This is a genomic window from Paraniabella aurantiaca, assembly GCF_050309965.1.
GTDB lineage: Bacteria > Bacteroidota > Bacteroidia > Chitinophagales > Chitinophagaceae > Niabella.
Genome location: NZ_JBLOSY010000001.1, coordinates 1,960,431 through 2,018,101, shown reverse-complemented (window position 1 = coordinate 2,018,101; position 57,671 = coordinate 1,960,431). Strand labels below are relative to the sequence as shown.

Sequence of the window (57,671 nt, the reverse complement as noted above, 5' to 3'; positions counted from 1 at the left end):
CATCAAAAGTGTACAACTCATTCACGCGTACATCTACCACATATTTACAGATAGCGGGCACTACGTTATGTGCTTTATTTTCTGTTTCAATTACAGTAACCGACATTTTATTAGGACCTAAGAGTGGCGATACTTTATCGAACTGGTACGTATGAAACCATTCAATATCCTTTATAGCTTTGCCAATGGCGTTTTCACCCTCGTTGCGGGCGGCATGCCCGGCTTTGCCATGAGCAACGGCATCTAACACCATCAGGCCCCGTTCCGCAACTGCCATCTGCATTAAAGTGGGTTCGCCTACTATGGCAAAATCAATGGGTGGCAATTCTTTTACTACAGCCTCAATACCATTGTAACCAGATATCTCTTCTTCAGCGCTTGCTACCAACATCACGTTATAAGGCAGCGAAGGCTTGTCATAGAAATGAATAAAAGTAGCAATTAAGGATACCAGACAACCACCTGCATCATTACTTCCCAGTCCAAATAATTTCCCTTCTTTTTCAATGGGATCAAAAGGATCTAAAGTATAATTGGGGTTGGGCTTTACTGTATCATGATGCGAGTTGAGCAGTACAGTAGGTTTAGCAGGATCGAAAAATTTATTTTTAGCAATGATATTATTTCCCCGCTGTTCGGCTGTAATACCAAATTGCAATAAGTGCTGTTTAATATGTTCCGCTGTCTCCTGTTCTTCTTTACTAAAGCTGGAAGTTTGTATTAATTGCTTTAATAGTGCTACCGCACTCGTGTATAATGTTTGCTCATTCATTAGCGGGTAATTAATGTTCCTTCAGTTGCTTCAGTAGTATTTTTAACCAAATCGGCTGCATGACCAATCAATACCTCTTTTACACCGGCATTGATAGCGTCAAACGCATTATCTATTTTAGGCAGAATGCCTTCAAATAATTTGTTCTCTGCCAGTAGTTGCTCGTACTTTTCTTTGTTGATATTTCTTATTACAGAGTCTTCGTTATTCACGTCTTCCAATACGCCCTTCTTTTCAAAGCAGTAAATCAATCGTACGTCATACAACGATGACAAACCCACTGCCAGCGTTGAAGCGATAGTGTCTGCATTCGTATTTAAAATATGCCCCTGTCCATCGTGTGTAAGTGGTGCAAATACGGGAGTAAGTCCAGCCTCTATTAGTAATTTTAAGTTTTGACCCTCAAACTTTGAATGGTCTACATCACCAACCCAGCCAAAGTCAACGCTTTCGCCATTTATGATCTTTAATGGTCTTTTTGTGGCAGGTATCGTATTAGCATCAGCACCGGTCAAGCCAATGGCATTGGTTTGCAAGGCCTGTAATTGCGCTACTATTTTTTTATTGACCATTCCGCCATACACCATCGTTACAATATCAATAGTATTATCATCTGTAATGCGTCGACCATTAATGTATTTAGATGGCACTCCTAACTGGTCTCCTATTTTGGTAGCAATCTTGCCGCCTCCATGGATTAGTATCTTATGGCCTTTCACCATTGCAAAGTCTTTAAGGAAAGCCTGCAGCGCTTCAGGGCTGTCAATAACGTTGCCACCTATTTTTACTACAAAGAGAGTTTCTGACATATTTCTTTCTATATAAAATTACTTCAGTTGAGTTCCTGGGTCAGTGTCCCAGGAATTGAAAGATGATCCATAAACACTATTTTTTTAACAGCTCACTCAACACCGCCTGTGCTGCCCAAACCCTGTTACCGGCTTCCTGTGTAACGATGCTGTTAGAGCTGTCCAATATTTCATCGCTCAATTCTACATTTCTGCGCACGGGCAGGCAATGCATTACTTTAGCATTATTGGTAAGCTTTAGTTTTTCCTGCGTCAGCATCCACTCGGGTTCGTTACTGTAAATTTTCCCGTAATCATTATAAGTGCTCCAGTTTTTTACATATACGTAATCGGCATCTTTCAATGCTTCATCCTGATCGTAAATAATGGGTGCATTGCCGGTGAATTTTGTATCCAGTTCGTAGTCTTCCGGGTGCGTTACAACAAAATCTACTTCACCCCATTCCGTCATCCATTGTGCAAAGCTGTTAGCCACACATTGTGGCAACGGTTTTACATGTGGAGCCCAGGTTAATACCACTTTAGGTTTACGTTGCTCCTTAAATGTTTCTTTTATCGTAATTACATCGGTAAGACTTTGTAAAGGATGGAGCGTAGCGCTTTCCAGGCTTACTACCGGTAAGCCGGCATATTTAATAAACTGGTTGATGTATAATTCGCTGTAATCATCTTCTTTATTAACTAATGAAGGAAATGTACGAATAGCAAGTATATCAAAATACTTTCCGAAAATAGGCGCGGCATCTTTCACATGTTCCACTGTCGTTCCGCTCATGATGGCCTCCTCTTCAAATTCCAGTTGCCAGCCCTCATTTCCTACATTAAATACAATTGCCTCCATGCCCAGGTTCTGCGCCGCAATCTGGGTACTTAAGCGGGTACGCATACTTGGGTTCAGGAACAGGCAGCCAATGCGTTTACCTTCTCCCAGTTTTTTATCAGTTAAAGGATCTGCTTTATAAGCAAGTGCTTTCGCTGCCAATGCGTTGATGTCGGTAACATCTAATGCACTGATAAATGTGTTGCCTTTTAAAAGTGACATGATTGTATGGATAAAGTTTTATATACTAATTACTGATAAAAAATAATGGTTCGTGTGTGTGCACGAACCATTGTAATATTCTCCGATGTATGCACAAAAGTACAAGAGTGCGCCGCCCGCCTGTACCGAACGGGCTGGCAAGACCATTGATAGCAGCACCAGCGATCGCTACATAAGTCTTAATCTGCTGCTACAGCAAATGCCTCAATCTCTTCTTTTATAGCATCAATAAACTGTTCGGCATCTTTCTTTTTCAAAGCGAGAGAAGGAAGCAGCCTGATTACATTGGGTTTTGCTTCACCTGTGAAAATCTTTTGATTCGTCAGCAGGTTTTTCTTCAGAGCTGCAATTTCCTGCGGCACATCAAAACCGATCATTAATCCGCGTCCGCGCACATTTTGTACCTCAGGGATAGCGTTTAATTCATCACGCAGGTATTTCCCGGTCATTACAGCATTGCCCATCAGTTTTTCTTCCTTCATTACTTCCAACACCGCCATGGCAGCGGCACAAGCCAGGTGGTTGCCGCCAAAGGTGGTTCCTAATTGAAAATGTTTAGGCTTGATATGAGGTGCAATGATGATACCGCCAATAGGAAACCCGTTACCCATGCCCTTAGCCATTGAATAAATATCAGCATTTACACCGGCGAAGTCGTGGCTAAAGAACTTACCGGTACGGCCATAACCGCATTGCACTGCATCAGCAATATATACTGCGCCGTATTTGTCGCACAATGACCTGATCAATTGCAAAAAAGATTCACTGGCAACATTGATGCCACCAACACCCTGAATACCTTCAATGATGACAGCAGCTATCTCCTTACCATGTTTTGCAAAATGAGCTGCCAGCGCTTCTTCGTCGTTAAACGGAAGAAAATCTACATTTTCAGTTTCATTTACCGGCGCTACGTAGTTTTTATTATCTGTTACAGCTACAGCCAGCGAAGTGCGTCCGTGAAAGGCTTTGCTGAAAGCAACTATTTTTTTCCGGCCGGTATGAAAGGATGCCATCTTCAATGCGTTCTCATTTGCTTCCGCACCAGAGTTGCATAAAAAGAGGTTATAATCTCCTTTTCCCGATACCTCGCCCAGCTTTTTAGCCAGGTCTGCTTGCAGGGGATTTTGAATAGAGTTGGAATAGAATGCTATTTTCTCCAGCTGCTCTTCAATGCGTCGCACCCAGTGAGGATGTGTATGGCCAATGCTGATCACAGCGTGCCCGCCATAAAGGTCTAAATACTGGTTGCCTTCACTATCCCAAACATAAGAGCCTTTAGCTTTGGTGATAGTTACGTCGTTGAGGGGATAAACATCAAATAAGTTCATTCTTTCCTGTAAATTGAAATAAAAAAATTGCCCCCGGCACTGGCGGGGGCAACGAAATTACTTAAAATATTAATGGGTATGCCATAAAATTATTGTGAAACCTGGCAGTTTTGCCTAGTTCAACATTCCCGGTTCTTTTACAATCTTGGCCTTTTTCTCCGATTGAATGGCTTCCCAGCCGCCCAGCACCACCCGCAGATTATGAATGTCCTGCTTTTTTAAGATAGTTGCAGCTAAAAAAGCTTCATCGTCATTTTCGCCTACAATGTATAAATTGTCATTTTCCTCGATTGCAGAAATTCTGAGCGGATCATTTATTTGAGCCAAGGGCAGGCTTACAGCATCTTTTAAATGGCCATTGCCAAAATTAACGGCGGGTCGGATATCCATGATTACCAGGTTTTCATCAAATGGAATATCCATAATCAATTCATCTACCTCTACATCAATGATCAGATCTACAGCACCGCCGGCTTTTTCCCAGGCCTCAAATCCACCTTCCAGATAACCTTTGACGCGGTTACCTGGGCCGTCAGGTAGTTGTTTTAGAAACGGCTCAAAGTCCTGAATTGCATCGCCCACTAATAAAACAGGGTTAAAGCCCGAGCTAAGTGAAAAACCGGCCAGACCACCGATATAAGCACCGAAAACTGACGGCGAACAGAGGGAAATACTACCTTTTACAAAGCCCTGCTTCAACAATTCTACATTTCTGATATCAATGACCGTAAGTCCCTGTTCTGCCAATTGGCTAAATGCTTCAACGCCGAGTGCTGTCATGCCGCGAAAATATGGTGAAAAATTAGGATAAAAGTTCCCCAACAAATTTGTTAAGGTCTTTCATACGTTGGGTATTTACCGTATAGTAGATAAATTTCCCGTCACGCTCCGTTTTTACAAAGTCTGCTTTACGCAGAATTGCCAGGTGCTGAGAGGCTACAGATTGTTCAATTCTTAATTTTACGTAAATTTCGGTAACTGTTACTTTTTCCTGATTATCAATCAGTTTAAGTATCTGTTGCCTTAATTTGTGATTAAAAGCCCGCAGAATTAGTGCCGCTTTTTTTATGGCCAGCGTATCTAGAGTTAATTCTTCTCCGGGGCTTTCCTTTACCCCAAATGAAATGTGATAATTGCTCATTTAAATGATCGTGTTTAGAGGGTTTAAAAATACCAGCTTAAAAATGATTTAATGCAATGCTATTTATATTTCTTTTTTAGATATATATACATCTTTAACGTAATATGGTTCACAATATGCAACATCTGAGAAATTTTTTTCCTGATAATTTTTAAGCGATAGTGCTATCATGTTCCGCGCATCAATGTTCCGCTCCACTATTTCAGCGTTAATATGATCTTTTATCAGCGATCTGAACTTCTCGCTACCGTTGCCGGTGAATATAATATGATCTTCTTTTAAGATATCTGAAAAACTGTCCTCGTTGAGTATTGTGGCAAAGGGCTCTTTTACCTGAGTTAAGTTTTTATCAAATAGCGCTGTAAACACTTCCATACGGCGCGCGTCAATCATGGGGCAAATATAACGTTTGGCTTCTAACTCTACTGCAGCTGCAATAATTTGTAGTGTATTGATGCAGATTAAAGGCTTGTTTAATGCATAACAAAGACCTTTTGCGGTTGAAAGACCTATTCTTAAACCGGTGTAGGAGCCGGGACCATTGCTTACCGCTACTGCATCCAGCTCACCGAAATCCAGGTCATTTTGTTGAAAAGCATGGTGAATGGCTTCGTGCAGCCAACCCGCTTGTTCGTTTCTGCTTTCGGTCATTTCAAAAGCGATCACCTCGTTATCCCTGCTGATGCAGAAGGACCCTTTGTCAATTGCCGTATCTATATTTAAAAAAAGCATTCCTGCAAAAAAAATGAATATTGTTTAAAATATGTCGTAAATACATTTAAAGTTTTAAAAACCGGGTTAAAGCTATAGAAATTGTTTATTTAATGGTTCTTTTGTACACTTGCAAAGCATCTTTCAATTAATATTTATGGAAAAAATAATAATAACTACTGCTAATGCCCCCGCACCCATTGGCCCTTATAATCAGGCTGTTTTCGCCGGCGATACCTTATACGTATCCGGGCAAATCCCTATTGATCCGTCGACTGGAGAACTCAATAATGCTACTTTGCAGGACGAGACGCACCAGTGTATGAAAAACCTGCAGGCTATCTTAACTGAAGCAGGACTTCATTTCTCTAACGTGATCAAAACCACGATTTTTATCACCGATATGAAGCGGTTTGCCGAGATCAACGAGGTTTACGGGCAGTACTTTACCGACAATTTTCCTGCCAGAGAAACGGTACAGGTGTCGGCCTTACCAAAGTTTGTGAATGTAGAAATCAGCATGATAGCGGTGCGGTAGCTGTAAGTTGACAGAGGACGCTTGTTGGTTATAAGTACCTGTCAGCTGTCAACTGCGAACTGTCACCTTTCGTCCCCTTTGTCAGCCCTTCGTAAAATTAAAGAGTCCAAGCATGGAACTTTCGTACCTTTGTGCCCCAATTTTTGAGGCATGAACAGAACACAGGAAGTTTTAAAGGATGTAGTTATCAAATTTGCGGGTGATAGTGGCGACGGAATGCAGTTGACGGGCACCCAATTTACTACCAATACCGCTTTACTAGGCGCCGATCTTTCCACTTTTCCCGATTTCCCGGCAGAAATAAGAGCCCCGCAGGGTACTATTCCGGGAGTGAGCGGTTTCCAGTTACGTTTTTCGTCAGATCATATATATACGCCCGGCGATGAGTGCGATGTGCTGGTAGCAATGAATGCTGCAGCATTGAAAGCTAACCTGAAAAGCCTTAAAAAAGGCGGAAGGATCATTGCCAATACGGATGGTTTCGACTCCAAAAACCTACGCCTGGCAAATTATCCGGATGGTGTAAATCCAATTGAGAATAACAGCCTGGATGGTTATGAGCTCATCAAAATAGACGTAACCAAACTTACACGGGAGGCTTTAAAGGAGTTTACCCTTGGTACCAAAGAAAAAGATCGTGCAAAAAATATGTTCATCCTGGGATTTTTATACTGGATGTACAATCGCGATATGGAGAACACGATCAGCTTTTTAACTGAGAAGTTTTCCAAAAAGCAGGATATTTTAGATAGTAATATTAAGGCCTTAAAAGCCGGTTATAACTATGGAGACACTACTGAAACATTCACCACTACTTATAAGGTTGAAAAAGCAAGGATTGAGCCCGGAACCTACCGTTCTATTATGGGTAATCAATCGCTGGCACTGGGTTTAATTGCCGCGTCTACCAAGAGCGGATTACCGATGTTCCTGGGTACTTACCCTATTACGCCTGCCAGCGATATCCTGCATGAGCTGAGCCGCCATAAAAATTTCGGCATTCGTACTTTCCAGGCGGAAGATGAGATTGCTGCTATTACCGCAGCTATAGGCGCTTCTTACGGCGGCGCCCTCGGTGTTACCACCACTTCCGGACCAGGTATGGCATTGAAAGCAGAGGCTATGGGCCTGGCTGTTATGCTCGAAATTCCTTTGGTGATTATAAATGTGCAGCGTGGTGGACCCTCAACTGGTTTACCTACCAAAACCGAGCAATCGGACCTGTTACAGGCCTATTATGGCAGAAATGGCGAATGCCCGATGCCGGTAATTGCAGCAAGTAGCCCTGCCGATTGTTTCGATGCAGTTTATGAAGCGGTTAAAATAAGCGTGCAGCATATGACCCCGGTTATAATGTTAAGCGATGGATATATCGCCAATGGTGCAGAGCCCTGGCGTTTTCCAACAGAAGAAACGCTGGCCCCCATTCATGTGAAGTTCAAAACAGAACTATGGGATCATGAAGACAAATTTCAACCTTACCTGAGAGATGAAAACCTGGTGCGCCCTTGGGCTGTGCCTGGTACACCCGGACTGGAACACAGAATCGGGGGTCTCGAAAAGCAAAACATCACCGGTAATATCAGCTATGACCCGGATAATCACCAAACCATGGTAAGAATCCGCCAGGAAAAGGTGGATAAAATAGCAGAGCATATACCAGATCAAAAAATAGATAGCGGTGATCACAAAGGCAAAGTACTGGTGCTGGGCTGGGGATCTACTTATGGTACGATCAAATCTGCCGTAGCAGAATTGCAGGCACAGGGTAAGAGTGTAAGCCATGCGCACATACGCCATTTACGCCCCTTCCCCAAAAACCTGGGCGAGATTATACGCAATTTCGAGCATGTTATTATTCCTGAGATCAATAACGGACAGCTGATTAAAATTATACGCGACCAATATTTGGTAGACGCTAAAGGTTACCACAAGATCATGGGCATACCTATTACCAAGCATGAACTGGTAGAAGAGCTGGATAAATATTTTGTGGTAGAACAGGTGGTATAAAAAATATAATCCCTATCAATATATTAGCAGGCCAGGTTTAAACCTTGGCCTGTTTTTATTTTACCGACAGGCTATATATTTCGCCCCTGTTGATAACAAGGAGTGAACGATCCCCGGTTTTGAAATCCATAAGCGCATCGCCCCCATTTAATATTTTAAATTTCCCTGGAATACTGTTAAAATCTATTTCATAATAATAATACCCTACTTCCCCGTACACGGGTATCGAAGGAATAAAATGATTACCGCCGCCGGTGGTATGCCAGGCTTTACGCATCATGGCGTAACCTGTTTCTTTGATATGAGGATGCCTTTCTTTTAGCTCTTCGGCTCTTTGCAGGGAGTTTTTCACCGGCGCCAATTCCCGCTCCTCTTTTACTATAGCCGGACTTATCTTTCTTTCCAATACATAAGGTATCTGGGTAAGGATGAAGTCGGTGTCTTTGGTTTTTATATAGTAATCATCGCTTGCCACCTGCTGATTAAAGGGAATACGCCCCTTATCCAGCTTATATTTGGTGTAAAAATACCCGATGAACAGGGAGTCGATAATCGCTTCGTTTCCTGATGCTGTATCTGTATAAATTTTATACACACTGTCTTCAATTTCCCTCAGCCTTGCTGATTCATCAATCATTTTAATGGGATGGCGTTCAAATAAGCGGTCGTCAACCGTAAAGTAGTGTTCTCCTTCTTTTAGAATAAAGAGCCCGTTTGCATAAATAAACTCCGTTGTGGGGAAATGTTTGGTTTGCTGATCATGGAAACGATAAACGATCATAGCAGCGCTATCTCTGCAAACCAGTACGGAATCATTATAGTAGTAGTCAGAAACCCTTTCCAACAGTTTTTTAACCACCAGCTGATCATTGGTGGTTGCCGGGAATTCAGGGATTTCAGGATGGAGGTCTTTGCCCGTTTTATTCAGGCAGGAGCCCAACAATACTATAACCAGGCACAGGCATGCCGCACAACTACGAAAATTCAAGCTTCTACCTATTTATTGAGTGATTCCTTCCAGTTTTAGTAAAAATGAGTATCGCAGTGCATCCTCTTTCAGATAGTCAAACCTACCCGAAGCGCCACCATGGCCAAAATCCATATTGGTGCGCAGGAAGATCATGCTATTATTGGTTTTCAGATCACGGAGTTTGGGCACCCATTTGGCCGGCTCAAAGTATTGCACCTGGCTGTCATGCAGGCCGGTAGTGGCCAGTATATTGGGGTACGCCTTTTTTTCTATATTCTCATAAGGCGAATAGGATTTCATATACAAGTAAGCCTCTTTACTGGTTTCGGGATTCCCCCACTGGTCGTACTCATTGGTAGTAAGCGGAATGGTAGCATCAAGCATGGTATTCACTACATCCACAAAAGGCACATCTGCAATAATGCCATTAAACAGCTCGCCGCCCATATTGGCTACAGCGCCCATTAACAGGCCTCCCGCGCTGCCTCCGTTGGCATATAAATGCTTAGGCGATGTATAATTTTCTTTTATGAGCCAGGAAGCACAATCGATAAAATCGGTGAAAGTGTTTTTCTTCTGCATCAATCGGCCATCTTCATACCATTGGCGGCCCATTTCCTGTCCGCCCCTGATATGTGCAATGCCATAGGCAAAACCCCTGTTCATCAGGCTTACCAGGTTGGCATTGAAATAGGTTGGATAGGAAAAACCGTAGCTACCGTAGCCAATCAGCAAAAACGGTTGTATACCATCTTTTTTAAACCCTTTTTTATAGGCAATAGATAAAGGAACTTTAGATCCATCTTTCGCCGTTACATAAACCCTTTCGGTAGTGTACTCCTCTTTATTATACCCGCTCGGTATTTCCTGCTGTTTCAATAATGTCTTTTGCCCGGTTGTTAAATCGTAATCATAAACGCTATTGGGCGTTACCGGAGAACTATAGCTATACCTGAGCTGAGTGGCATTGTAGTCTGCATTGGAAGAAAAAGAAGCGGAATAAACGGCATCTTCAAAAGGTATTAATTTATTTTCTTTACCATCTTTGGATAATAGCTGAAACTGGTCCAGGCCGTTCTTCTTCGACTTCACAATCACAAAGTCTTTAGTTAATGCTATCTCCTCCACCAATACATCAGGCCTATGCGGTACATAGTCCTTCCAATGCGATATATCTGTTGCATTGAATGGTGCAGTAGACACTTTAAAGTTCAGTGCTTTGTTATTATTAACGATATAAAACTGTTCAGTATCAGCATCCACTTCATACAATACGCTATCCATTCTTTCCTGGAAAACATTGAATTTGCCCGAAGGGGTATCTGCTGCCAGGTAGCGGATCTCAGCATTGGTAAAATTGCCGGAGCTGATCAAAATGAAATTATCCGCCTTGGTTTTATGAAGGCTCAGGTAATTATTATTGCTTTTCTCTTCATATACCAATACATCTGCTGATGCAGGCTGGTTAACGGTATGACGCCATACTTTTTCAGATAACAGTGTAAGCGGGTTGTTGGAAATATAGAAGATCGTTTTATTATCGGCTGCCCATACATAATCGGAGCTGGTATTAGTAATCCCTTGCGGCGTTATAGTTCCTGTGGCAAGATTTTTAACCATTACCGTATATTGCCGGCGGCTTACAGTGTCTTCTCCAAAAACCAGCCAGCTATTATCTGGACTTACCGCAGCGCCTGCTACCGAATAATAAGCATGCTTTTCAGCCATAGCATCTACATCCAGCAGTATTTCTTCAGGTGCAGATAAACTGCCTTTTTTCCGGCACAGCTTGTAGTATTGCTTCCCGGTTTCCGTGCGGCGATAATAAAAATAACCGTTCTTAAAATAAGGCACCATTTGATCCTGCTCTTTAATGCGTCCGCGCATTTCTTTAAAAAGCGTTTCCTGCAATACCCTGGTATCAGCCATCATATCATCCAGGTACTTGTTTTCTGCCTCCAGGTATTGTACCACTTCGTTGCTATCAGCCCCTTTTTTAAAGTAGTCGATCATCCAGTAATAATCATCATTCACCTGCTCTCCATGTATATCTCTTGTATGCGCTTTTTTAGCGGGAACAGGATGTTGTATATCCGGCCATTTTACAGTGGTCATTTGTGCACTTGCTTTTTGTAAATAAAATGAAGCTATAAAAATAGCTAATATAAAATGAGCCCGTTTCATATATTATTTTTTGTTGAGAAGAATAGCAGCTCTGGTCCTTTAAATATACTTTATTTTATAGATGCCGGTAATTGATAGCTAGAATTGGCGATGTGCATTTCAGGCAGATATTTTTATCTTCAACAGGTAAAGCGCACAATACCATTTAGATGAAAAGGTCAGAACACAAAAATTAAGCCTCCCGCAATGTCGACACGTAAAATAACCGTACAGGACTTCACGAATAGTCCTAAAGTACAGAATAATTTAAAAAAACTGAGGGAGGCTTTTGGCCCAAATGGAAAGCCTTTTGTGGTATCTGATGTGCTGGACGCAGAAGGCCATCAATATGTAAACCTGGTGCAAAAGGGAGGTGGAGTGCTGGGTGTAGCACTGGTAGGATACACTTATGTTTTGGAACAAATGGGCATCCGGTTTTTGAGAATGGCCGGCACTAGCGCAGGAGCTATTAATACGGCTATGCTAACGGTGATTGGCAAAAAGCAGGAAGAGAAATCGGGTCGTGTGCTGGATGCGATCACCAATCTCAATTTCTTCGACCTGGTCGACGGACACCCCGCTGCCCGTTGGGTCATTAAAAAGTTTATCACCCATAAAAAATATTTTCAGCGGGTTCGTAATGTAGCTATTGGCATTATTGCCTTGTTTACCTTACTGCTTACCGGCAGCATTGTTTCGTTAATTATGGCGCAAAAAAATGAGGGGTTGATTACCTTGAGCCGCTCTTTATTGTTTGCGCTCGTGGTAGTAATGATATTAATTGGAGAACTGGTACATTATATTTTAAAGTTGATCAGGAAATTTAAAACGTCGGGCTATGGTATTAACCCGGGTCATTTTTTTTATAACTGGATTGAAAAGCAAATGCGTGATAATGGGGTATTGAACACTGCCGACCTGGTGAATAAAGCCGGTCAGGATATTCCCGGCCTGCATTTACGGCATGATCACCCGCAGGGTGTAACCGATTTGAAAGGTGACATTACATTGATCACTTCCGAACTGGTAACCCAGAATAAAATCGAGTTCCCGGCAATGGCTGGGCTATTTCGCAGCAAAGGGAAAGACGACCTGCACCCTGCTGGCTTTGTTCGGGCATCGATGTCGATCCCGATGTTTTTTGATTCCTACTTTATTAGAGATATCCCTTGCGATTTGCCCGAAATAAGAAAACATTGGAAAGAAATTTTTGATGAGGATGATCCGCCTTCTGTAGCGCGTTTTGTTGATGGCGGTATTCTTTCCAACTTCCCGATCAATATTTTTACAATCCTAAAGTTACGGTGCCAAGATTGCCGTCTTTTGGTATTGACCTGGATGATGCTGCGCCGGAGGATAAAACCAAACAAGCTGGCAGCTGGACCATCATGGGGTATTTCGGGCGTATCTTTAATACCATCCGCAATTACTATGATAAAGACTTTCAACTCAAAAACAAAGTGTATTCCAGAGGCGTAGGCACTATTCCGCTGGCTGAGTATAACTGGCTGAACTTTTTTATAACTGATGCTGAGAAGCTGGCTATGTTTGAAAGGGGCGCAGAAGCCGCTACCAATTTCCTTTTACAATTTAGCTGGGAAGAATACAAGAACGACCGGGCTTTTATGAGGGCCACTATTGAGGGAAATAAAGGGTAAAAAGGTACATCACATTTTTAAAATTAACACTGCCGGCAGTTGCCGTGTCGCAAGGGGCTTTGCTTTTTTTAAAAGCAATATCATCGTTATTCTCTTGCTTCATAGGCCCTCGCAGTAAAATAAGATGTATCTTGTAAATACAAAGTTGAACATGCCTGCCTGGGGAATAACCATATTGATCGTACTGGCTGTCTATGTTGGCATCAGCATAGCTATTTATTACCTGCAGGAGTATTTTTTGTTCAAACCCGAAAAGTTACCCAGGGATTTCCGGTTTTCTTATGAGAACCAGCAGGTAGATGAGTACAATTTAGAAACCCATGACGGCGCGATAGTAAACGGTCTTCATTTTAAAACACAAAGGCCCAAAGGCGTTGTGCTTTATCTCAAAGGCAACTCCAAAAGCATTAAAGGATGGGGGAAGTTTGCCGTTGATTTTACCCGGCATGGGTATGATGTGATTATGTTCGACTACCGGGGATTTGGTAAAAGCACCGGCAGGCGTTCGCAAAAAGGCATACAGCAGGATCTGCAAATGATCTATAATGAGATGAAGAAAAAGGTGGATGAAAGGCATATCATCTTATACGGAAGATCACTAGGCTCCGGCTTTGCCACCAAGCTGGCATCTGTCAATAACCCGCTCATGCTGATACTGGAGTCTCCCTACTACAGCCTTAAACAGGTGGCCGCGCAATTTGTTCCCTTTATGCCTTTATCGTTGGCTATGCGCTTTCCCTTGCCCTCCTATAAATGGATCAAATACGTAAAGTGCCCTATTTTTATTATTCATGGAACCAACGATAAACTGATTCCCCTGGAGTCGTCGGTGAAATTATCGCGCATTAACCCGGATAGAACGCGCCTGTATACAGTAATTGGCGGAGGACATAAAAACCTGAGTAATTTTCCACCTTACCATAAAATGCTTGAAGAAATTATTCATTATAAAGAAACACCTGTTAACCTCGAAGGCAGCAGTTACCGGAAGGACCATCAGAAATGAAAAAGCGCATCATAAAAATAGCAGTCTGGTTTTTGGGGATATATATTACAGCAATAATTGGTGTAGCAATGCTTCAACAAAAGTTAATATTCAGGCCGGAGAAGCTGGATGCGGCTTATCGCTTCTCTTTTGATCAGCCTTTTAAAGAGCTTAACTTTAAAAGAGAGGATGGTGCATTGTTGAATGCACTTTATTTTACAGTGCCTGACCCCAAAGGTGCCATCCTTTATTTTCATGGGAACAAGGGTAGTTTAAAACGATGGGGGGCTATTGCTTCTTCATTAACGAAATATGATTATAATGTGTTGGTAATGGATTACCGGGGGTATGGCAAAAGCACCGGGACGGTGTCGGAGCTAAACCTGCAAAACGATGCCCGTTTCTTCTACAAGGAATTGTTGCAACAATTTACTGAAAGCCAGGTAATTGTTTATGGCAGATCTTTAGGAACCCATTTTGCCACCCTGGTTGCATCTGAAAACCACCCACAGCGATTGATATTAGAATCGCCGTTTACCAAGATGATGGATGTGGCCCAGACCCGTTTTCCCATTCTCCCGATAAAGTACTTTTTAAAATTTCCTTTTAACAGCAGTCAGTGTATCGGGAAGCTTAGCTGCGCTTTAACTGTTTTTCATGGTACTGATGACAAGGTAGTACCTTATGCATTAGGCCGTCAATTATTTGAACAGGCAGGTGGTACTAATAAAACACTGATCACGATACCTGGCGGTGCACATAATAATTTGGCTGAATTCAAGGAGTATACTACTGAGATGGAAAGGGTGCTGGGAAAAATTGCATTGAAGCAGGATGAATAATTAACATGTAGTCTTTTCTCCGCTCGGTAATATGAGATTCCTCGACTTTATCCCCAAGGGATTCCGCTGCCAATGACGATCCTTTTACCCTCGTGCTTTCACCAACATCAATCCTCTCCCATATCATTATCCTGCCCTAAATCCAATTTTGCCTGCTGAAAATCTTTCGGCTTGTTATAGTTCAACAGCGACTTCATTTTACCCGCCTGCGAAAAGAAATTATCCTTACCCATATGTAGCTGCTTCACGGCGTCATCGTATTTGCCACGTGCATTGTCCAGGTGCTTACCCACCGCATCCAGGCTTTCCACAAAGCTTACCAGCTTATCATACATTTTTATAGCACGATCCGCAATCTCCATACTATTGCGGTCATTGCGTTCGCGTTTCCATAAGTCGGCCAATAGCTTTAGTGCCGCGATCAGGTTGGTCGGGCTGATCAATAAAATACGCCGGTCATACGCGTATTCCCAAAGGTTGGCATCGCCCTTCAAAGCTGCAAAATAAGCCGCTTCGTTCGGTACAAACATCATGACAAAATCCATCGACTTATCGTAGTCGTCGTAAGCTTTTGTATGCAGTTGATCAATATGATTCTTCACCGCACGTGCGTGTGCCAGCAGCTCTGCTTCCTGTGTTGCTTCATCTTCTGCCTCGGCATATCGTATAAACGCATTCAGCGATACCTTGGCGTCTACAATTACATGCCGGTTATCGGGGTATACAATCAAAGCATCCGGCCTCATTTTTTTACCGCTAACAGCGCTTAGTAAGGCTTTACCGTCAGGTCCAAATAATTGATACTCCATAAAGAATTCTTCGTTCTTACGTAGTCCCGATTTATCCAGTATTTTTTCCAGTATCATTTCGCCCCAACGGCCCTGGGTTTTCGATTCACTTTTCAAAGCCCTGGTCAAATTTTGTGCCTCTTTGCTCAATTGCTGGTTTAGTAGCAACAGGTTCTTTACTTCGTTTTGTAAAGAAAAACGTTCGTTGCTTTCCTTGCCATAGGCATCCTGTACCTGCTGCTTAAACTCGCGGATGTTCTGACCCAGCGGTTCCAGCAGGTTTTTCATATTGTTTTTATTCAGCTCGGTAAAAGTGCTGGTTTTGGTTTCCAGTATACGGTTGGCAATGTTCTCAAATTCGGTATTGAACTTTTTGCTCATCGCCTCCATTTCTTCTTTCTGCGTTTGCAGCTTTTCAGCCTGTGCTTTATTGGTAGCCAGGGCCGTAGCTAATTGCTGGTGGAGGGTTCCCTGCTCACTCTGTAAATTTTCGTTGAGCGAACGGGCTCTTAAGTGCTCGTTATTCCTTTCAATTAAGGTTTGCCGGGTTGTATCGTAAGCCGCTTTAACGGTAGCGTATTGCTGGCGGCTGTTATCCAGCTCGGTGCTTAAGGCCAACAGATCCTCCTTAATAATATTATACTCTTGCTGACGATCAGCTAGTTGCTGCTGCGCAGCCGCCAGCTCAGAAGCTGAAGTAGCTTTCAGGGCAATCAGTTCCCTGTCCAGCTCGTTATATTTTATTTGTGCTTCATCTTTAACGGTCTGTATGCCAGATGTAGCGCGGCTTTTACCCAAAAGCCATCCAATCAGTAAGCCTGCAATAACGCCAATCGATGTGTAAATAATCAGTTCCATTCTAAATAATATATGCTGTCTACGAAAATAAGTATTGCGATAGCAAAACCGCTACGGTTTCCCGCTTTTGAATTTATTTAACAGAATACCCGGTGTATTTGTTTTTTCAGGTGTGGTTTTTGGACCACTTACGACGACAACAATACTCTATAACCTTAAAACTCTAAATAATGAGCAAGAAAATAGCCATTTTGGCCACCCACGGTTTTGAAGAAAGTGAATTAAGATCCCCCAAAGAGCATTTGGAGCAGCAGGGCTGGGTAACGCATATTGTAAGCCTGGAGCCCGGCACTATTAAAGCATGGACCGATAAAAATTGGGGGCAGGAATATATAGTAGATGTAACTATCGACCAGGTATCTGCCGATGATTATGATGCCTTAGTATTACCCGGCGGTGTGCTTAACCCCGATAAGCTAAGGGTAAATGATGCTGCTGTAAGTTTTGTACAGGCCTTTTTCGGGCAGGGCAAACCGGTAGCCGCCATTTGCCATGGCCCGCAGGTATTGATCAACGCAGGTGTGGTAGAAGGCCGCCGAATGACCTCTGTAAAAGCCATCAGCCTTGATTTAATCAATGCCGGCGCCGATTGGGTAGATGAAGAAGTGATTGTAGATGAGGGTTTGGTAACCAGCCGCACACCCGAGGATCTTCCTGCCTTTAATAAGAAAATGGTTGAAGAGATCAATGAAGGAGTACATGCCTGACAAAAGTCTCAATCAAACTATTTTAAGTATTCTTTCATAGCCATGTTTACGAGGGATAATATCCGGGATAAGCATGGCTTTATTTTTCTTCTAATTACACGCTCCTCACTCAGCAGCCCGGTTATATCTCTCACAAACACATGGATATCCGGCATCTCCATTTCATCCGCTACCGAGCTGATACCAAACACAGCATACGTAAACGGCTGTAGCCTTTGTCAGGTCCAGGCTAACAACCGTTGTATTTAAGACCTTACATCATTCGCGCGTTAGTGGCTTTTAAAAAAAATCTGCTTCGCTACGTTTCGCGTGGAATGATGATTCGTTATTCCTCCTTATTACGAAATCTTTCAACCACTTCATCGGTGGGTAACCCCAGGGCCTGGGTGGCATTATAGGCTACCAGGTAATCGGTATGGTTGCAATAGTTGTGGTGTAGTTCGGTAATACGTTTGTTGTTGAAGTCTGGCAAATGATACAAGATATCGATCAGCTCATACGGGTTAGTTATGATCGGCATAGTGCTTAAGACAATGTCGATCATTTGGGCATCCTGGCATATCTGAAAAATGGAATGTGCAATCGTTACTTTCATGGGTCCATTGCTGTTGTGAAGCAGCTCATACAATTTCGGCAGTGCTGCTTTGGATTGTATATGCCCTAACCCGATTACCGGCCAGTCGTCTCTAAGGCTTAGTGCATGTATTAATTCTGTTTCCGCTATTTTCAATTCTTCCTCTGTTAAATTGTTCAACAGGTCAATCGGAACACCGTCCTTTCTTTGTGCCCAGGTATTGGCTTCTAAAAAGTCCTTTCTAAACAGATCGATCGTTTTCATCGCTTTTTAATAATGCGGTCTGCGTTTTTATAGTTATTTCAAACTACCCGTATTTATTATCGCATACTGGTGGTTAAATTAGCTAAAGTATTTGCTTGGCTTAAGCTGGCAGCAGGCCTTTACAGATTTAATTTTTTGAAAATAGTTGGCATGGTTTCAGAATCTAAAGCGTTCATATCAACCAGGTTTAATGAGTTGACCATTTTTAATGTGGATGTTTTATAATGCTGGAAATGGGGTGTCTTCAAATGAGCTTCGTAAGCGTCCTTACTTGCATAGATCTCCAGAATTCTTATTTCGTTAGCTTGCTTTTTTTGAAACATAGGATAAATTGCAATAACGCCATTTTCTAACCTTAAAGATGCTTCGGCTTCTTCTTTAAGTATAGCAATATATTCTTTAAGATACTTCGGGTCTATCTGTATTTCCGATATTCTGATTATCATATTGTCGTAGTTCTGTTCTTCTTTTTTACTACAGGATGTAACGATAAAAACAATTATGGCAATCCCCCATGAATGTATTAATCTTTTCTTCATAATTTTTCTTTTATAAGATTTGCTCAACTGCCTAAGGATAGTAGTTGTTACTTTTACTGTTCAATTAAATCATCAATTTGATCAGCCACCTTTCTGGTATCTCCTGTTTCGTGATACCAGGCAAAAATGGTATCCCCTAATTGTTTGTCATGCGCGCTCACCGGCAATAGTACTAAATGGTCGCCACTGCCATTAGAAGCAATGGCTATTGCCTCAGCCGGAAAATTACGCCAGTTTCTGGCCTGCCTGGTTTCTAACCCAATATGATTACAGGTTCTGCTGATTCGTTTATGATCTGATTTATCGAAGAATGGGTATAGGTGCCAATAATCGTCTTTGGTGGCTAACGGCCCACCGTTTTCTTTTATCATTTTTGCTTTAAAATGTACCGGAAAAATAACTCCAAGCTCCTGCTCGGCTTCAGCAATATATTTGACGTCTAATGGAAACGGCATTTTTTCTTTTTCAAGATTAGTAATAGCATTTTCCGCTTATAATTCATAGCTTAGATTCTATGCCGAAGTTTGCGATAATGCAGCTTTTACATTATAACAATCAAAGCAAACAAAATTGTAGATTACCATACAGTCAGCAAGGTCAAATTTGTCACCAATTGAATCCACCTGAGCATAAAAGGTCATCGTCTTCTTACAGTTTTCACATACAGGGTATTCGCTCTCCGACAGTCCTTCGGGCTTTCCTCCAAGGAAATGCCTTGTCCCGGCAACTTCGTTCCATTTATATCCAATTATCTTCCTGGCTTCCGCGGTCTCTGGTTGTGCTATCAATTTAATTTTAGGTATTTCCATAACGTCTGCTGTCTTAATTTTTTAGGGTATAAAGCAATATCACTAATATACTAATTTTAATAGAAGTAAATTAGGGCTTCGATCATTTACGTATTTATAGCTATTGAAAGCATTGCTTCGCCGGTGTCGGAATAACGTTCGTATGGAACTGCCGTTTACGATAAGGACAATCTATAAATAAACTCTTCTATTTCCATTTGCCGGGCATTGGCAAAACCTCTGTCAGTGCCTACTTTAGTAAAGTCACATTTTTCTAATACTTTTTGCGAACCAAAATTGTCAAATGCTACCCGTCCATAAATGGGTCTTGTTAACTCTTCTTCCAAAAAAATTTTCAGCGCCCGGGTAGCAATGCCCTGCCCCCAAAATTGTTTGTCTAACCAATAGGTGATTTCTGCATGGCCTTCCATCATAAATTTAGCAACGCTGCCTGCAATAGAATTGTTAACCAATATGGTTTGATTTTTGGTAGTAGGGTCGCACAAGATGTTCGTGTATTTTTCCAGGTATGCTGTTTTATTGGTGGGATCTTTCGGTGTAAACGCGGCCAGGTGCTGGGCTTCGGGGTCTAATTGAAACGCAAACAGATGGCTCAGGTCCGCCACTGTTGTCGGTCTAAGTGTAATGTCAGGCTTATGTTGGTTCATCTTTTTGTGCTGATCGTTCTTTAACATCTAAGATACGGCTTTGGATTTAGTGGTCATCTGCCTATTTAAGGAAACACTTCATTCGTGTATTAGTGGCATCCAATAACCACCTTGATGGAATTCCTGACTGCGCTCCGCTACGCCCGGAATTTGCAGCAAGCGTATTATCTGTATATCAGTGGCATTAAATAATACGCTAAACGCGCCCGGCGCTGCCCTGTGCCAGGCGGGCGTTGTCATTCTTTAATTAGATCTACCCTTTATAATGGGCATCAAACTCCACCATCCATTCAATGCCATACTTATCTCTGAACATACCAAAATAAGTTCCCCAGGGGCTGTCTCCAATGGGAAATTCAACCTGTCCACCAGCGGAAAGGCCGCTAAATAATTGGTCCGCTTCGTCCTTGGTTTCCGCAGTGATAACAATTTTACTCCGGTTCTCATTTTCGTTGGTGGGACCCAGCATTTCCGGAACATCATTGCCCATCAGCATACCCGTTTTGCCGATAGGCAATGCAATGTGCATGATCTTATTTTTTTCATTTTCAGCTACCGGGAAGTTCTCATTTTCGAGATCTTTGAAACGAATAATTTTTGCAAACTCGCCGCCAAATACCGATTGGTAAAAGGTAAATGCTTCTTCTGCATTTCCGTTGAAGTTAACGTGTGGATTAATGAGTGCCATAAATAATCATTTAGTATTTTTTAATACTCAAACCTACTGCTTAAGCAGGGAATAAATAAGTAGGATTACGTCAAAAATGGGTCGGTTCGCGCCATAGTGGTATTTCATATTCAACGCGCCTTTCGCGATATCTTGTGAGCTGCCGGGTGTTCTTCTGGTAGTGTTCTTTTTACCAGAATTTCCACCAGGGCTTTGTTGGTTCTGGTTCGTTATTTTCGGCGGTCAAAGCCCGGCACTCTTTATTGCAGAATAGGTTTGTAAATTCTTTTGTAACCGTATAAACATAAGAATATATAGCGTCTTCACTTCCATTTTGATATCGCTTCATAACTTTTTGAACTGGCCAGATTTGCACCTCATTGGGGAGTTTTAATGATACATTAATTTCTCCTTGCGGGTCGTTGTCATCTCGTAGCCACCTATCCGGAAAACTTCCGGCGTGCAACAGCTACGTAACCTAGTTCCCCATAGCCGCTTCGTCCAGCATCCAGATGGCCGTACCTTTTTTAAGATCTACCTCCTGAACAGGGAATTTAGCTGTAGCATTCTTTGAAAAAATATGCTTCACTACGGGCGCCTTAGCGGCTCCTGCTACCAGGAACATGGCTTCTTTGCTGTTATCAATTAAACGGTAAGTAAAGCTTAAGCGAAAGGTTTGCTTGCTCTCTACCCACACTTCTTTAATATATTTTTTCTTCTCGTTCAAAATATCTGTACCTGGAAATAAAGACGCGGTATGACCATCATCGCCCATGCCCAGCAAGGTGAGATCTATCTGCATTTTTTTACCTAAAGTATCTGCTATCGCCTTTTCGTACTGCATCGCGCAGTCTTTGGCTTCACCTTTAGTAGGCATCGCTAATATATTCTTACGTGGCACTTTAACATGATCGAGCAATGCTTCTTTTACCATGCGGTAATTGCTGTCCTCATGCGTATGAGGTACAAACCGTTCATCACCCCAAAGCAGGTGTACATTTTTCCAATCGATATTTCTCGAAAATTTCGGGGTAGCTAATAGCTGGTATAAAGCTTTTGGTGTACTGCCTCCAGACAAGGCTACTGTAAAGCGACCTGTTTCTGCAATGCTTTTATTGCTGCGTTCTACAAAATAATGTGCCGCTGCTATGCTCAATGCTTCAGCATTTTCCCAAATCAATTTTATATATTTCATTTACTTCTTTTTTGTGGTTTTTGTTTTTGTTTCTTCCGGCAGCATCAGCCATTTAATTTTACCTTCTTTTATCAGCTCATCTGCTTCTTTGGGCCCCCAGCTACCGGCCCTGTATTTTTTCATATCGCCTTTTTCTTTGCTCCAGGCATTCAATATCGGCATTACAATACTCCATGCCGTTTCTACCTGGTCGGCACGTATAAACTGTGTAGCGTCCCCTTCCAGTGCATCCAATAATAAGGTCTCATAAGCTTCCGGCGCTTCTTCAATGAAAGAGTCGTGGTAACTGAAGTCCATTTCAAGCGGCTTTAATTTCATTTCAAGCCCGGGTACTTTGCCTTCAAAGAGCAGGCTTATCTTTTGCTCGGGCTGAATACTGATGACCAGGCGGTTGGGGACTACATCATCTTTAAATATTTTATGCGGACTGTCTTTAAACTGCACTACGATTACTGAAGATTGTTTCTCCAGGCTTTTACCGGTTCGCAGGTAAAACGGAACGCCTTTCCAGCGCGGATTATCAATCCATACTTTCATGGCTACATAAGTTTCCGTAGTCGAGCTACGGGCCACATTAGTTTCTTCCTTATAGCCTACCTGTTCCTTGCCTTTCACTTCCCCCCTGGTATATTGTGCTCTTACCACATCCTGTATGGCAGTAGCAGTTGTAAAAGGTCTTACTTTTTTCAGCACTTTTACTTTCTGCTTTCTGATGTCTTCTGCATCATAGTTGCCCGGGCACTCCATGGCTACTAAAGACAACAGCTGTAGCAAGTGGTTTTGTACCATATCTCTTAAAGCACCACTTTTGTCGTAGTAGCTGCCACGGGTGCCAACACTTACGCTTTCGGTAACGCTTATTTGTATCTGGTCGATAAACTTGTTATTCCACAGAGGTTCGAAAATATAATTAGCAAACCTGAACGCAGCAATGTTTTGTACTACTTCCTTACCCAGGTAATGATCGATGCGATAGATCTGGTTCTCGTAAAAGAGTGTATTAAGCAGGTCATTTAAACCCTTGGCCGAGGCAAGATCTGTTCCAAACGGCTTTTCTACTACAATACGGTCCTTGTCTCTTTGAGAAGCAATATTATGCCTGGATACACTGTTGGAAATAACCTCTATGAAGCTGGGTGCCACTGAATAGTATAATAGCCGGGTAGCACGGGTCCTCCATTTTTTATCATTCTCATCCAGCGTAGCTTTAAGCCTGCTGTAGGTTTCGTCTATCGTAAAATCTCCCTGGAAGAAGTATAGATTGTCTGTAAATTTTTTCCATTCTGCAGCTTTGGCTTTACCTCTTCTTGAAAAAAGATTCACCCCTTCCAGCATATGCTTTTCATAAGCACCTTCAGGCAGGCCCTGGTAGTGAACGCCATAAATAGCAAATTTGTCGGGCAGGTAGCCACTGATATACAAGTTATAAAATGCGGGGATCAGCTTGCGCCAGGCAAGATCTCCAAATCCGCCGAAAATAACGATGTTGGCAGGTGTATGTTTAAAAGTCATTTAGATAAAGTTGATAGTTAATAGTTAATGGTTGATAGTTAATGGTTCATAGTTGATAGGTAATAGGAGATAACCCATGATTTCTATCATCTACATTATAAAGGTTAATACTTCTTTGTGTAGTGATTTTTAACTGTACCTGAACATTCATCTCCGTCTTTTATTCCGGTCAGCCATACTTTAAGCTTTTTTGTTCGTTCCTGCGTCAATTGGGTTAGATATATATACCAACACATGGGCTGACTACTTCCATAATAACCTTTTTCTCTATCCGGATATTTGGCCTTCATCTCCGCATCGCGAAATTGGATCCATAATTTTTGGGCAACTTTAAGGTTTTTAATAAAAGCAGGATCTTTTTTATAGTCCGCCAGCACTTTTTGGTAAACGCCATTTAATTCCTTATCGGCTTTTTGATAAACTCTCGCTGCTTCAGTATTCATTTCACTTTGCGACTGTCCAAAAGAAAAACAACCCACCAAACAGAATAAGCCTGCTAATAAAAATCGAAACATACCTATGACATTAAAAATTTTAAATTCTACATTTTACGTCCCCGGAGTCCAATCAGTATGGAACGTGCCTTCCTTGTCAATACGTTCGTAGGTATGTGCTCCAAAATAGTCGCGCTGCGCTTGTATCAGGTTGGCTGGCAGCCTTTCCTGTACATACGCATCAAAGTAGCTCAATACCGCAGAGAAAGCCAGTGCCGGGATACCAGCATCCATAGCCGTTTTCAGGAAGTTAACCAGGCCGGGTCTTTTCTCTTTTAACAACGAAACAAATACCGGTGAGGCGATCACATTTTTTAATGTAGCATCTTCAGAAAAAGCTTTATACAAATCGTTCAGCATCAGCGAACGGATAATACATCCCGCACGCCAAACCTTGATAGCTGTGGGAATAGGGATATCATATTTGTAAATAGAGGAAGCTACTGAAAGTAATTCCAGACCCTGGGCATAAGCCATCATAAACCCAAAATGCAGCGCGTCGCGACAGTCTTTCTTTAATGCTTCTACATCTACACCGGTTTTTTTATTTTGATGGTTGTATAAACGCGCAAACTGCGTACGCTCTTCTTTCAGTGCAGACAGGTAACGCATGGATACAGACGTGTCGATAGTAGGAAGCGGTACATTTAATTCCAGTGCGCTTTGAGAGGTCCATAATCCCGTGCCTTTTTGTTTGGCCTTGTCCAGTATCATGTCAATCAGGTCGTTACCGGTTTCAGGATCTTTTTGTTTAAATATATCGGCAGTTATTTCAATCAGGAAAGATTGTAGTTCACCCTTGTTCCAGGTGTCGAATAACTGATGCAGTTCGGTGTTGGACACCCCTTCATTTCTCAACAAGCCATATACTTCACTGATCATCTGCATCACTGCATATTCAATACCATTATGTACCATTTTTACATAATGGCCCGCAGCGCTGTTCCCCATAAAAGCAACACAGGGTTCCCCGTCTGCCTTGGCAGCAATCGATTCAAATATATCCTGTACCAGTTTATAACTTTCTTCGTTACCCCCCGGCATCATGCTCGGGCCAAACCTTGCGCCATCTTCACCGCCCGATACGCCCATTCCTATAAAGTGGATACCAGAACTTTGTAAGGCAGCATACCTTCTGTCGGTATCAATAAAATGAGAGTTGCCGCCATCGATCAAGATGTCGCCTTTCTCCAGGTTGGGTAGTAATTCGTCAATTACAGCGTCTACAATTTTACCCGCCGGAACCAGGAACATGATAATGCGCGGCGTTCGCAGGTTTTTTATTAAATCGGCCGATGAAGAAACAGTTGTAACGGGCCGGTCTCCGGCTTCTTCGTTCATGCGCCTGGTCTGCTCTTCACTACGATCGTAACCACATACTTTAAACCCGTGATCTGCAATATTTAAAACAAGATTACGGCCCATAGTTCCCAGGCCGATCATTCCAAAATGTGCGTCCATAAAAAAATTTTTTTAAAGATAGGATTGCATTAATGAAATCTTAAAATATTATTCATTGTTCACACAATTTTAAAGCCTTGTTGGCGTTTTACGATGAATTTCGTTACTTTCACATTACGAACGGATATATTAATAAGGACCATTTTAGTTAAAGAAAAGATCAGTATATACGATGTTTATCAAAAAAGCATTACCGGCTTTGGCATTGTTGGCTTTATGTGCTTGTGGTAATAAGCCACCTCAAAAAACCAACGTTCTAAATAGAAACCCTCAAAAAAATACAGCTACCAGGCCGTCTTCATCCGGCAATCAGCCTAATCAGACCGTTTTTACAAAACCCGAACAGGTTACAAGAAATAACCAGCAGAATAATACTCCGGAGGTTACCAAAAGGCCGGAAAGAGAAAAGGAAACTTATACGCCCCCGCCGGCTAGCAACGATGCAGCAGCATATTCGTATCGCTCTCCGCAATATTATAAACGTATTACAGATAGTATACAGTTTTATGCAAAACCTTCCTACGAAAAGACGGTTGATGAAATTATTAACCAGATAGCAAAAAATCCTTCTCAAAAAAAGAATCCGGCAGTAAATGCACAGTGGTATGCTTCGGTTAACTTTAATATAAGAAAGCCCAATTTCGTAGTATTACATCATACTGCGCAAAATTCAGCAGAGCAAACTTTATTTACTTTTTCTATTACCCGAACACAAACCAGCGCTCACTATGTGGTGGGCCGTGATGGTGTGGTGTACCAAATGTTAAATGATTATGTACGTGCCTGGCACGCGGGTAATAGCAAATGGGGCAGCATTACAGACATGAATTCATGCAGCCTGGGTATTGAAATTGATAACAATGGAGAAGAACCGTTTTCGGATGCCCAGATCACTGCGCTTATTAAGTTGCTCGACTATTTAAAAGATCAACACGGCATTCCTCAATCCAACTTCATAGCACACTCTGATATTGCACCCAGCCGCAAAAGTGATCCCAGCAAGTACTTTCCCTGGAAACGTCTTGCCGACGCGGGTTTCGGCTATTGGTACGACACCTATAATATGCAAACACCTCCGGCTGATTTTAATGCTTTACTGGCCCTCCGGGTAATAGGTTATGATATCAGTAACCAGGCTTCAGCAATTAAAGCCTTTAAACTGCATTATATTCAAAACGACGTATCGGGTACCCTTAGCGAGTACGATAAAAAAGTGCTATATAGTGTATATCGAAAATTCTGATTTTCAATAGCCCAATCAACCAATAATGGCGTAACTACCTTCTTTTACGAGGTAGTGCCCAATGAATACTCCTTCTGAACATGATTCCCATGCACATAATGTGTATAGCGCACATATTACTTTAATTGTTATATTGCGGGGAGGCATAGCTTTACTGGATGAAGTGAATGAATTTGTAAACACCTGCAGGTTGTGTTGCAGGTTATTAAAAAGAGATTTTAAAAATGACAGAAGAACATAAAAGGTTACAGGAGAACGCTAAAAAAGCTGTACCGTTAGAAAAATGGGGACCCTATGTAAGTGAACGCCAATGGGGTACTGTGCGCGAAGATTATAGTGAATATGGGGATAGTTGGGGATATTTTCCTTTTGATCATGCTTATTGCCGGTCATATTTCTGGGGTGAAGATGGACTCGCCGGTATTTCAGACTATTTCCAAAACCTTTGCTTTGCAATAGCATTGTGGAATGGAAAAGATCCTATATTAAAAGAACGTTTGTTTGGTGTGGGTAACTACGAGGGTAATCATGGAGAAGATGTAAAGGAACTCTATTATTATTTGGATAATATACCCAGCCACTATTATATGGAGTACCTGTACAAATATCCCCAACAGGCTTTTCCTTATGATCAGCTAAGAACAGAAAGTAAGAACCGCTCGAAAAATGAGCCGGAGTACGAAATATTGGACACAGATGTATTTAAAGATAGCCGGTATTTTGACGTAAATATTACTTACGCCAAAACCAATAGCACCGATATTGGTATTAAAATAAGTATCACCAACCGGTATAAAAAAGCGGCTGCTATTACGGTGTTACCCACGCTTTGGTTTTATAACCGATGGACGAAGCACGGCAGCTTAAAAACAAAACCCAACTTTTCGCCTGCCGGAAAAAATACAGTTTTTGCTGAACACTCACGCCTGGGTAACTATTATTTTTACTACCAGGAACCGGATGATGCCTTATATACCGATAATGAAACCAATACGCAAATAGTAACGGGGCAGCCCAACGAAAGTATATTTACAAAAGATGCCTTTCACCAGGCTATCATTCATAAGACAAATGTGAATGAACTGAGGCAGCGTAAATCGGGCACAAAGTTTTCGCCCGTTTATAACTATACTGTGAAGGCCGGTGAAACGATAGACATCTATTGCCGTCTTTCCGAAAAGCAGCAAAAAGATCCTTTTGACAGTGATTTTGAAAAGTTATTTGAAAAAAGGAAGAAAGAGGCCGATGATTTTTACGCAGAGATATTTCCCAAAGGTGTAAAGAGCGATCTGGCTAAAGTGCAGCGACAGGCATTAGCCGGTTTATTGTGGAGTAAGCAATATTATCATTACGATATTGAAAAATGGTTGTCTAATTCTGATGGTATTGCACAGAACAACGACAGGCGTAAGAATGGCAGGAATAACGATTGGAAGCACCTGAAAAACCAGGATGTAATTTCGATGCCGGATAAATGGGAATACCCCTGGTATGCTGCCTGGGATCAAAGCTTCCAGTGTATTTCGATGGCCGTGGTAGACCCGGTGTTTGCCAAAAATCAGCTGCTGCTGCTAATGCGGGAGTGGTATATGAAACCCGATGGTCAACTACCTTCTTACGAATGGAATTTCAGTGATGTAAATCCCCCGGTACAAGCCTGGGCCGCAATGGAGATCTTCGAGATAGAACGAAAGACTACCGGGAAAGGCGATATCGATTTCCTGAAAAAAGTATTTCATAAACTGCTGATCAATTTCACCTGGTGGATCAATAGAAAAGACCGGAAAGGAGACAATATTTTTGAAGGTGGCTTTTTGGGACTGGATAATATAGGGGTATTTAATCGCAGTTATCACGACCAGGGCGATATACAGCTGGAACAGGCTGATGGAACTAGCTGGATGGGCGTATATGCGCTCAGCATGATGGATATGGCTCTTGAGATTGCAATGGTAGATAGCACTTTTGAAGATGCGGCTACTAAATTCTTCGAGCACTTTATTTTAATTGCTGAAGCATTAAACGAACATTTCTTATGGAATGAAGAGGACCAGTTTTTCTATGATGTTTTATGCATGCGCGACGCGCCTCCGCAGCCGCTAAGAATACAGTCGATTGTGGGATTGACATCCTTATATGCAGTAGCTACCATACGTAAAGAGGTATTTGAAAAACTGCCCGATTTTGCCAAGCGTTTTGACTGGTATAAAAAGTACCGGCTGAAGAATAATCGCTTCTGGCCAAAAGAAGAGCACAGTGATGGGCATGAGCTCCTGCTGTCAATGGTTCAAACAGACCGTTTGAAATCGATGCTTAAGCGTCTTTTTGATGAACAGGAGTTTTTATCCGGCGGCGGTATCAGGGCTTTATCCAAGTATCATGAAGCTCATCCTTATTCCGTTACGATTAACGGGGAAGTGCATACGATTCAATATGATCCGGGCGACTCGACTTCCGATATGTTTGGCGGTAATTCTAACTGGCGCGGACCGGTCTGGATACCGATCAATTTTATCATCATACAATCCATCAGGCGCTTAGGAAAATTTTATCATAACTCATTAATGGTGGAATATCCGACAGGGTCGGGCCACCAGATGAACCTTTTCAATACTTCAACAGAGCTGGCCAAGAGGGTGATCAGCATGTTTGAAAAAGATAAAGACGGTAACCGGCCTATTTACGGGCCGTATAACTGGTTTTACCAACAGCCGGAAAATAAAGAACTCATATTGTTTTTTGAGTATTTTCATGGGGATACCGGCCGTGGACTGGGCGCTAACCACCAAACCGGCTGGAGCGCTCTGGTGGCAGAACTGATAAGCGAACTGGCTGATAAGGAGTAGTAATTAAATAGATATTTGTAGCAAGCGGTTGTGCATTGTGCGCAACCGTTTGTCTTTTTGATACATTCTACAACAACTTCCCTTATTTTTATTACTTCATCATTATTAAAATAGTTGTTTATGAGTGTAGCCACACAACCTGGTTTTAAGAAAAATTATATGGTTCCGCTGATCACGATCTGCGCGCTGTTTTTCATTTTCGGGTTTATTACCTGGGCGAACGGAACGTTGATCCCTTTTTTCAAAATGTCTTTCAGTCTTAGCGACGGAGAGGCTTTTTTGGTGGCAACTGCATCCTATATGGCTTATTTTTTCCTGGCTATTCCCTCTTCATGGATATTAAAGCAAACAGGTTTTAAGAACGGTATTGTCCTGGGCCTTGTAGTACTTGCCCTTGGCGGATTAATATTTATTCCGGCCGCTAATTCGCATTCCTTCGGGTTGTTTCTTACCGGCATATTTGTGCAAGGAGCCTCCCTGGCATTGCTGCAAACAGCGGTAAATCCTTATTTGTCCATCATCGGTCCTATCGAAAGTGCTGCTAAACGCATCAGCATGGCCGGTATTTGTAACAAGTTTGCCGGGATGATTGTGCCATTTATTATGGGCACGTTGTTCCTTAAGAATGCAGGCGAGGTAGAGGCGAAGATACAAGCCGCAACAGGAGATGCGAAATTGCAATTACTGAACGATGTATTATCCAGAGTAAATACACCATATATCGTTTTAGCTGTTATCTTTATCCTGTTTGCTGTTTTTGTTAAGTTTCTGAACCTTCCTGAAATACAGCCCGAAGAAGATGTGGTTGATGAAGCCAGCGGGCAAGTCATTCAGCATAAAAGCATTTTCCAGTTCCCGCATTTGTTTTTGGGCGCACTTTGCATATTTGTATATGTTGCCGCTGAAGTGATGGCAGGAGATATCATTGGCGTATATGGAAAGGAGTTGGGTATTAGTCCTGATATCTCCAAATACTTTACTTCTCTTACGCTAACGGGTATGTTGATTGGTTATGTAATTGGTATTATAACTATCCCCAAATACCTGTCGCAACAAAAAGCACTTAGAATTTGCGCTCTTTTAGGAATATTATTTTCTGTCATTGCCTACCTGAGCAGTGGTTATACCGCAGTGGTATTTATTGCTTTACTGGGACTGGCTAACTCTTTAATGTGGCCGGCTATTTTCCCCCTGGGAATAAATCATTTAGGTAAATTTATCAAACTGGGTTCGGCTATTATGATCATGGGTATTGCCGGTGGTGCTATATGGCCATTGATATATGCCTGGTTAAAAGATACAGCAGGGCTTGATTTTCAGCTGGCATACTTTATAACAGTATTGCCTTGTTATCTATATATCTTATATTTTGCTATTGCAGGGCACAAAGTAGGCCTGAAAGGGAAATAACGAGCGAAACCAATATTATCTTAGTAATAACTCACAGGGCTTTAGCCCTGTTTGTTTTTTAAAGGCTGTGCTGAAATGAGAAATAGAAGAATAACCCAGCATCATCGATACGTCTGTAACATTCAGGCCTTTTTCATATAAAAGGTATTTGGCATGTTCCATGCGCTGGTTCTGATAGAAATCGAAAATGGTGGTGCCATACATTTCCTTAAATCCTTTCTTAAGGTAGCACTCGTTCATGGCTACTTTACGGCTAAGGTCTTTGATAGTTATAGGCTGGCCAATGCTCTGGATCAAAATATCCCGCGCAAGCGTTATTTTTTCACGATCAACATCGCTGTTCAGGAAACGGCAGGATAAAACCTCTGCTTTATCAGAAATCCAATCCATGCTGTACAATAAAAGCATCTGTAATTGGGCATTCACATAAATATTTTCCAGGCTACCGGTATATTTATGGTTCACCAATGCTTCAATTACTCCACGCGTTTTGCAGCAGAGCGGTATATTTTTCTGAAAAGAGTCTTTTTTACTAAAACGTAATAGTAAATCGGTTGCAGTAGAGTGGGCTTTACTGTTTGCAAACTGAGAAAGCTGGGGGGCAGAATAATCAACCGCCACCATATCGTAAGAGGGGATGCTTTGCGCACAGGCTTTTGTATTACCCGAGGTACATTTTTGACAGACATCAGCGCTGCAATACATATTACCGGCAACACAAAATCTTAATTTAACACCATTTTCATCGCTGCTTTTGCCCTTATAATCGTAATTAACAATACCAATATCCTCTGCACTATTATCTTCGTCACGTATAAAACGCCTGATGGAATAATTTACAGATCCTGGAATATGCTGCTCTTTACAAACAATAGGTTGTAACCCTTTTAATGTCTGTGTCCAGGGACCCGTGGCTGTTGTTATTTCGTCTTGCTTGCTCATTAATTAAGTGCAAAAATAATATTGTTTGTTAAAATATTCAACTAACGGCTATTAGTTATAAATTTGGAGGCTTTATCGAGCCAAAATAATAGCAGGATATTATCAAATCTTTAATTTTGCACGCCGCCATGCGGTGATTGTTCAAAATATTTAGCGTTCGAACGGCAGAAAGAAAATTTTACAGCTTTTAATGATACATTTCAACTCATACATACATCCGGACGCAAAAGTGGCGACCAATGTTAAAATAGACCCCTTTACAGTAATTCATCCAAATGTAGAGATCGGAGAGGGCACCTGGATTGGATCCAATGTTACCATACAGGAAGGAACCACGATCGGTAAAAACTGTAAGATATTCCCGGGTACTGTTATTGGCTCCGAACCACAGGATAAGAAGTATGCAGGTGAAAAGACAACAGTAGAGATTGGAGATGATTGTGTTATACGTGAATTTGTTACCATTCACCGGGGTACCAGTGATAAATGGAAAACAGTAGTGGGAAAGGGCTGCTGGATATTAGCTTACAGCCATATCGGACATGATTGTACGATTGGAGATTATTGTACCTTAAGTAATAGTACTCAAATAGCCGGTCACGTAGTATTAGGTGATTATGTGGGTTTTGGAGGAGTAGTAGCCGTACACCAGTTTGTAAAAATTGGTTCACACTCATTTATAAGTGGCGGATCGCTGGTAAGCAAAGATGTTCCTCCATTTATTAAAGCAGCCAGGCAGCCTTTAAGCTATGCCGGTGTAAACTCTGTGGGCTTAAAGCGCAGGGGCTACAGCATCGAGCAAATCAATCATATCCTGGATATTTACCGCGTTCTTTACAACAAGGGATTAAATGTTACCCAAGCTGTTCAGATACTCGAAGAAGAGTTTCCTGTAACAGAAGAAAGAGACGAAATACTCACTTTCATCCAGGAAAGTACACGCGGTATCATCAAGCGGTACAGCAAAGCCAATGGCGATGACGATTCAATTGCATAATGCCGGCAAACGTTATAACCGGGACTGGATCTTCCGTGGCCTAAATTATACTTTTCAGCTGGGGAAGCATTATGCGATCACCGGTTCTAACGGAAGTGGAAAAAGTACTTTATTGCAGATTTTGAGCGGTGCCGTCTCCATTAACGAAGGTTCCTGCAACCATTTCATTAATAATGTACCCCTTCCTGTCGAAAAAATATTTAATCATACCTCGCTTTGTGCTCCCTATCTTGAGTTGGTAGAGGAGTTTACACTCACCGAGTTTTTAACGTTCCATCAATCTTTTAAACCGTTTGTCAATGGGATGTCTGTTGGTGCGGTAATAGAAGCGGCTCATTTAACGCACGCCCGGCATAAAAAAATAAATGAATACAGCAGCGGTATGAAGCAAAGGGTGAAGCTTTCCCAATGTATTTTATCAGATACACCTCTTGTTTTACTCGACGAGCCCTGCACCAATCTTGATACTGCCGGCATAGAATTATACAATCATCTTATTAAAACCTATTGTTCAGAAAGACTGGCTGTAGTAAGCAGCAATGATATAGCTGAATACGGTTTTTGCGAAGAAGTACTGGATATTACCAGATTCAAGTAGTTTTTTTTATATCTCAGGCAAGGTTAGCCTTTTACGTTTTGAATAGATTCTGATCGCTACCACCAATATTACACAAATACTCAGGTCAACACTGCGATTGAAGTCAAAGTATTTATTAATAAGAATAAAAGCAAGACCCCCAGCGGCGCAGGCGGTAGCATATAACTCGCCTTTGCGCAGTAGCAAGGGCGGGTAACCACAAAATATATCGGCAATCAAACCGCCAAAAGTGGCCGTTATGATACCCATAATGAGCGAATAAAGGTTATTGGTACCTGTTTGGATGGCTACTTCTATACCTGCGGCCGTAAAAAGACCAATACCAATGGCATCGGTAAAAAAGATAGTTCTTCTGAAATTGTTGACCTTATCTTTTACTAAAAATGTAACAGCCGTACCGGCAAATACCAACCCGAAGGCCAGGTTATCATTGATCCATGTGAGCGGTCTCACGCCCAATAACAAATCCCGCAGCGTTCCTCCTCCATAAGCCGACACAAAAGCTACTACCAGCCCGCCAAAAATATCCAGTTTGGCGCCACGGGCTTTAAAGGCTCCGGCAAGCGCAAACATGAAAATACCCAGGTAGGTTATAACAGTTAAGAAAGTCACTTCGCAAAATTAATTGAGCTGTTCATACAATAGATGATACTTAAACTATTTTTATAGACAGATGTAATGTATTTAGGCAGTGGCTTTTTGAGCGGCTTTATCTAAATTTACCATCCGTTAATTACATTTTGTAAAAATATGCTTATGTCATCTGATATAATACTTTTCGATGTTCAGGACCACATAGCTGTTATCACTATTAACAGGCCTGACAAGCTCAATGCTTTAAATAAATCAGTATTTGACGAGTTAGACAGGTTAGTAGACACTATTATTGACAGGCCGGACATCAGGTCGGCCATTATAACCGGGGCAGGCGAGAAAGCCTTTGTTGCCGGTGCCGATATTAGTGAGTTTAGCAGCCTCGATGCTCCGTCTGGCGAAGCCCTGGCCCGGCGTGGACAATTGGTTTTCGACAAAATTGAGAACAGTCCCAAGATCATTGTTGCTGCGGTAAATGGCTATGCGTTGGGCGGTGGCTGCGAGCTGGCAATGGCCTGCCATTTCAGGGTGGCAAGTGATAATGCAAAATTTGGGCAGCCTGAAGTAAACCTGGGGCTGCTGCCGGGTTATGGAGGCACACAGCGGCTTACCCAATTGATAGGTAAAGGAAGGGCGATCGAATTGTTAGCTACCGGTAATATGATTGATGCATTAACCGCTTTTAATTACGGACTGGTGAATCATGTGGTTGACAGAAGTGAATTGATCTCCAAAGCCAGGTCAATACTGGCCGTTGTTAATGGGAAGGCGCCTCTGGCGATAGCAGCATCAATTAAAGCAGCTCAACAGGCATATGACGTGAATAAAACAGGTTATTTGACGGAGGCACAGCTATTTGGTGAATTATTGCAGAGCGAAGATTGCAAAGAAGGTGTTAATGCATTCCTCGAAAAGAGGCCGGCAGTATTTAAAGGATCATAAAATGAGACGCAGGAGCAAAAACTCTCTATTTTAAAAAACTGGAATAGGATTTGCATTGTATGGTAAAACGCAACAGCAAAATGATGCCTATTCGCGACAATGGATGCTATTGCTTCACCTTTGAGACTATCGATACCGTAGATATTTTCACAAAAACTATGTATAAGCAGATCATTGTACATAGCCTGAACCATTTTATTGATAGCAAGGGTTTGATAGTATATGGATGGTGTCTGATGTCAAACAAATTATATTTTATCGGCCAATCTTTGGAAAACATTTCTTTAAAAGAACTGAGAGATGATTTTGTTATGTTTACTTCCCGCAAGATCGTAGAAGCCATTCAAAGTGATCCCAGTGAGCGCAACACCTGGCTATTAAGCCACTTTCAGCAATCGGGGGTTGGAGAAGGCGATCTTGATCAGCAATCCTGCTGGGGTGATATTAATACAACTGCCCAGATAGATATGAAGCAGCCACAAAGCATGGCAGAACAACTGGAGTTTATACATAGTTTACCCGTAAAAGAAAGGGTGGTTCAATATTCTTCTGATTACATTTATAGTTCTTCCCGCGACTATGTCGGTATGCCCGGACTAGTAAAGATTACCAGGCCCGCAAGTGTGGAAAGCGAGCTCTATGAAATTGAAAGCCGTAAAAATGGCTTTCGTACCAATTATAATCAGCAGTAGATTCTTTTTACCTTGTTAAAATTATTGATAGCCAGGCATCTGCTACAAGGCATGTAATATATTTGTATTCACGTACCATGCCGCGTAAAAAGAAATACAACTACAATAATATCAAGCTAATTGTTTCAGCAGTTGTTGTAGTGGCATTAGTCGTAGGCCTGCTTCAATGGATCAATTCTCAAAAAGTAAAGTTTGTACACTATGAGGCATTCGGCATCGATATGCCTGTGGCATTTTCAATACACGGTATTGATGTTTCGCGCTACCAGAAGAAAATTGCCTGGCAGGGTGTAAAGGAGATGAATGTAGCTAACATCCAGCTCAATTTTGCTTTTATAAAAGCTACTGAGGGGGTAACGCTAACGGATAAGCAGTTTAAGTATAACTGGCGGCAATCTAAAAAACATCAGGTGCCGAGGGGTGCATACCATTTTTTTGTGCCGAGCCAGGACCCTGTTAAACAGGCTGAATATTTTATTTCACGTGTGAAACTAGAAACAGGGGACCTGCCGCCGGTGCTGGATGCAGAAGTAGCGGGTATACTGCCCGTAAATGTGTTTCGCACGCGCATACAGGCATGGCTGGATATAGTAGAAGCGCATTATAAGGTGAAACCTGTTATATATACCAACGCCGCGTTTTATGAAAAATATATGGGTCCGCAGTTTAACGAATATCCTTTATGGGTAGCCCACTACTACGAGCGTAAAAGCCCCCGGATCAGCCGCCCGTGGACCTTCTGGCAACATAACGATAAAGGAAATGTGAACGGTATTGATGCCAAAGTAGACTTTAATGTGTTTAATGGCGATATTATAGCCTTCAATATGCTACTCATCAAATAACTACCTTCGGCCGGGATAAACCGACAAACCTACTGATAACAGAAAGTTGCGGGACTGTACATTATAGGTCCTGGTTTCGGCAGGAACACCGTATTCATTATTGTCACTTTTTGAGGTGGTGAAGGGGTCTGTTGAAAAATTAAATCCAAAATCAAGCTTTAACCAGTCATTGTTTTTAAAGCCCGTTTGTAGTAGCAATGATGGTTCAAACACGCCAAAAGTATGTTTCCGGGCGTCCCTGTATCCCAAAATGATCTCCTCTGATTCGGTATAGTTGGTTTTTACGTTGTTAAGCCGTAACAATGAAAACCGTGGTGCTACCGACATGCGCATATACTCGTTGAAGAAAAAATTAAAAGAAGGGTGAAAGAAATACTTTAAGGTATTGGCCTCATAGCGCCTGAGCCGGGCGGCATCGGCAGGACTTACCATATCAGTGGAAGACATTTTGCCAAATCCCACTCCTACAACACCATTAAAATATACCTTTTCGCTTCTGCCCATCGGGGTGAAAAATCCCGCTCCAAAATCGAACATGTGACGATTATATCTCACATCTGTTTTGCGGTCAATGTTCGACAGGTCGTCATCTTTAAAACGATCTTTCTCATCGCGGTAATTACCACTGGCGGTCAGCATAAAATGATTGGTTACCGCTACCGCAACCTGGCCATCAAATCCTGCAGAGTGACCCAGGGATTCATCGTTATCATCATTATCAATGCTGGAAAATATTTTAGCCGGATTACCTGCTCCGGCTGCGGATATCTTAAAGTCTCCCTGTTGCCTCAGGAAGGCTGCATTATGTACGGAAGGTGAGTTAATATAACGTGGGTTAGAACAGGCTGCTAAAAGCAGAACGCTTAACACCAGCGCCAGGTGAGGGCTATTTTTTTTCATATACAAGTTGATATTATAATGTAAGAAGGCAATTGGTCAAATTCAATCAGGAACCGATTCCATCAACAATACTCTTAATAAAAAGTCAGATTACTATTCTTCCCATTCTCCTGCACCCATCCTGATTACTTCATAAGCATCGTCAACACAGTTAACGATCGTGGATGGCTCACTGCCGCCAATACCACCGTCTACTACAATATCTACCAGGTTTTTATATTTTTCGTAAATAATTTCAGGATCAGTGTAATCCTCTACAAAATCACCGGGAAGCGTGGTGCTTAAGATGGGATGGCCCAGTTCTTTAACCAGCTCGTGGACGATCTTATTATCGGGTACCCTCAGGCCGATAGTGTCTTTTTTGCTCTGCAGTATTTTGGGTACCTGCTTACTGGCGGGTAGAATAAAAGTGTAAGGGCCTGGAAGATGCTCTTTTAAAACCCTGTAAGTGGTATTGGATATCTGCCTCGCAAAGTCACTCAGGTGGCTGAGGTCACAACATACAAAAGACAACTGGGCTTTCTTGGGATCTATTTGTTTGATGCGACAGATCTGCTCAATGGCCTTGGTTTGATAAATATCGCAGCCCAAACCATAAATGGTATCAGTTGGATAAACGATGATACCGCCATTACGCAGGGTTTCCGCAACCTGCTTGATCAGGCGTTCCTGTGGATCTTTGGGGTGGATACGAAGTAACATATCTCAAAGTTAACCAAAGTTTACAGGTTTAAAAGTTGATAAGTGTAGTTTCTTATCTGAATACACCTGTTAACATCTCAACCTATTCAACTCTTACTGTACCGTCCAGGTTTCTTTACCTCTTAATAAAGCGTTCAAATCCGGAGCTTTACGTGCAATAGCATCTTCCAGCTGCAGGCTCATCATTTCTTCGTAGCAAGGGCGGTCTGTTTCGTAAAATACACCAAATGGTCTTGGTAAATGCCCTTCAATTGCAGGATCGTCAAAAATGCGGGTTAATATCTGTGCTTTGTAAATATCCTGTTCGTCATGTATCCAAAGGTCATCTAAACTATATCCTTCGCCGATGGTTACCACCTGCGGTTTAAATCCATCCAACCTTAAACCTTTATTGCCCTCTGCTCCAAATACCAAAGGCTTGCCTTGTTCCAGGAATAAAGTTTCCAGTGGTTTGGTGCTTTTTTCAGTGAAAATTTCAAAAGCGCCGTCATTAAAGATATTGCAGTTCTGATAGATCTCCAGGAATGAAGCTCCCTTATGCCCGTTAGCTCTTAAAAGCATGGCTTGCATATGTTTAGGATCGCGATCCATGGTTCTGGCCACAAAAGTAGCATCAGCACCTAAAGCCAGTGCGGCAGGATTGAATGGGTGGTCAATACTACCAAAAGGGGTTGACTTCGTTATTTTGTTTTCTTCTGAAGTAGGCGAATACTGCCCCTTAGTTAAACCATATATCTGGTTGTTGAAAACCAATAAATTAACGTCGAAATTGCGTCTTAAAAGATGAATGGTATGGTTGCCCCCGATACTCAGGCTGTCTCCATCACCACTCACAATCCAAACGCTCAGCTCAGGCCTTGATGCTTTTAAACCGCTGGCAATAGCCGTAGCGCGGCCGTGAATGGAGTGCATGCCATACGTATTCATATAATAAGGGAAACGGCTGCTACAGCCAATACCCGATATAAATACAATATTTTCTTTAGGGATACCGAGGCCCGGCATAATACGCTGAACCTGCGCTAATATGGAGTAATCGCCGCAACCGGGACACCACCTTACCTCCTGGTCTGTAGCGAAATCTTTTGCTGTTAATGTGGGCGCTAAAACTTCTGACATCTTATTTTTAAAATCGAGCGCAAAGGTACGATTAAACAGGGGATTGTTAGCAGGCTTGACAATTGCATGACCGTTTTTGTGTAAATTGCCGGATGCTTCGAAAAAAAATATCATTTGTGATGCTGGCAATCAGCTGTTTGCTGATGGTGGGATTTGTAAACACGCGGCCCTATAAAGAACGCAATCTGAAGGTATTGCCCAAGGATTTGAGCGATGAAAAATTAGATAGCCTGATGCTGACTTACAATAAGGGCCTGGGTGTAACCTGTGATTTCTGCCATGTACAGGAAATTAAAAACGGCGATACCACCCTGAATTTTGCATCAGATGATAACCCGGTAAAAGAAGAAGGCCGGCGCATGATGCGGTTAACAATCGATATCAATAAAAACTATTTTAACTACGATACCAAAGTGCATCCTGCTTTTTTGACCCGTATCAGCTGTAATACCTGCCATAAGGGAAATGCGTATCCCGAGGGAGATTAACCCCTTGTGTTGTCAGAGAATCAACTATTCTTCCTTTTTCACAAAAACCATTCTTGCCTGGTCTGCCTTGTAGATCTTATTATAGAAATCTACAAAACTGGTATAGTCTTTAGCAGGAAAAGTGCCCGCGTTGCGTTCGTAGCTGCGTATCAGTAAAATAGAACGGCCTTCAATTTTATAAGAAACATGGTAAGCGCCAAACTGATTGTTCAATTTTACCGGTGGCGGCATAGATTCTATCTGGTAACCTTCAGGAATGGTGATGTTTACAGTGTCCCTATCAACAAAAGCATAAGTACATACGATATCGTGCGTTCTTTTTTCGGTTTCCGCGAGTTTGGATGTATAGGTGGAAACAATATTCGGACGCAGGAATAAACGTTTGCCCGTGATGCTGGCATAATCGTTTGCAACCAACTCCAATGTCTCATTCACGGTTGGTACAGCGGCTTCCCTGTTTTCCAAATAAGAGAAAGCCGGCACTTCGTAATTAGACAAAGTGAAAATACGCTGTAATCTCTTCTTTTGTTCGTCGGGGGAACTGCTGTTGATCAGCGAATGCAGATCGTCCTGTTGCAGTCCTGTACTGGTTGTACTCACTTTTGCGGTGAGTTTGCCGTTAGCGTCAATGCTAGCTTTTACCTGGCGCACCTGCAAATTGTTTTCTTTTCTATAAGCCGGTGTACGAACAATAGCGCTGCCATTTTCACTTACCAGAAGCGCTTCCCTGTTCCCGGTAAAAGAGCCCATATAACCAGGTGCTACTGTTTGACTGGTGCATTCCAGCCAGGTGGTGTCTTTACCCGCGGGTACACAAACCACAACGTGATTAAACTGGTTGGAAGGAAAATCACTTAAAATAGCCGTTTCATCTTCGCCAGCTTTTATCAAAACATTGTTCGCTTTTATCCCTGCTTCTTTAAGTAAGGCCACCATGTAGTTAGACAGCGCCTTACAGTCGCCATATTTATTTTTGGCAACATAAGTAGCGTCCAATGGCTGCCAGCCTCCAATGCCCAGCTGAATACTTATGTAATGCGTATTATCCTGCATAAAACGGTACAGGGTTGCTATCTTTTCCTGGTTGGTTTTTAAATGATCTGTAAGCTGATGTACTTTGGCTTTAATATCAGCAGGTAGTACATCGCGACCACTGTAGAGCGATAGCATGAATTTGCCAAAGTTCTGCCAGTTGCTCATTTCACCATTGTAGCCCCCGAATTCAAATTGCGAAGGCGCTATAATAACACGGGTAGATATATTGTCCCACTCAGGAGCATAAGCTTCGGTTGGTTTTGCAGCCTCGTTGTTGAGTTGCCATTGGTAGATCTTATCCGATTTCTCTTCTTTGATAAGTACATTACCTGAATATAGAAGTTGCTTATAACGTAGCGTATAGTCTTTAGGCGTAATAACGGTTAGCGAAGATTTTTCCACTGCTATTTCCGGGGCGGACACAGGTTGCCATTCGGGTAAATTGAAAATACCTTTCATTTCACCTTCAACCTCGTACTCTACGGTGTAAGGATAGTTTTTGTGATAAAAATTATGCACCTTGTAACGGGCGTCATCGGCTAAATTATTTCCGCTGGTGCCGCTTTCATCAGCGATGTCTTTTTTCTTTACATTTTTTATTTTATTACCCGATGCATCGTACAACGTACCGGATATGCTGTTGATGTCCCTGAACTTATCATAGTAGTCAACAAAATAGGCATAGCGCTCCGCTGCTTCGTTCATGATCGTATAAACATAATGCCTGTAATAATAAGCCTTGCCAGGGTTTTTAATATCCACGCGTATATTGTCCAGTCTTTTTACCAGGTGGGCGTTTAAGGTTAGCGCCTCCGGTATGTCTTTAACCGCATATTGCGCCTGGCTGTTATACACCAGGCTGATTATAGTAAGCAGTGCCAATATTTTTTTCATAAGCAGTAAAAACTATTTTATTTTTTTCAAAACAATTTGTTCGCTTTGTTTTTTGGTAACGTAGCCAAAGAATTCGCGAAGTGATTGATAGTCTTCAGCAGGAAAATTAGTTTTTTTAATATCGATCCTGCAGTTCAACATTATTTTTTGATCGGTGGCCGATACCAGATATTCGAACATGCCATCGCTTTCGTTCAACCTTACTCTGGCTGATTTGGGTATTTCATCAATTTTGTATCCTTTAGGAATGTCCATATTGAGCACATAGTTTTCTGAAATTTTAAAAGGCATTTCTACCGGGTATTTTCTATCGGCAGCGCTAAAGGGATTCTTACTGGTTATTTCAGAAAACATCGGGTTCAGGTATACGATTTCCTGGTCTTCAAAATCAAAGCTCATGTCATAACCTATTGTTACGGGATAATCAAACTTGTTTAATGAATCCACAAATGGTTTTTTGATGGTTACAGGGAAGGAATAACTCTTTTTGATATCCTTTACAAGGTCGTCCATGCTTTGCGTCGCTAATTTATTTCTAAGATTGGTAGATCCATAGTAACCGGGGATAGATTTAAAAATTCCCTTAAGGCCATTCTTATCATCCTGTGTCAAAAAAATCATAGTAACCTTACGTTCAAGAACAGAGTCGGCCTCAAAAGAAATATTAACCGGCTGTTGCTTTACTACAAAGCCTGCTCCATTATAACAATCAGGCGATAGTTTTCCAAAGCCCATTTTCGGCCGGGAGGCGTCCAGGTAAACGGGCTGTCCATCTACAAATGTCTCACATACCAGGTAATTATACTTGGTCATCAAGGGGTAAACAGGATGAGCCCATCCATGCCCCCGGGTGCTGATCATAACCGGATTGGCCATTGCTCCGGCATTACGTAACATAGCTATCAGTAATAAATTGATCTCTGCTACGTTACCGCTTTTTTTCCGGAAGATATCTTTCAGGGTTGTATTGTCGCTGAGAAATAGCCCGGAGTTATAAGTAGCGGTAAAATTATCCCTGACAAAGTCATACAGTCGTCTTATTTTTTCGGCGTTAGAGTTAGCACCTTCCGTAATAGTTTTGATATCGTCATTCAACCAGAGGTTGGCCCTGGTAATTTCGTTACCAAAGTCCTCTCTTTTCAGCATGTTCTCAGCGGCCTTGGCCCAGCTTCCGATATATTCTGTAGGCGTTTGCCCCGGAAACTCCGTTTGTTTTAACTGGAAGTCGATTTTTGATAGGTGATTTTCAATGGTTGAGGTATAACTCTCTTCTTTTAACGCAGGTACATCCTGGGCGATCCAACGGTTAGTATTTTCGTAGCCGCTCAATGTAAATTGACTGGACGCTTGTGTACCATTTCGCTCAGATATATTAAAAGACTGCATTTTGCTGCTGTTCTCACTCTTTAGCGGAATGTATCCCTGGGCCAGGAACACATAGCTAAAAAACTGGGGAATTTTCACGGTATACTCAGAGTAAACCCGTGGCCAGCTGGTGCCCTGGAACTCCCATGATCTTAAATGCGAAAGAAAGTCTGATATGACGGTATAAGTGTATTCCACTATGGATCCTTCTTTTACATTGGGAAATGTAAACTTCCTTACCACCGTATTTTTGCTGAGTTTTTCCTTAAAAATACCGTTGCTTTCCAGTTTGGTTTGTTTTACCTCGCCGTTTTCGAGGTTGTAGGTTATAGCTTTACATTCATCCAGCTTTTCTTCGGCATCGCCGGATGTATATAATGAGATAGATACGTCGGCAGCATCCATTCCTTTTTTATTAATAATTTTTACACGTCTCAGGTGTGTGTATTTGAGCGAGAAAAATCCTTTGCTATTTCCTTCCAGTACGGAGCTGCCCACATCGGCAAGGATAACGGCATTGCTCGACGTATCGATTGCAGGTGATGTAGTATTGAAATCTGCTGCGGATACTTTTCCGAATTTAATAGTGTTTTTGCCCTGGGCCGAAATTTGTTGTATAGCAAGACAGCAGATGCCAAGCATCGCTACACGAATTATAGATATCATAAGTTATCAGTTAGTTATATTCTACTTTAATTAGCCTGGCAAAATTAAATAAAAACCGGCTGCTTCCGGTAATTATTTCAAACCTGCTTTCAAACCCTGTAATAAGCTGTCCTTTAATATATCCGAAGGTGTGAGCCAGCCACCCTCGCCATACTCATTCCAGGCATAGAGTATACCGAGTTTTTCTTTAGTAGTGCTAGCAGGGTTATCCAGTATCCATTTTTTGATGGCTTTAACTGAGTTTTCAACGGAGCTTTTGCCAAAACCGGTGAAGTATTTTTCTGTCAGTGGGGTGGTGCTCCAGGGGCGTACATCCCAGTTAAGTGTGGCCACCGGAATATAATATACGCCCGAGTTGATAAATCGGGGCCATATAACATTTGCTTCTGCATTGGTCATATTGGAGATAGGTGTTGCTATTTCTGAAGAGAAGCCGGAGCTATGGTAATTATATCCGCTCAGGGCATCGAAGCCTGCGGCCACAGCGCCCGATATACCATTAGCTGAGGTGGAGGGGCAACCGGCAATTACAGCGCCTGGAAGCCCCATAGCTTTTAATTCATCTCTGAAATTGTTGAGCATATTTTTCAGTGGTTCTGCTCCTCCAAAATTAACCACCAGGTTAGAGGGGTCAAAGAAAATGATCAATGGCTTACCATCCACTCTTAAGTAAGCCGAATCTTTAAATGCATTTTTCCAATGCTCTTTCAATGCAGGCCAGTTTTGCGGGTTGATCCGGTATCCATCATGATTAGCCACCAGGAAACAAAATTTTAGCCGTTTTTTATTCGGGGCATTTCTAAAAAGCGTGATGGCATTATTGGCGGGACGGTTTTCGGTCAGGTCCTGTGTATTAAAATACCAGCAAAAACTAAAAAAATAAAGGCCGGCATCTGCAGCCAAATCAATCTGTGCTTTCATTGCATCTGCTGTATTAGTAATCCAGCCCCAGACAGGTCTTCGTTCGGGAAAGTCGTTTACCAGTGCCGGCTTTATATGACTCGAACCTTCATACCAACCGCCAAAATAATAAGCGCCCAGTTTTACCAATGGCGTGTCTATTACCGGGGGGTCTGGTGGCGCCGGAGGAGGAATATCATTCTTTTTGGAATTGTTGTTACAGGATGCTGCAAATAACATCAATACAATAATAAGGCTGTTAGTAAGGGTTTTCATATTGTAAATAAATATACTTATAAGCAGCTAAAATCATGCTACAAAATTGCAGTGATACAGGATGTTTACACTGTGAGACCTGTTTATCTCGAGCTTATTGGGCGATAAAAAATGCCGGTTTAAAGTAAAACCGGCACCTGTTAGTTATATTAAACGCTTTCTAAAAATGATATTTACCCGAATTTAAAGCAGCATCCGCAATTCTTCTGCGGGCAGCCTTAGTGTTAAATGGCTCTGCTTTGGTAAAGCGTTTCAATCCCATTAATATCATGCGTTGTTCGTCGCCTTCGGCAAATGCATTGATGGCATCTTTCCCGCTTTTATTAATCGCGTCAGCTGCATCGTACAAAAAGGTTTGCATGATATCGATAGGTAGGGCAGCTTTCTCAGTTCCCTTCTCTTCAACAATTTTCATTACCCGCAATAATGTGCTTTCCGCATGAAAGGTCTTGATGGCCATATCAGCAATATTCATCAATACTTCCTGCTCGCTTTCAATCTGCATCATCAGTTTTTGAACTGCAGCTCCGGAAACCATTAGTATCGCTTTTTTAAAATTGGATACCAGTTTTCTTTCGCTGGCAAATGGTGTATCATCATCACTGCCAAAATCGGGTATGCTCATCAGCTCCTTTTGTACTTCCATAGCTGGTCCCATCAGGTTCAAACGCCCCTGCATCGCTCGTTTCAGCGTCATGTCCAGGGTAAGCAAACGATTGATTTCGTTGGTGCCCTCGTAAATGCGATTGATGCGGCTATCCCTGTAAGCCCGCGAAATATTGTACTCGGCACTAAAGCCATTCCCGCCATGGATTTGAACACCTTCATCTACTACAAAGTCTAGTAGCTCACTGCCATACACTTTCAATATAGCACATTCTATCGCATACTCTTCGGCAGCGCCCAGCAATGATTCATTAAATGGTTTACCGTCCTGCAATAATTGTTGCTCCCACTCATCAATCCATTTGGCAGTGCGATACAAGGCTGATTCAGCTGCAAAAATACGGATGGCCATTTCTGCTATCTTGTGTTTGATAGCACCGAAGTTGGCGATAGGCTGTTTAAATTGTTCTCTTGTTTTGGCATATTGAACCGATATTTCAAATGCCATTTTAGCACCACCCAATGCTGCCGCGCAAAGCTTTAAACGGCCTATGTTCAATATATTGAAAGCGATCTTATGCCCTTTGCCAATTTCGCCCAATACGTTTTCAACCGGTACTTTGGCATCCTGGAAATATAATTGTACGGTGGACGACCCTTTAATGCCCATCTTATGTTCTTCCGGGCCATTAGTGAAACCCTCTGTTCCGCGTTCAACAATAAAGCCGGTAAAACCCACCTGTCCGTCATCTCCAACCACCTTGGCAAACACCGTATATACCTGTGCAAATCCGCCATTGGTGATCCAGCATTTTTGCCCGTTCAGGATATAGTGCTTTCCATCCTCACTCAGCTTCGCGGTAGTTTTTGAGCTCAATGCGTCACTACCCGCGTTCGGCTCGGTTAAGCCATAGGCGCCCGCCCATTCGCCCGTGATCAGCTTAGGAATATATTTTTGTTTTTGTTCTTCTGTTCCAAAATATAAAATAGGTAAAGTGCCAATACCGGTATGAGCAGCAATAGCTACTGAAAAGGAATGACCGGCTCCCAGATATTCGTTAATGATCGTAGAAGTAATAAAGTCTTTGCCCAGCCCGCCATACTCTTCCGGAAACGCACCTGCAAGCAGACCCTGGTCTCCGGCTTTTTGTACCAGCGACTTCATTAAGCCCTCTTCGAGGCTGTCAATCCGGTCTAAAATAGGCATTACTTCTGCTGCAAGAAACTGCGTACACATGTCGCGGATCATCAGCTCCTCTTCATTAAACTGTTCGCTGGTAAAAGTGGAAGCGGGCGAAGATTCTTTAATCAGCCATTCGGCTCCTTTTATTAATTCTCTGGTATCATTGGCGGCACTCATAATATGTAGAATTTAATATGTTGGAATCAATTTATTTTAAATTTTCGTAAACCTGCTTTAGTACTACTCTGCAGGTTTCAATATCATCCAGGCTCACTCCCGTTAATGCTTCTTCCACGGTTTCTGCTGCAAATCCGTGACACTGATCCTGGATAGCTTTTGCCTTATCAGTTAAATACACAAGGTTTTTACGACGGTCGGTCTTCGATGCAATTCTCCTCACCAGGCCCGCCTTTTCCAGGTTATCCACCAGCCGTGTCATACTGGGCTTATCTCTGAAAGTAGCCTGACAAAGATCCTGCTGACTAATGCCATCTTCTTTCCACAAATGATAGAGTACGCTCCATTGCTCTATAGTCAGATTCAGATCCGCATTATTAAACTTCTTCTGTAGTCGTCGTGCTATGGCCGTGCTTGCAATACCCGTTATAAAGCTATACAGCTCACTTTTCTTAAAATGGTTGTTTGGCATATAGTTGTTTTAACAACTAATTAAAGTTAGGAAGATTTCTGAATTACAAAAACTTAAAATTATTTATTGATCTCGCTTAAGAATGCGCGGCAGCTTCGTTGAAAGCAACGATTTTTCGTTTATTAAATAAATCGGGTAAATAAAAGGTCAGACTTTAGTTTTGCGACATGGTTTTTTTATTCGTAGCAATATTAATGTTATGGGTTTTATATGCGGTAGTGATCTTTTATTATAATACCAGCTGGCGGGCTATGCCTGAATATTCACCCAAAAACATTATGATACCCGGTACTGGTTTTTCAATTATTATTCCTGCGAGAAATGAGGCAGATAATATAGGGCCATTGCTGGATAGCATACTGTCACAAACCTATTCGCGCGATTTATTTGAAGTGATTGTTGCTGATGATCATTCAACAGATGAAACTGCAGCGATAGTGAATCGGTACGAAGGGGTAAAACTGGTACAGTTAAAAGAAGACCGGATTAATTCTTATAAGAAGAAAGCCATTGAAACAGGGATTGCAGCTGCCCAAAACGAGTGGATCGTATGTACCGATGCGGACTGCGTTGTAACTCCTGACTGGCTGCAGGTATTAGCTTCTTTTATAATGGATAACAAACCGGTTTTTGTAGCAGCTCCGGTTAGCTTTATTCCTGCAGCTTCAAAGGGAAAAAAAGAATCGGTTCTATATATTTTCCAGGCGTTGGATTTTTTAACACTGCAGGGTATTACCGGGGCTTCCGTTGCCGGTAAAAAACACAATATGTGTAACGGGGCCAACCTGGCTTACAAACGGGAAGTGTTTTATGAGGTTGATGGATTTAAAGGAATTGATAATATCGCATCGGGTGATGATATGCTCCTGATGCATAAAATATGGAAAAAATACCCGGGGCAGGTAGGCTATCTCAAATCAAAAGCAGCCATTGTTGAAACAGAAGCCGCGCCTACCTGGAAGGCCTTCTTCAACCAGCGTATCCGGTGGGCCAGCAAAGCCACCAGTTATGATGATAAAAGAATCTTCGTTGTGCTGCTATTAGTTTATTTGTTTAATTGTTCTTTTCTGGCACTTTTGGTATTGTCATTTTTCAATATCATATACTTATATGCCTTTTTAGTTTTTATCGTACTGAAAACCCTGATCGAAATATCTTTTGTGGGGAGGGTGAGCCGGTTTTTTAATCGCAGGCATCTCTTAAAATATTTCTTCTTTTTTCAGCCACTACATATCGGGTACACCATTATTTCCGGCTTTCTGGGAACCTTCGGTAGTTACGAATGGAAGGGAAGAAAGGTGAAATAAATTCATTGATTGTCACCCGTAAGTTTTAGCTAAATCATTTTAGTGTTTTAATTACATTTGAGAATAATGAACAGCATATTTAAAAACCCCGCCTGGAAAAGGCTTAAAAAGAACAAAGGTGCTATGGCAGGGTTGGTGGTGATCATTTCTGCTGTTGTTACCGCGGTGTTTTGCTATTTTATTACACCAGACGGCTCGCCTTACGCTAACAGGATTATTCTTGAAATGGGTGGTGAAAAGCCGGGTACTAAACAGCAGTTCCTGCAGGTTAGGAAAGAAGCTTATGAGTCGCGTGGCTTTTGGGGTAAATTATTTTATGGTCAGCCCGATACTTATCATTTTATACCGATCAATACATACAGTGTAAAGGGCGATAGCATTATTGCGGAAAAATACATAGACGAAGACGTAAGTGAGCGGATCAGTTACGCAAAAGCTGCTCTTGCTGACAAGCCCGTGACCACGAAAACCTATTGGGTGGGGACGGATAGTTATGGACGTGACATATTAAGCAGGCTAATTGTAGGAACCAGGGTAAGCCTGAGTGTGGGACTGATCACGGTGATCATCTCTATCAGCATCGGGCTTATATTAGGATCGCTTGCCGGGTTCTATCGTGGAAAGACCGATGATTTGATTATGTGGTTCATCAATGTGATATGGAGTATACCCACATTATTACTGGTATTTGCCATAACACTGGCATTGGGTAAAGGTTTTTGGCAGGTATTTATTGCAGTAGGTCTTACCATGTGGGTGAATGTTGCACGTTTGGTACGCGGACAGGTATTAGCAGTGCGGGAACTAGAGTATGTGGAAGCCGCCAGGGCATTGGGTTTTAGAAATATCCGGATCATTGCCGTACATATATGGCCTAATATTGTAGGCCCTGTATTGGTGATTGCTGCAGCTAATTTTGCTTCAGCTATAGTTATTGAGGCCGGCCTGAGTTTCCTGGGTGTAGGTGTGCAGCCTCCCATGCCCAGCTGGGGGTTGATGATCAAAGAAAACTACAATTTCATTATCACACAAAACCCTATGCTGGCGCTCGCTCCCGGCTTCGCCATCATGATATTGGTACTGGCGTTTAACCTGTTGGGCAATGGGTTAAGAGATGCACTGAATGTAAAAGGAAAGTTGTAGGAGGTTGATAGCGGTTAGCTGATAGTGTGTAAATTCATCACCATGTAAAACGCATCAAAAATCTCATGCGTGAAACCCAATGATATGCCTGTTATTGAATTAGAAACATTTATTCATGCTGACATTAAAACCTGCTTTGATCTTTCGCGAAGTATCGATCTGCATACCCTGTCCACCGCAAAAACCAAAGAAAAGGCTATTGCAGGCAGAAAGAGTGGTTTGATCGGCATGAATGAAACGGTAACCTGGCAAGCCACCCATTTCTTTGTGCGTCAAAAATTCACGTCCAGGATAACAGCTTATAATCGCCCTTTTCATTTCAGGGATGAACAGCAGAAAGGTCCTTTCCGGTCATTTGCGCACGATCATCTTTTCACCGAAGCGGATGCCGGAACTCTAATGAAAGATATTTTGTGTTTTCAATCGCCAGCGGGTGTACTGGGAAAATTAGTGGACAGGCTTATAATGACCCGTTATCTCAAACAGTTTTTAATTGAGCGCAATGAGATGATCAGGCATTTTGCAGAAACCGGCAAAGGAGCAGCCTTATTACAATAAATGAATAACTAAGACGGAAACTATAGCACAGCCCTTTTCCTAACAGCGCTGCATTGTTTTGGAGGTTGCGTACCTACGGCACGCAAGGATTCATCAATCATTACAGCTACCAGGATTTTGTCCTTACAGGACAAAGAGCATCGTACCTCTCACACTGGTTTCATAGAGTTAGCCCCTGTTGAATCTTTGTTAATTAGCAAAATCTAAACGATCTCCTATTTAAGCCGGTAATATTTTCGGCGGAAATATTACCAGGATGAAAGCTTATCATTGCGTTGCTCTTTTATTTTTTACGTTGTGCTGGTTTGCCTGTAAAAAGAACGACACGTTGAAAGGAATTGACAAAGCGGCGCTGTTTGCCCCGCCCGCTACAGCAGAAATTGATGCCGTAGAGCGTAGCTGGATGCAAAGAAACCTGGTTCCGCAGGACATTACTATTGTGGAAACGCAATCCATCACCCCGAAATTATCAGCATATATTATTTCGTTCCATTTGGGAGTTATTAAAGAGTATGCAGCTGTATTAGTACCCCTAACCACTGAGCGGGTACCACTATTATTTTATGCAGGTGGATTCGGTATTGATGAAGAGCCGGTAAGCTCGGTAAAAGTAAAATTGCCGGCAGAAGACCTGACATTTATATACGTAGTACCTGCTATGAGAGGACAGTATGTAAGCCTGGAAGTGAACGGTAAACTATTAAAATCTCCTTTATCCGGGGGATCCAGGTTCGATGCTTTTGATGGCGCTACTGACGATGTGATCGCCTGCCTGAATGCTGTAGGTGCCCTGTTTCAACAGGCTGATACCGGCAAGGCCATGATCAGGGGTGGCAGTCGTGGAGGAACTGTGGCGCTTTTGGCCGGCATACACGATCAACGTTTTAAACGTGTGGCTCCTGTTGCATTTAATTCAGATTTTGTAGCGCTGACTGCCCAACTCTACAATGATCCTACTTATAAAGCGCAATTCCTTAGCGGTCTGCTTAGCGGAACTTCCACAATAGCACAAACCAGGCAGCTTATCATTGCATCCTCTCCCTTTTATTTCTCCAAACGGATTCCTAAAGCGCAGCTCCACGCGGCTCAAAATGACCGGATCACACCGGCGTCTCAGGCAGAGCTGTTGTTTAACGAGATGAAGAAACAAGGCATTGGCGATCGTGCCACCTTATTCATTTATCCTGATCGCGATCACAGTAACATCGCCACCGGCAACACCGAACTGGAAAGCCGCATCAATACTTTTTTTAGTGAGCCCTGGTAACCTAACCCCCGATATTCATAGCCTTATTATTTTGTCCTAAACATTATAGCCCTATGTGTAATTTTGGCCCGAAAATTTCATCGGGTTTATGCAATGAAAGCGATAATAATAGGCGCAACCGGCGCTACGGGAAAAGAGTTACTGCAATTATTATTGCAGGATGAAAGCATTACCGGAGTAGTTGCTTTGGTAAGAAAGTCTTTACCCGTGCAGCACGAAAAATTGCAGGTTCATGTCATTAACTTTGACCGGCCCGAACAGTGGCAGGGACTTGTTGCAGGCGACATGGCCTTCTCCTGCCTGGGTACCACTTTAAAAGCGGCAGGCAGCAAGGATGCCCAATACAAAGTAGACTATGGCTACCAGCTGGCTTTTGCACAGGCGGCTCGTCAAAACGAAGTCCCCCGCTTTATCTTAATATCAGCGGGTATGGCCAATCCAAAATCACTGGTATTTTATTCCCGTATGAAGGGAGAACTGGAGCAAGCGATCAGGGCTTTAAACTTTGAAAGCTTAACAATACTCAGACCCGGCCTGCTATCAAGACCAGGCACCGACAGAGCTGGTGAAAAGGTAAGTGAATCGGTATTACGATTCTTTAACAAGCTGGGCCTGTTTAAAAGGCTGGCGCCGCTTCCGGTACGTAAACTGGCGATGCTGATGCTGCGTTATGGTAAACAAAAAAACAAAGGTGTTCAGCTGCTTGAGTCAAAGCAGATCTCACGAGAGGTGAAACAACTTGTGTGAATACTATGCCAACACTTTCTCAAACGCTTTCCTCGGCGCCCCCAATAAAATAACTTCACCACAATAAATATAGTCCAGCTTTTCCAATACCCTTAACATAGCCGGATTGTCAAAATTAGTGTCTACTTTAATGCTGGGAATATGATGAGCAATCGCATGTTGCTCTATTGCTTTAAATAAGCGGGTGGCGATTCCTTTGCCGGCTACCCTGTCAGATACTGCCACGCGATGCACCACGAGGAAGTCTCCGAGGGTTAACCAGGCGCCATCTATCTGGTCATAGGCGGGTTCATCATTTAGGATCAGCGCGCTGTAAGCAATCACTCCCTCTTCATCCGCAAGTACAAAACCCCAGCCATTTTCAAGGTCGTTCTTAACCGTATCAGGATTGGGGTAACCCTCCTGCCATTGCCGGCTCCCATCGAGCCTGCGGCGTTCAATGGCCTGCTGTAATATCTCCCAGATACGATCTGCGTCAGCGGCCTCGGCTTTCCTGAAAATAAAGGTTTTGGCCCGTTCTTTATTAATCCCGTCCATAGCTGCAAATTAAGCCTATCAGCCCCACATCTCTTTTGTTTCTTTTAAAGACTGCCGGATCATTTTTTCGAGTATGTCCAGGTTCAGGTCATCAAGCTTCTTAAAATAAATACAGCCTACTGCTTTTTTTATTTTGCCCAGCTGATCGACCAGTTTGCTTTGAACCGGGCTATCGCAGCTCAATATATATAATGAAAACTGGGCTTTGCGTGGTGAAAAGCCTATCCGGCACATGTCACCCTCATGTCCGCTGGCGTATTTGTAATGATACCTGCCAAACCCGATAATGGATGGTCCCCACATGGTTGCTTTTTCCCCAGACAGGCGTTCCATTATTTCGATCAGCTTAAAACTATCTTCTACTTTTTTGGGATCGCTCTTTTCAATAAATGCGGCTACATTTTCCGAAGTAGCTTTCGTTTTAATTTCACTCATAACGCTTGATTTTAGATATGGTGCTCTCGCTTATTGAAGGTACATAAAACGATCTGTTTGTAAATAGTTGTATTTTGATGTATGAAAAATCGCATTTCCTCTATTGACATAGTAAGAGGCCTGGTGATGATAATCATGGTACTCGATCATACCCGCGATCTGTTTCATGAAACAGCGCTTACTCAGCAACCTACTGATCTGGCCACCACTACCCTCCCCTTATTTTTCACCCGGTGGATCACTCACTTGTGCGCACCCACTTTCGTGTTCTTATCTGGTGTATCTGCCTGGTTATCTCTGCAAAATAAAAGCAGTATAAAAGCACACCGGCGCTTTCTTCTAAGCAGGGGCATCTGGCTGATCATCCTGGAGCTAACCCTGGTCAATTTTGGTATCTGGTTCGATATTCATTTCAGCGTTATACTGATACAGGTGATCTTTGCTATTGGCTTCGGCTTTGTTATTTTATCTCTTTTATTAAGCCTGCGCGGCATTGCGATATTGATAACGGGTATTGTGATTATGGTATTATCAGGCCTGCTGCCCTTGTTAGCTTTGCCGCAACAAAATACAGTAACCACGATTCTGAACGTCTTTTTTCAGCCTGCATTTATACCACTTAGTGAAAAGCATAATGTTATTTACGGATACCCACCCCTGCCCTGGCTGGCCATCATGCTGGCAGGATTTGGCTCCGCCGCTATATTCGTGAAGGAAGTTGCTATCGTTCGAAAGATCTGCATACAGGCAGGTATTGCATTGATCATTCTTTTTATGGTACTCAGGACCATTAATATTTATGGCGATGCTACGCCCTGGTCCTGGCAGAAGAACAGTGCATTCTCATTTATTTCATTTTTGAATGTGACCAAGTATCCACCTTCTTTACAATACACGGTGCTGTTCTTAGGCTTTATGTTTTTATTGCTGGCTGTGTTTACCAATAAACAAAATCGATTTTCAGATATATTAGCAGTATATGGCAAAGTGCCTTTATTCTTCTACCTGGTTCATTGGTACCTGATACATGCGGCCTTGATAGCAGTTATACTGTCAAACGGCTTTTCTACCAGCGATCTTGTCTTTGGCTTTAACTTTGGCCGGCCACAGGCTTTTAAGGGCTTTTCCCTGCCCGTTGTTTATGGCGTATGGCTGCTGGCGATCCTTGTTTTGTACCCGCTATGCAAGTGGTACGGTCATTACAAGGCTGCCCACCGTACCAATAAATGGTTAAGCTATCTCTAAAGAAAAAAATAATTATTAATTCACTTGCTAAATCTTAATTTGGTATTCTAAAAAAATTGCAATGGGCTTATTCGACTTTATTAAGAACGAACTGATTGAAGTAATTGAATGGGTTGATACTTCAGATAACACCATCATCTGGAAATTCCAGGATAAGGGTAACAATATAAAGAACGGTGCTAAATTAACCGTGCGCGAAAGCCAGGTAGCTGTGCTAATGAATGAAGGTGAGTTTGGCGACGTGTACAACCCGGGCTTACATACTTTAACCACCAGCAACATGCCGGTGATCACTACGCTCAAATCGTGGAAATATGGCTTTAACAGCCCTTTTAAAGTAGATATTTATTTTATTAATACCCGCCAGTTTACCGATTTAAAATGGGGAACCTCAGGTCCGGTTTTAATGCGCGATCCGGAGTTCGGACAGGTACGCATCCGGTCTTTTGGCAATTTTGCCATCAGCATTGTAGATGCCAAATTATTTATTACAGAATTTGCAGGTACTAATCCTTTTGTGCGGGTAGACGCGGTAGAGGAAACATTGCAGGGCATTGTTTCCAGCAAGTTTGCAGAAGCACTGGCCCAGGCCAATGTAACGGCTTTAGATCTTGCAGCTAATTTCCACGCTATTGGCGAGAAAGTAAAACCGGCTTTTCAAAAAGAACTGGACAGCTATGGTATTGCACTCGAAAAATTCTTTATCGAAAATGTATCGCTGCCGGAAGAGGTAGAAAAGATGCTGGATAAGAAAACCCAGCTGAATATATTGAAAGGGAACCTGAATGATTTTAACCAGATGCAGGGAGGTATTGCGCTGGAAAAATTAGCAGAAAACGATGCTGCCGGTAATATGGGTGGAATAGGGGCCGGAGTGCTGTTAAACAACCTGATGGGACAGGCAACTCAGCCTCAACAACCCCAGGCTGCCAATACGGGTGAAAGCAAAACGGCCATCCTGGAAACGCTGAAACAATTAGGCGAACTAAAAACACAGGGCGTGCTTACCGAGGAAGAGTTTAACGCGAAAAAAGCAGAATTGCTGAGCAGGTTATAGTATGCAGGTTTTAAAAGAACACCCTTGTCCTAATTGCAACTCGGAACTGAATTTTGATGCAGACAAAAACGCGCTGAAGTGCTTGCATTGCGGTGCGCTATTTCCCATTGAAAAAAGCAGCGAAGTTGTAGAAGAAAACAATATCCAGATATTTAAGGATGCGGCTTCCATTCCGCTGGCCCCCGTTACCACCGTCATCTACAAGTGTAGTAAATGTGGCCAGGAAACACAATCAGGAGCCGATATCGCTTTCTTTGAATGCCGTAATTGTGGTAATAATGTATTGAACCCCGAGGCTTATAAAACCCGTACCATCACTCCCACGGGTATTTTACCTTTTCAATTATCGAAACAGGAAGCATTGGATGTTTTTAAACAGTGGATCGGCAAAGGTTTCTGGAATGATAGCAGTTTAAAAGAACTGTCGCTGACCGATAAACTGGAGGGGCATTATGTTCCTTTTTTTACCTTCGACTGCTACACTTACAATCAGTGGGAGGGGTATGCCGGCACCTATTACTATGAAACGATCCGAACTAAAGATGCCGATGGCAAGGAGGTTACACAAAGTGTACAGCGAACACGCTGGTACTGGCGCGAGGGTTCTTTTGAATGCTTTTTTGATGATATACTGATCTGCGGCAATAAAAGAATCACGCAGGAACAGATCAATAAGATCTATCCCTTTAACCTGCAACAGGTAGAATTATTTAACCCCGAGTATTTGTTAGGATGGCATGCCCAGGCATTTGATAAGGCATTGTCTGATACCTTTAATGCCGCCCGTAACGAAATTGATAACCGTGTTCACCAGGAAGCAGCGCAACACCTGGCAGACGATACTTACAAAGACCTTAGCGTTCAAACCCGTTATACCAGCGAAACCTTTAAGCAGGTGATACTGCCGGTTTGGTTATGCCAGTATCTCTTTAAAGGGAAAACCTATCACTTCATCATCAATGGGCAAACCGGCGCCATTAGTGGCAATAAACCGCTGTCGACTTCCAAAATCGTGATCGCCATCATTATTGCTATTATCGTAATAGCGGTGTTGTATGGCATGAGCCAATAAGAAATAGCAGCATATGCTCAGTTGTTGAAACAGTACGCTTTCCCCTATTAGGCTTATAAATTTGAATTTTAGTGTACATCTTTGAAGGTAATGTATACTAACTTGCAAAAGTGATCAAAGCATGGCGGAGATCTGCTCCAAAATAAAATCAGCCCGGCTGGTTACAGTGCCTTTAGGTATGTCTGCCAAATCGTATCCATAGCTCATGTAGACTTCTTTCATAGCTTCATAAGTTCTCACTGCTTCTGCCCAGGTTTGCTTGCGTTCTTTATCGGTTTGATATATTTCTCTCCATGGCGGTAATATAAATACGCGACGGTTATAAGAACATAATTTCACCCATTTGTTTACCTTTTTGGTAACAGGCAGATCTTCCATCATCATGTAGCACACTGCATCCACTATACCACGATCGAAGAAAACAGCTTTGGCAGAGGATGTGCTGGTTGTGGCCTCCTGATAAGAGCGCATGCTTTCTTCCAACATTAATTGTGCATATAGCTCTTTGTTATCCCAGGGCAACCCTTCCCCGTTGATGGCAACCTGTTCCTGTATGATACGCCTGGCGTCTTCTGGAATGATGGTAAATCCACGCTTTTCTAATTCATTTAATAAAGTTGTTTTGCCAACACCGGGTCCGCCGGTTATTACAAAATAGTTATGCTGCTGCATGTTACTGGTCATTAAAATGTTCTCTGATATACTGTCGTGCTTCCATCTGAGTTAGCGCCGAAAAATTTCTATAGCGATGATGTACATCAATGATCTCCTCTAAGGCATCGGCTACCAATTGCCGGTTATCCCATGTTTTTAGATGAGCAACCACAGTTGCCAGGCAACCCTTTTTATAAGCGATCTGGCCTATAACATGCACTAATGTATTTCTTACCCTGGCAGTTTCATCATGCTGCAGCTCTATCA

Annotated in this window: 58 protein-coding genes (2 of these 58 cut by a window edge); 24 read left to right on the top strand and 34 right to left on the bottom strand. The window is 42.3% G+C overall.

All coding sequences use genetic code 11. The annotated features are described in order from the left end of the window. The 7 genes from ACLOAU_RS08725 to tsaB form a co-directional block, all read right to left on the bottom strand. A protein-coding gene (locus tag ACLOAU_RS08725; protein ID WP_427861480.1) for a M20 family metallo-hydrolase crosses the window boundary here: on the bottom strand, window positions 1-772 show its 5' portion. It extends 293 nt beyond the left edge of the window; only the first 772 of its 1,065 coding nucleotides appear in the window; it begins with the start codon at window positions 770-772; the stop codon falls past the left edge of the window. Beyond that, window positions 772-1,581, bottom strand: coding sequence for an acetylglutamate kinase (gene argB / locus ACLOAU_RS08720; RefSeq protein ID WP_427861479.1), 810 nt, complete (start codon window positions 1,579-1,581; stop codon window positions 772-774). The genes ACLOAU_RS08725 and argB overlap by 1 nt, the downstream gene beginning before the upstream one ends. Window positions 1,582-1,657: 76 nt before the next feature. After that, window positions 1,658-2,623 carry a Rossmann-fold NAD(P)-binding domain-containing protein gene (locus ACLOAU_RS08715; RefSeq protein WP_427861478.1) on the bottom strand — a complete coding sequence of 322 codons (966 nt, stop codon included), beginning with the start codon at window positions 2,621-2,623 and terminating at the stop codon, window positions 1,658-1,660. 179 nt (window positions 2,624-2,802) lie between these two features. After that, on the bottom strand, window positions 2,803-3,954 hold the full coding sequence (locus ACLOAU_RS08710; protein ID WP_427861477.1) for an aspartate aminotransferase family protein: 1,152 nt from the start codon (window positions 3,952-3,954) through the stop codon (window positions 2,803-2,805). Between the two features lie 114 nt (window positions 3,955-4,068). Beyond that, window positions 4,069-4,734, bottom strand: a complete 666-nt coding sequence (locus ACLOAU_RS08705) for a rhodanese-like domain-containing protein (RefSeq protein WP_427861476.1) — start codon at window positions 4,732-4,734, stop codon at window positions 4,069-4,071. 22 nt (window positions 4,735-4,756) lie between these two features. Then, entirely contained in the window at window positions 4,757-5,095 is a 339-nt protein-coding gene (locus ACLOAU_RS08700; protein WP_114789970.1) for an ArsR/SmtB family transcription factor, read from the bottom strand. 63 nt (window positions 5,096-5,158) lie between these two features. Then, on the bottom strand, window positions 5,159-5,827 hold the full coding sequence (gene tsaB / locus ACLOAU_RS08695; protein ID WP_427861475.1) for a tRNA (adenosine(37)-N6)-threonylcarbamoyltransferase complex dimerization subunit type 1 TsaB: 669 nt from the start codon (window positions 5,825-5,827) through the stop codon (window positions 5,159-5,161). Window positions 5,828-5,963: 136 nt separating this feature from the next. On the opposite strand from tsaB, the gene ACLOAU_RS08690 reads away from it, so the two are divergent. Continuing rightward, a complete protein-coding gene (locus tag ACLOAU_RS08690) occupies window positions 5,964-6,344 on the top strand; it encodes a RidA family protein (RefSeq protein ID WP_427861474.1) in 381 nt (126 codons plus the stop codon). Between the two features lie 150 nt (window positions 6,345-6,494). After that, on the top strand, window positions 6,495-8,357 hold the full coding sequence (locus ACLOAU_RS08685; RefSeq protein WP_427861473.1) for a 2-oxoacid:acceptor oxidoreductase subunit alpha: 1,863 nt from the start codon (window positions 6,495-6,497) through the stop codon (window positions 8,355-8,357). Window positions 8,358-8,412: 55 nt separating this feature from the next. On the opposite strand, the gene ACLOAU_RS08680 is transcribed toward ACLOAU_RS08685, so the two are convergent. Together ACLOAU_RS08680 and ACLOAU_RS08675 are read right to left on the bottom strand one after the other, a co-directional pair. Further along, on the bottom strand, window positions 8,413-9,345 hold the full coding sequence (locus tag ACLOAU_RS08680; protein ID WP_427861472.1) for a hypothetical protein: 933 nt from the start codon (window positions 9,343-9,345) through the stop codon (window positions 8,413-8,415). A gap of 12 nt (window positions 9,346-9,357) precedes the next feature. Then, on the bottom strand, window positions 9,358-11,511 hold the full coding sequence (locus ACLOAU_RS08675; protein ID WP_427861471.1) for a S9 family peptidase: 2,154 nt from the start codon (window positions 11,509-11,511) through the stop codon (window positions 9,358-9,360). Window positions 11,512-11,697: 186 nt separating this feature from the next. On the opposite strand from ACLOAU_RS08675, the gene ACLOAU_RS08670 reads away from it, so the two are divergent. From ACLOAU_RS08670 to ACLOAU_RS08655, 4 genes are all read left to right on the top strand, one after another. Continuing rightward, window positions 11,698-12,969, top strand: a complete 1,272-nt coding sequence (locus ACLOAU_RS08670) for a patatin-like phospholipase family protein (protein ID WP_427861470.1) — start codon at window positions 11,698-11,700, stop codon at window positions 12,967-12,969. Next, window positions 12,951-13,148, top strand: coding sequence for a hypothetical protein (locus tag ACLOAU_RS08665; protein ID WP_427861469.1), 198 nt, complete (start codon window positions 12,951-12,953; stop codon window positions 13,146-13,148). The genes ACLOAU_RS08670 and ACLOAU_RS08665 overlap by 19 nt, the downstream gene beginning before the upstream one ends. A 124-nt stretch (window positions 13,149-13,272) precedes the next feature. Next, a complete protein-coding gene (locus ACLOAU_RS08660) occupies window positions 13,273-14,154 on the top strand; it encodes an alpha/beta hydrolase (protein WP_427861468.1) in 882 nt (293 codons plus the stop codon). Between the two features lie 68 nt (window positions 14,155-14,222). Next, window positions 14,223-14,975: an alpha/beta hydrolase gene (locus tag ACLOAU_RS08655; protein WP_427861467.1), complete on the top strand. Its 753-nt coding sequence runs from the start codon at window positions 14,223-14,225 to the stop codon at window positions 14,973-14,975. Window positions 14,976-15,082: 107 nt separating this feature from the next. Here the strand turns inward: ACLOAU_RS08655 and ACLOAU_RS08650 are convergent, their stop codons facing one another. Continuing rightward, entirely contained in the window at window positions 15,083-16,621 is a 1,539-nt protein-coding gene (locus tag ACLOAU_RS08650) for a DNA recombination protein RmuC (protein ID WP_427861466.1), read from the bottom strand. A gap of 170 nt (window positions 16,622-16,791) precedes the next feature. Here ACLOAU_RS08650 and ACLOAU_RS08645 point away from each other — a divergent pair, with 170 nt between their 5' ends. Then, on the top strand, window positions 16,792-17,328 hold the full coding sequence (locus tag ACLOAU_RS08645; RefSeq protein ID WP_427861465.1) for a type 1 glutamine amidotransferase domain-containing protein: 537 nt from the start codon (window positions 16,792-16,794) through the stop codon (window positions 17,326-17,328). 325 nt (window positions 17,329-17,653) lie between these two features. On the opposite strand, the gene ACLOAU_RS08640 is transcribed toward ACLOAU_RS08645, so the two are convergent. The 10 genes from ACLOAU_RS08640 to gnd form a co-directional block, all read right to left on the bottom strand. Continuing rightward, complete coding sequence (locus ACLOAU_RS08640) at window positions 17,654-18,166, bottom strand: hypothetical protein (protein ID WP_427861464.1); 513 nt, start codon at window positions 18,164-18,166, stop codon at window positions 17,654-17,656. A gap of 119 nt (window positions 18,167-18,285) precedes the next feature. After that, window positions 18,286-18,705, bottom strand: coding sequence for a putative quinol monooxygenase (locus ACLOAU_RS08635; protein ID WP_427861463.1), 420 nt, complete (start codon window positions 18,703-18,705; stop codon window positions 18,286-18,288). Window positions 18,706-18,758: 53 nt separating this feature from the next. After that, the gene (locus ACLOAU_RS08630) at window positions 18,759-19,160 is read right to left on the bottom strand and encodes an SMI1/KNR4 family protein (RefSeq protein ID WP_427861462.1); all 402 of its coding nucleotides are present in this window, start codon (window positions 19,158-19,160) and stop codon (window positions 18,759-18,761) included. A 57-nt stretch (window positions 19,161-19,217) separates the two neighbouring features. After that, window positions 19,218-19,514, bottom strand: a complete 297-nt coding sequence (locus ACLOAU_RS08625; protein WP_427861461.1) for a hypothetical protein — start codon at window positions 19,512-19,514, stop codon at window positions 19,218-19,220. Between the two features lie 155 nt (window positions 19,515-19,669). Beyond that, entirely contained in the window at window positions 19,670-20,161 is a 492-nt protein-coding gene (locus ACLOAU_RS08620; protein WP_427861460.1) for a GNAT family N-acetyltransferase, read from the bottom strand. Between the two features lie 253 nt (window positions 20,162-20,414). After that, the gene (locus ACLOAU_RS08615; RefSeq protein ID WP_427861459.1) at window positions 20,415-20,849 is read right to left on the bottom strand and encodes a VOC family protein; all 435 of its coding nucleotides are present in this window, start codon (window positions 20,847-20,849) and stop codon (window positions 20,415-20,417) included. A gap of 457 nt (window positions 20,850-21,306) precedes the next feature. Next, on the bottom strand, window positions 21,307-22,023 hold the full coding sequence (gene pgl, locus ACLOAU_RS08610; protein WP_427861458.1) for a 6-phosphogluconolactonase: 717 nt from the start codon (window positions 22,021-22,023) through the stop codon (window positions 21,307-21,309). Beyond that, window positions 22,024-23,535 carry a glucose-6-phosphate dehydrogenase gene (gene zwf, locus ACLOAU_RS08605; RefSeq protein ID WP_427861457.1) on the bottom strand — a complete coding sequence of 504 codons (1,512 nt, stop codon included), beginning with the start codon at window positions 23,533-23,535 and terminating at the stop codon, window positions 22,024-22,026. A 104-nt stretch (window positions 23,536-23,639) separates the two neighbouring features. Next, a complete protein-coding gene (locus ACLOAU_RS08600; RefSeq protein ID WP_427861456.1) occupies window positions 23,640-24,050 on the bottom strand; it encodes a lysozyme inhibitor LprI family protein in 411 nt (136 codons plus the stop codon). Window positions 24,051-24,083: 33 nt separating this feature from the next. Further along, window positions 24,084-25,490, bottom strand: coding sequence for an NADP-dependent phosphogluconate dehydrogenase (gnd, locus tag ACLOAU_RS08595; protein ID WP_427861455.1), 1,407 nt, complete (start codon window positions 25,488-25,490; stop codon window positions 24,084-24,086). Window positions 25,491-25,662: 172 nt separating this feature from the next. On the opposite strand from gnd, the gene ACLOAU_RS08590 reads away from it, so the two are divergent. The 3 genes from ACLOAU_RS08590 to ACLOAU_RS08580 all read left to right on the top strand — a co-directional run bounded on the left by ACLOAU_RS08590 (window position 25,663) and on the right by ACLOAU_RS08580 (window position 30,989). Continuing rightward, on the top strand, window positions 25,663-26,733 hold the full coding sequence (locus tag ACLOAU_RS08590) for an N-acetylmuramoyl-L-alanine amidase (protein ID WP_427861454.1): 1,071 nt from the start codon (window positions 25,663-25,665) through the stop codon (window positions 26,731-26,733). 224 nt (window positions 26,734-26,957) lie between these two features. Continuing rightward, a complete protein-coding gene (locus ACLOAU_RS08585; protein ID WP_427861453.1) occupies window positions 26,958-29,579 on the top strand; it encodes an MGH1-like glycoside hydrolase domain-containing protein in 2,622 nt (873 codons plus the stop codon). A gap of 120 nt (window positions 29,580-29,699) precedes the next feature. Next, window positions 29,700-30,989 (top strand): sugar MFS transporter, encoded by a 1,290-nt coding sequence (locus tag ACLOAU_RS08580; RefSeq protein ID WP_427861452.1) that lies wholly within the window; start codon window positions 29,700-29,702, stop codon window positions 30,987-30,989. 15 nt (window positions 30,990-31,004) lie between these two features. On the opposite strand, the gene ACLOAU_RS08575 is transcribed toward ACLOAU_RS08580, so the two are convergent. Beyond that, a complete protein-coding gene (locus tag ACLOAU_RS08575) occupies window positions 31,005-31,931 on the bottom strand; it encodes a helix-turn-helix domain-containing protein (protein WP_427861451.1) in 927 nt (308 codons plus the stop codon). Window positions 31,932-32,121: 190 nt separating this feature from the next. Here ACLOAU_RS08575 and lpxA point away from each other — a divergent pair, with 190 nt between their 5' ends. Then, window positions 32,122-32,928, top strand: coding sequence for an acyl-ACP--UDP-N-acetylglucosamine O-acyltransferase (gene lpxA, locus ACLOAU_RS08570; protein WP_427861450.1), 807 nt, complete (start codon window positions 32,122-32,124; stop codon window positions 32,926-32,928). Next, window positions 32,909-33,526 carry an ABC transporter ATP-binding protein gene (locus ACLOAU_RS08565; protein WP_427861449.1) on the top strand — a complete coding sequence of 206 codons (618 nt, stop codon included), beginning with the start codon at window positions 32,909-32,911 and terminating at the stop codon, window positions 33,524-33,526. Before lpxA ends, ACLOAU_RS08565 begins: the two co-directional genes overlap by 20 nt. 6 nt (window positions 33,527-33,532) lie before the next feature. Here the strand turns inward: ACLOAU_RS08565 and ACLOAU_RS08560 are convergent, their stop codons facing one another. Beyond that, window positions 33,533-34,138 carry a trimeric intracellular cation channel family protein gene (locus ACLOAU_RS08560; RefSeq protein ID WP_427861448.1) on the bottom strand — a complete coding sequence of 202 codons (606 nt, stop codon included), beginning with the start codon at window positions 34,136-34,138 and terminating at the stop codon, window positions 33,533-33,535. A gap of 144 nt (window positions 34,139-34,282) precedes the next feature. Between ACLOAU_RS08560 and ACLOAU_RS08555 the strand changes: the two genes are divergently transcribed. The 3 genes from ACLOAU_RS08555 to ACLOAU_RS08545 all read left to right on the top strand — a co-directional run bounded on the left by ACLOAU_RS08555 (window position 34,283) and on the right by ACLOAU_RS08545 (window position 36,599). Beyond that, on the top strand, window positions 34,283-35,062 hold the full coding sequence (locus ACLOAU_RS08555) for an enoyl-CoA hydratase/isomerase family protein (protein WP_427861447.1): 780 nt from the start codon (window positions 34,283-34,285) through the stop codon (window positions 35,060-35,062). Window positions 35,063-35,142: 80 nt separating this feature from the next. Then, window positions 35,143-35,754 (top strand): hypothetical protein, encoded by a 612-nt coding sequence (locus tag ACLOAU_RS08550; RefSeq protein WP_427861446.1) that lies wholly within the window; start codon window positions 35,143-35,145, stop codon window positions 35,752-35,754. Between the two features lie 77 nt (window positions 35,755-35,831). Then, window positions 35,832-36,599, top strand: coding sequence for a glycoside hydrolase family 25 protein (locus tag ACLOAU_RS08545; RefSeq protein ID WP_427861445.1), 768 nt, complete (start codon window positions 35,832-35,834; stop codon window positions 36,597-36,599). Here the strand turns inward: ACLOAU_RS08545 and ACLOAU_RS08540 are convergent, their stop codons facing one another. From ACLOAU_RS08540 to ACLOAU_RS08530, 3 genes are all read right to left on the bottom strand, one after another. After that, window positions 36,600-37,499 (bottom strand): hypothetical protein, encoded by a 900-nt coding sequence (locus ACLOAU_RS08540; protein WP_427861444.1) that lies wholly within the window; start codon window positions 37,497-37,499, stop codon window positions 36,600-36,602. Window positions 37,500-37,592: 93 nt separating this feature from the next. Next, window positions 37,593-38,201, bottom strand: coding sequence for an L-threonylcarbamoyladenylate synthase (locus tag ACLOAU_RS08535; RefSeq protein WP_427861443.1), 609 nt, complete (start codon window positions 38,199-38,201; stop codon window positions 37,593-37,595). Window positions 38,202-38,294: 93 nt separating this feature from the next. After that, complete coding sequence (locus ACLOAU_RS08530; RefSeq protein ID WP_427861442.1) at window positions 38,295-39,320, bottom strand: 2-oxoacid:ferredoxin oxidoreductase subunit beta; 1,026 nt, start codon at window positions 39,318-39,320, stop codon at window positions 38,295-38,297. A gap of 92 nt (window positions 39,321-39,412) precedes the next feature. Here ACLOAU_RS08530 and ACLOAU_RS08525 point away from each other — a divergent pair, with 92 nt between their 5' ends. Then, the gene (locus ACLOAU_RS08525) at window positions 39,413-39,808 is read left to right on the top strand and encodes a c-type cytochrome (protein WP_427861441.1); all 396 of its coding nucleotides are present in this window, start codon (window positions 39,413-39,415) and stop codon (window positions 39,806-39,808) included. 24 nt (window positions 39,809-39,832) lie between these two features. Here the strand turns inward: ACLOAU_RS08525 and ACLOAU_RS08520 are convergent, their stop codons facing one another. The 5 genes from ACLOAU_RS08520 to ACLOAU_RS08500 all read right to left on the bottom strand — a co-directional run bounded on the left by ACLOAU_RS08520 (window position 39,833) and on the right by ACLOAU_RS08500 (window position 47,382). Continuing rightward, complete coding sequence (locus ACLOAU_RS08520; RefSeq protein ID WP_427861440.1) at window positions 39,833-41,737, bottom strand: DUF3858 domain-containing protein; 1,905 nt, start codon at window positions 41,735-41,737, stop codon at window positions 39,833-39,835. Between the two features lie 12 nt (window positions 41,738-41,749). Beyond that, window positions 41,750-43,768 carry a DUF3858 domain-containing protein gene (locus ACLOAU_RS08515; RefSeq protein ID WP_427861439.1) on the bottom strand — a complete coding sequence of 673 codons (2,019 nt, stop codon included), beginning with the start codon at window positions 43,766-43,768 and terminating at the stop codon, window positions 41,750-41,752. Between the two features lie 72 nt (window positions 43,769-43,840). Then, window positions 43,841-44,944: a glycoside hydrolase family 99-like domain-containing protein gene (locus ACLOAU_RS08510; protein ID WP_427861438.1), complete on the bottom strand. Its 1,104-nt coding sequence runs from the start codon at window positions 44,942-44,944 to the stop codon at window positions 43,841-43,843. A 160-nt stretch (window positions 44,945-45,104) separates the two neighbouring features. Continuing rightward, window positions 45,105-46,910: an acyl-CoA dehydrogenase FadE gene (locus tag ACLOAU_RS08505; protein WP_427861437.1), complete on the bottom strand. Its 1,806-nt coding sequence runs from the start codon at window positions 46,908-46,910 to the stop codon at window positions 45,105-45,107. Between the two features lie 31 nt (window positions 46,911-46,941). Beyond that, window positions 46,942-47,382: a MarR family winged helix-turn-helix transcriptional regulator gene (locus ACLOAU_RS08500; protein ID WP_427861436.1), complete on the bottom strand. Its 441-nt coding sequence runs from the start codon at window positions 47,380-47,382 to the stop codon at window positions 46,942-46,944. 167 nt (window positions 47,383-47,549) lie between these two features. Between ACLOAU_RS08500 and ACLOAU_RS08495 the strand changes: the two genes are divergently transcribed. The 5 genes from ACLOAU_RS08495 (at window position 47,550) to ACLOAU_RS08475 (ending at window position 52,404) form a co-directional block, all read left to right on the top strand. Continuing rightward, window positions 47,550-48,689 (top strand): glycosyltransferase, encoded by a 1,140-nt coding sequence (locus tag ACLOAU_RS08495; protein WP_427861435.1) that lies wholly within the window; start codon window positions 47,550-47,552, stop codon window positions 48,687-48,689. Between the two features lie 66 nt (window positions 48,690-48,755). Continuing rightward, window positions 48,756-49,832, top strand: a complete 1,077-nt coding sequence (locus tag ACLOAU_RS08490; RefSeq protein ID WP_427861434.1) for an ABC transporter permease — start codon at window positions 48,756-48,758, stop codon at window positions 49,830-49,832. A gap of 69 nt (window positions 49,833-49,901) precedes the next feature. Beyond that, window positions 49,902-50,390: an SRPBCC family protein gene (locus tag ACLOAU_RS08485; protein ID WP_427861433.1), complete on the top strand. Its 489-nt coding sequence runs from the start codon at window positions 49,902-49,904 to the stop codon at window positions 50,388-50,390. A 256-nt stretch (window positions 50,391-50,646) separates the two neighbouring features. Next, window positions 50,647-51,657: an alpha/beta hydrolase family protein gene (locus ACLOAU_RS08480; RefSeq protein ID WP_427861432.1), complete on the top strand. Its 1,011-nt coding sequence runs from the start codon at window positions 50,647-50,649 to the stop codon at window positions 51,655-51,657. 93 nt (window positions 51,658-51,750) lie between these two features. After that, the gene (locus tag ACLOAU_RS08475; RefSeq protein WP_427861431.1) at window positions 51,751-52,404 is read left to right on the top strand and encodes an NAD(P)H-binding protein; all 654 of its coding nucleotides are present in this window, start codon (window positions 51,751-51,753) and stop codon (window positions 52,402-52,404) included. A 3-nt stretch (window positions 52,405-52,407) separates the two neighbouring features. Here ACLOAU_RS08475 and ACLOAU_RS08470 read toward each other — a convergent pair whose 3' ends face one another. Then, window positions 52,408-52,941: a GNAT family N-acetyltransferase gene (locus ACLOAU_RS08470; protein ID WP_427861430.1), complete on the bottom strand. Its 534-nt coding sequence runs from the start codon at window positions 52,939-52,941 to the stop codon at window positions 52,408-52,410. Window positions 52,942-52,959: 18 nt separating this feature from the next. After that, complete coding sequence (locus tag ACLOAU_RS08465) at window positions 52,960-53,376, bottom strand: DUF1801 domain-containing protein (protein WP_427861429.1); 417 nt, start codon at window positions 53,374-53,376, stop codon at window positions 52,960-52,962. 81 nt (window positions 53,377-53,457) lie between these two features. On the opposite strand from ACLOAU_RS08465, the gene ACLOAU_RS08460 reads away from it, so the two are divergent. The 3 genes from ACLOAU_RS08460 (at window position 53,458) to ACLOAU_RS08450 (ending at window position 56,750) form a co-directional block, all read left to right on the top strand. Further along, complete coding sequence (locus tag ACLOAU_RS08460) at window positions 53,458-54,621, top strand: acetyltransferase domain-containing protein (protein ID WP_427861428.1); 1,164 nt, start codon at window positions 53,458-53,460, stop codon at window positions 54,619-54,621. A gap of 61 nt (window positions 54,622-54,682) precedes the next feature. Continuing rightward, window positions 54,683-55,678 carry an SPFH domain-containing protein gene (locus ACLOAU_RS08455; protein ID WP_427861427.1) on the top strand — a complete coding sequence of 332 codons (996 nt, stop codon included), beginning with the start codon at window positions 54,683-54,685 and terminating at the stop codon, window positions 55,676-55,678. A 1-nt stretch (window position 55,679) separates the two neighbouring features. Then, entirely contained in the window at window positions 55,680-56,750 is a 1,071-nt protein-coding gene (locus ACLOAU_RS08450) for a hypothetical protein (protein WP_427861426.1), read from the top strand. A gap of 114 nt (window positions 56,751-56,864) precedes the next feature. Here ACLOAU_RS08450 and ACLOAU_RS08445 read toward each other — a convergent pair whose 3' ends face one another. Further along, complete coding sequence (locus tag ACLOAU_RS08445; protein WP_427861425.1) at window positions 56,865-57,422, bottom strand: AAA family ATPase; 558 nt, start codon at window positions 57,420-57,422, stop codon at window positions 56,865-56,867. Window position 57,423: 1 nt separating this feature from the next. Continuing rightward, window positions 57,424-57,671, bottom strand: partial view of a HEAT repeat domain-containing protein gene (locus ACLOAU_RS08440; RefSeq protein ID WP_427861424.1) — the 3' end only. The gene runs 517 nt beyond the window's last position; the window shows 248 of its 765 coding nt (coding positions 518-765); its start codon lies off the right edge, out of view; its stop codon occupies window positions 57,424-57,426.

Coding starts and splice junctions, on each gene's coding strand:
- argB (WP_427861479.1), bottom strand. CDS start 1,581: ATGTCAGAAACTCTCTTTGTAGTAAAAATAGGTGGCAACGTTATTGAC.
- ACLOAU_RS08715 (WP_427861478.1), bottom strand. CDS start 2,623: ATGTCACTTTTAAAAGGCAACACATTTATCAGTGCATTAGATGTTACC.
- ACLOAU_RS08710 (WP_427861477.1), bottom strand. CDS start 3,954: ATGAACTTATTTGATGTTTATCCCCTCAACGACGTAACTATCACCAAA.
- ACLOAU_RS08705 (WP_427861476.1), bottom strand. CDS start 4,734: ATGACAGCACTCGGCGTTGAAGCATTTAGCCAATTGGCAGAACAGGGA.
- ACLOAU_RS08700 (WP_114789970.1), bottom strand. CDS start 5,095: ATGAGCAATTATCACATTTCATTTGGGGTAAAGGAAAGCCCCGGAGAA.
- tsaB (WP_427861475.1), bottom strand. CDS start 5,827: ATGCTTTTTTTAAATATAGATACGGCAATTGACAAAGGGTCCTTCTGC.
- ACLOAU_RS08690 (WP_427861474.1), top strand. CDS start 5,964: ATGGAAAAAATAATAATAACTACTGCTAATGCCCCCGCACCCATTGGC.
- ACLOAU_RS08685 (WP_427861473.1), top strand. CDS start 6,495: ATGAACAGAACACAGGAAGTTTTAAAGGATGTAGTTATCAAATTTGCG.
- ACLOAU_RS08675 (WP_427861471.1), bottom strand. CDS start 11,511: ATGAAACGGGCTCATTTTATATTAGCTATTTTTATAGCTTCATTTTAT.
- ACLOAU_RS08670 (WP_427861470.1), top strand. CDS start 11,698: ATGTCGACACGTAAAATAACCGTACAGGACTTCACGAATAGTCCTAAA.
- ACLOAU_RS08660 (WP_427861468.1), top strand. CDS start 13,273: ATGTATCTTGTAAATACAAAGTTGAACATGCCTGCCTGGGGAATAACC.
- ACLOAU_RS08655 (WP_427861467.1), top strand. CDS start 14,223: ATGCTTCAACAAAAGTTAATATTCAGGCCGGAGAAGCTGGATGCGGCT.
- ACLOAU_RS08650 (WP_427861466.1), bottom strand. CDS start 16,621: ATGGAACTGATTATTTACACATCGATTGGCGTTATTGCAGGCTTACTG.
- ACLOAU_RS08645 (WP_427861465.1), top strand. CDS start 16,792: ATGAGCAAGAAAATAGCCATTTTGGCCACCCACGGTTTTGAAGAAAGT.
- ACLOAU_RS08640 (WP_427861464.1), bottom strand. CDS start 18,166: ATGAAAACGATCGATCTGTTTAGAAAGGACTTTTTAGAAGCCAATACC.
- ACLOAU_RS08635 (WP_427861463.1), bottom strand. CDS start 18,705: ATGAAGAAAAGATTAATACATTCATGGGGGATTGCCATAATTGTTTTT.
- ACLOAU_RS08630 (WP_427861462.1), bottom strand. CDS start 19,160: ATGCCGTTTCCATTAGACGTCAAATATATTGCTGAAGCCGAGCAGGAG.
- ACLOAU_RS08625 (WP_427861461.1), bottom strand. CDS start 19,514: ATGGAAATACCTAAAATTAAATTGATAGCACAACCAGAGACCGCGGAA.
- ACLOAU_RS08620 (WP_427861460.1), bottom strand. CDS start 20,161: ATGAACCAACATAAGCCTGACATTACACTTAGACCGACAACAGTGGCG.
- ACLOAU_RS08615 (WP_427861459.1), bottom strand. CDS start 20,849: ATGGCACTCATTAATCCACACGTTAACTTCAACGGAAATGCAGAAGAA.
- pgl (WP_427861458.1), bottom strand. CDS start 22,023: ATGAAATATATAAAATTGATTTGGGAAAATGCTGAAGCATTGAGCATA.
- zwf (WP_427861457.1), bottom strand. CDS start 23,535: ATGACTTTTAAACATACACCTGCCAACATCGTTATTTTCGGCGGATTT.
- ACLOAU_RS08600 (WP_427861456.1), bottom strand. CDS start 24,050: ATGTTTCGATTTTTATTAGCAGGCTTATTCTGTTTGGTGGGTTGTTTT.
- gnd (WP_427861455.1), bottom strand. CDS start 25,490: ATGGACGCACATTTTGGAATGATCGGCCTGGGAACTATGGGCCGTAAT.
- ACLOAU_RS08590 (WP_427861454.1), top strand. CDS start 25,663: ATGTTTATCAAAAAAGCATTACCGGCTTTGGCATTGTTGGCTTTATGT.
- ACLOAU_RS08585 (WP_427861453.1), top strand. CDS start 26,958: ATGACAGAAGAACATAAAAGGTTACAGGAGAACGCTAAAAAAGCTGTA.
- ACLOAU_RS08580 (WP_427861452.1), top strand. CDS start 29,700: ATGAGTGTAGCCACACAACCTGGTTTTAAGAAAAATTATATGGTTCCG.
- ACLOAU_RS08575 (WP_427861451.1), bottom strand. CDS start 31,931: ATGAGCAAGCAAGACGAAATAACAACAGCCACGGGTCCCTGGACACAG.
- lpxA (WP_427861450.1), top strand. CDS start 32,122: ATGATACATTTCAACTCATACATACATCCGGACGCAAAAGTGGCGACC.
- ACLOAU_RS08565 (WP_427861449.1), top strand. CDS start 32,909: ATGACGATTCAATTGCATAATGCCGGCAAACGTTATAACCGGGACTGG.
- ACLOAU_RS08555 (WP_427861447.1), top strand. CDS start 34,283: ATGTCATCTGATATAATACTTTTCGATGTTCAGGACCACATAGCTGTT.
- ACLOAU_RS08550 (WP_427861446.1), top strand. CDS start 35,143: ATGATGCCTATTCGCGACAATGGATGCTATTGCTTCACCTTTGAGACT.
- ACLOAU_RS08545 (WP_427861445.1), top strand. CDS start 35,832: ATGCCGCGTAAAAAGAAATACAACTACAATAATATCAAGCTAATTGTT.
- ACLOAU_RS08540 (WP_427861444.1), bottom strand. CDS start 37,499: ATGAAAAAAAATAGCCCTCACCTGGCGCTGGTGTTAAGCGTTCTGCTT.
- ACLOAU_RS08535 (WP_427861443.1), bottom strand. CDS start 38,201: ATGTTACTTCGTATCCACCCCAAAGATCCACAGGAACGCCTGATCAAG.
- ACLOAU_RS08530 (WP_427861442.1), bottom strand. CDS start 39,320: ATGTCAGAAGTTTTAGCGCCCACATTAACAGCAAAAGATTTCGCTACA.
- ACLOAU_RS08525 (WP_427861441.1), top strand. CDS start 39,413: ATGCTTCGAAAAAAAATATCATTTGTGATGCTGGCAATCAGCTGTTTG.
- ACLOAU_RS08520 (WP_427861440.1), bottom strand. CDS start 41,737: ATGAAAAAAATATTGGCACTGCTTACTATAATCAGCCTGGTGTATAAC.
- ACLOAU_RS08515 (WP_427861439.1), bottom strand. CDS start 43,768: ATGATATCTATAATTCGTGTAGCGATGCTTGGCATCTGCTGTCTTGCT.
- ACLOAU_RS08510 (WP_427861438.1), bottom strand. CDS start 44,944: ATGAAAACCCTTACTAACAGCCTTATTATTGTATTGATGTTATTTGCA.
- ACLOAU_RS08505 (WP_427861437.1), bottom strand. CDS start 46,910: ATGAGTGCCGCCAATGATACCAGAGAATTAATAAAAGGAGCCGAATGG.
- ACLOAU_RS08500 (WP_427861436.1), bottom strand. CDS start 47,382: ATGCCAAACAACCATTTTAAGAAAAGTGAGCTGTATAGCTTTATAACG.
- ACLOAU_RS08495 (WP_427861435.1), top strand. CDS start 47,550: ATGGTTTTTTTATTCGTAGCAATATTAATGTTATGGGTTTTATATGCG.
- ACLOAU_RS08490 (WP_427861434.1), top strand. CDS start 48,756: ATGAACAGCATATTTAAAAACCCCGCCTGGAAAAGGCTTAAAAAGAAC.
- ACLOAU_RS08480 (WP_427861432.1), top strand. CDS start 50,647: ATGAAAGCTTATCATTGCGTTGCTCTTTTATTTTTTACGTTGTGCTGG.
- ACLOAU_RS08475 (WP_427861431.1), top strand. CDS start 51,751: ATGAAAGCGATAATAATAGGCGCAACCGGCGCTACGGGAAAAGAGTTA.
- ACLOAU_RS08470 (WP_427861430.1), bottom strand. CDS start 52,941: ATGGACGGGATTAATAAAGAACGGGCCAAAACCTTTATTTTCAGGAAA.
- ACLOAU_RS08465 (WP_427861429.1), bottom strand. CDS start 53,376: ATGAGTGAAATTAAAACGAAAGCTACTTCGGAAAATGTAGCCGCATTT.
- ACLOAU_RS08460 (WP_427861428.1), top strand. CDS start 53,458: ATGAAAAATCGCATTTCCTCTATTGACATAGTAAGAGGCCTGGTGATG.
- ACLOAU_RS08455 (WP_427861427.1), top strand. CDS start 54,683: ATGGGCTTATTCGACTTTATTAAGAACGAACTGATTGAAGTAATTGAA.
- ACLOAU_RS08450 (WP_427861426.1), top strand. CDS start 55,680: ATGCAGGTTTTAAAAGAACACCCTTGTCCTAATTGCAACTCGGAACTG.
- ACLOAU_RS08445 (WP_427861425.1), bottom strand. CDS start 57,422: ATGCAGCAGCATAACTATTTTGTAATAACCGGCGGACCCGGTGTTGGC.